A 55164-nucleotide genomic window follows, 5' to 3' on the forward strand; every position below is an offset into this window, starting at 1 on the left:
CCGGCCCGGTTGAGCTCGCCCATCACCCGCATCACCCGGCCATAATCCAGCGCCGTGTCCGCCCGCAGGAAGATTTGCGGCGCGTCGGGCTTGCCGGCATTGGCCGACACGATCTCGGCCAGCCGGTCGGGCAGGTCGGCGTCGCTGACCACATCCTCGTCGACATAGATGGCGCCGTCGCGATCAATCGACACCACCGTCGGCTTGGCATCCTGGTCCAGGCCCTTGGCGCGCGTCTCGGGCAGGTTCACCGGCACGCCGGTCACCAGCAGCGGCGCGGTCACCATGAAGATGATCAGCAGCACCAGCATGACGTCGACCAGCGGCGTCACGTTGATGTCCGCCATCGGCGCGCGATTGCGCCCGCGCCGACCGGACGGAGGACCGGACATCGCCATCAGCGTTGGGCCTCAAGTTCGCGACTCAAGGTCGCATAGAAGCCGTCGGCAAAGCGGTTGAGGCGCGATTCCATCCGGTTGATGCCATGGCTGAACCGGTTGTAGGCGATCACCGCCGGGATGGCGGCGAACAGGCCGATCGCGGTCGCGAACAAGGCCTCGGCAATGCCCGGCGCGACGACGGCGAGCGAGCTGTTCTGCGCCGCGGCGATCGAGGTGAAGGCGCGCATGATGCCCCAGACGGTGCCGAACAGGCCGACGAAGGGGGCAACCGAACCGACCGTCGCCAGGATGTTCAGCCGGTCCGACAGCCGGTCGACCTCGGCCGCGATCGTGCTCGACATGCTGGTCGCCAGCCGGTCGCGCGTGCCGTCGCGGTCGATCACCTTCTGCGCGGTGGAGCGGCGCCATTCGGTGACGCCGGCGGCCATCACCTTGGCGGCCGGGAATTCGGCCTTGCCGCGGGCTTCATAGAAGCGGTCGATATCGTCCGCCTTCCAGAAATCCGCCTCGAACGCGCGGCTCTGCTTGCTCGCCTTGCGCAGGGTGAAGCTGAAGCCGATGATGATCGCCCAGGTCCAGATGCTGGCCAGCAACAGGCCCAGCATCACCCCCTTCACGACGATGTCGGCCTGCAGGAACAGGGCGAGCGGCGAAATGGTGGCGGCGTCGGCAGCGGCGCCAACGGCGGCGCCGACGTCAGGCATGGACAGGTTCATGGGTGGATGTCTTCCCCTCGCATCAAACGGCTGAAAATCTCGATCCAGGGGCGCGGCTGGCGCTGCGGTCGTCCCTGGGGTGTCAGATAGGCGACGGTGATGACGCCGTCGGTCAATATGTCCTCGCCGCGCATGACTCTTTGCTGAATGACGCAGCTGGCGGCCCGCACCTCCATCACCTGGCTGACGACCATCAGGTCATCGTCCAGCCGGGCGGGGCGGCGATAGGCGAGTTTCAGGTCGGTGACGGCATAGACGCCTTCGCCGCCTTCATGATTGGCGCGCTGGTCGATGCCGGCGATCCGCAGCATGTCGGACCGGGCGCGCTCCATATAGCGCAGATAATTGGCGTGATAGACCAGCCCCGACAGGTCCGTATCCTCGAAATAGATGCGCAGCGGGAAATGATGCACGGCGGCGATGAACCGTCCGGATGCGGGCGCTGGCAGGGGATCGGCAAGGGGCATGGGCGGCTATTAAGCATGGCGTGCGGTTCGCGCAAAGGCGGAAAATCGCGCGGGCGAACCATCCATCCGTCGCGATGGCCCGTTCGCCGCCCGCGAAGGGGCTTGGCGCGCGGCCTTACTTGTCGGTAGGGGTGACTGGAACGAACATTTGGTGAGGAGAATGGGACATGACCGACATAAAGACCGTGGGCGTGATCGGCGCCGGCCAGATGGGGGCGGGCATTGCCCAGGTCGCCGCCCAGGCCGGCTATGACGTGATCCTGTCCGACATCGACCTGCCCCGCGCCGAAAAGGGCAAGGCCGGCATCGCCAAGCTGCTGGCCCGCGCGGTCGAAAAGGAAAAGATCGGCCAGGCCGACGCCGATGCCGCGCTCGCCCGCATCACCCCGGTCGGCGAGATCGCGCCGCTCGCCGGCGCCCAGCTGGTGATCGAGGCCGCGACCGAGCGGGAAGAGGTCAAGCGCACCATCTTCACCAATGTCGGCAAGATCCTGGCGCCCGGCGCCATCCTCGCCACCAACACCTCGTCGATCCCGATCACCCGCCTCGCCCAGGCCGCGCCCGATGCCAGCCGCTTCGTTGGCGTCCATTTCTTCAATCCGGTGCCCGTGATGGTGCTGGTCGAGGTCATTCGCGGCCTTGCCACCTCGCCCGAGACGGTCGCCGCGGTCGAGGGTTTCGCCGCGAAGGTCGGCAAGACCACGGTCCATGCCTTCGATGCGCCCGGCTTCGTCGTGAACCGCATCCTGCTGCCGATGCTGAACGAGGCGGTGTTCGTGCTGGGTGAGGGCGTCGGCAGCGTCACCGACATCGATCAGGGTTGCAAGCTGGGTCTCAACCATCCGATGGGGCCGCTGACCCTGCTCGACTTCGTCGGCCTCGACACCGCGCTCGAAATCCTCAACGTCTTCCTCACCACCACCGGCGATCCCAAATATCGTCCGGCGCCGCTGCTGGTCAAATATGTCGAGGCTGGCTGGTATGGCCGCAAGACCGGCAGGGGCTTCTATGATTATTCGGGTCCGGAACCCGTCCCGACCCGCTAAACCTATCAGGTGGGGCGGCGCCGTGCCGCCCTATCCCGCGCTCAGCCCATGTTTCTTCATGCAGTGGCGCAACTGGTCATAGGTCAGGCCCAGCCCCTTGGCGGTCGCGCGCTGATTATAGCGGAACCGTTCCAGCGCCGCCCGCACGATCGCCGCCTCATGCGCGTCGACCGCCGATTTGAGGTCGGTGACATCGCCATGGCCGTTCATCACCGATGCGGTCACCGGTGCCGGTGCCGCATTTTCCGCTGACGGCGCGGCGGCTCCCGGCATCAGCGGGCGCGGTTTCCAGGGCGAGGCGAAGGGGTCGAACACAATGGATGAGATCGGCCGCCCCGGCTCGGGCCAGCGATACACCGCCCGTTCCACCACATTGCGCAGTTCGCGCACATTGCCCGGCCAGCCATGGCCTTCCAGTTCGGCCGCGCAGGCGGCGGAGAAGCCCGGCCATTGCGGCCAGTTGAGTTCCGCTGCCATGCGCCGGCCGAAATGGTCGGCCAATACCGTTATGTCGCCTTCGCGCGCGCGCAGCGGCGGCAGGGTGATGACCTCGAAGCTCAGCCGGTCCAGCAGATCGGGGCGGAAGCGCCCGGCATCGGCGGCGGCGGGCAGATCCTCGTTGGTCGCCGCGACGATGCGGACATCGACCATCACCGGCCGCGACGACCCGATCCGTGTCACTTCGCCATATTCGATCACGCGCAGCAGCCGCTCCTGCGCCGCCATCGACAATGTGCCCAGCTCGTCCAGGAACAGGGTGCCGCCATCGGCCTCCTCGAACCGGCCCGGCCGTGCCTTGGTCGCGCCGGTGAAGGCGCCCTGCTCATGGCCGAACAATTCCGCCTCGATCAGCGTCTCGGGCAGGGCAGCGCAGTTCATCACGATCAGCGGCTCGCCCCAGCGCGGCGACAGATGATGCAGGCGCTCGGCGATCAGCTCCTTGCCGGTGCCGCGTTCGCCGATCACCAGCACCGGGCGATTGAGTTCGGCGGCCCGCCCGGCCAGTTCGACGGCGTCGAGAAAGGCCAGCGACTGGCCGACAAACTGGGTATTTTTCTCCATGCGCCAAAATATGGGGAAATTTCCCAACTATCAGCAAGCGAAATCTTTGCGCAGTCGTGCCAAATCATCAAAAAATGGCTGTTTTCTGCGCTTTTCGAAAATTGGCACGGCCTCTGCAATGTTGGGAACGAAGCCGCTGCACAGACAGGCGGCACCTTTAGAAGGCCAGGTTCAAGGAGTGTTGAAGATGGAAAAGAACAGCAACAGCATTCGCGAAATCGGTCAGCTGATGTCGGTCGCCATTGCCGCCGTCCTGTTCGGATCGACCATGATCCTTTCGGCGGTCGGCCCGGCCCGCGCCAGCGAAGCCCCGGTCCTCGCGACCCAGGATACCCCCGCGACCCTGCGCTATCTGGCGTAAGGCCGCACGACCCAGGCCGGGGCGGAAATGCCCCCTCTCGTCCGCCCCGGCCCCCTTGAAGAGAAGACCAGGAGCACCGTTAAAATGGGTATTTTCTCCCGCACCCGAGACATCATCGCCGCCAATGTCACCGACCTGCTCGACAAGGCCGAAGACCCGGCGAAGATGATCCGCATGATCATCCTCGAAATGGAGGAGACGCTGGTCGAGGTGCGCGCGTCCGCCGCCCGCACGATCGCCGACCAGAAGGAAATGCGTCGCCACATCGGCAAGCTGCAGGCGCTGCAGGATGGCTGGACCGAAAAGGCACAGCTTGCCCTCAGCAAGGACCGCGAGGACCTCGCCAAGGCTGCCCTGGTCGAACGCCAGAAGGCCGCCGACATGGCCGAGCATCTCTCCCACGAGATCGAGGTGCTGGACGAGGCGCTGAAGGCGTCGGAAGAGGATATCGCCAAGCTGCAGGGCAAGCTGCGCGAGGCGCGTGCCCGCCAGAACAGCCTGGTCAGCCGCATGGAAAGCGCGCAGAACCGCCTGCGGGTGCGTGAAGCCTATGCCGGCGAGAAGGTCAACGAAGCCTTTGCCCGCTTCGACATGCTCGAACGCCGCGTCGACATGGCCGAAGGCCGCGCCGATGCCATGGGTCTGGGCGCGCAGCCCAAGACGCTGGAAGAGGAAATCGCGGAACTGAAGTCGGCCGACAAGGTCGATGCCGATCTCGCCGCGCTCAAGGCCAGCATGAACAAGGGAGCCTGATCCCATGGAAGACGTCTTCTTGCCTATCATGGTCTGCGGCATGCTGTTCATCGGCATGCCCTGGCTGATCTTCCACTATGTCACCAAGTGGAAGCAGGCGCCCAAGATCACCGACGAGGATGAGCGGCTGCTGGATGAACTCCACCTGCTCGCCCGCCGTCTCGAAGACAGGCTGCAGACGGTCGAACGGATCGTCGCAGCCGACAATCCCGACTTCCGCCCGCAACGTCCGGCACAGGACGATAATTACGACTTCGACCGGAGGAACTGACATGAGCGCCCGCCGCACCAAATTCTATCTCGACAAGCAGAATGGCAAGTGGATGGGCGTGTGCTCCGGCATCGCCGACTATACTGGGATCGACGTGGTCTGGGTCCGGGTCGGCGCGGTGCTGGTGACCCTCATGGGCGCCTTCCCCTGGACGCTGATCGCCTATTTCGCCGCCGCCTATTTCGCCGATGCCAAGCCCCAGGGCCTTTATTCGGATCGGGACGACGAGAAATTCTGGCAGGGCGTGCGCACCAATCCGGCGCGCTCCACCCGCGACGTCCGCTCCAAGTTCCGCGACATCGACCGCCGCCTCGCCGACATCGAGGTCTATTATACCAGCCGCAACACGCGCCTCGCCGACGAGATCGACAGCCTGCGCTGAAGCATAGCCAGGACCGGGCAGCAATAACGGGGAGTTAAGGCCATGAATTTCGCAGGACCGACCTTCGTTCTGGCCATCATCGCCATGTCGACGCTGGGCTGGATGTTCACCACCTGGGTCCGTGCCCGCCATGGTTATCCGGTTGAAAATGAATGGACGGGCACCGTTCATCGAACAGATCCCGACGCCGGTCGAAAAATCGACCTTCTTTCAAGTGAAAACGAAAAGCTGACTGGCCGCATCAGCCGCCTCGAAGAACGCATCGCAGTCCTCGAACGGATCGCCACCGATCCCGCCGCCCGGACCGCGCGCGATATCGACGCGCTGCGCTGACGCTGACCAGGCAAGGGGAGTATAGGACATGAACAAGACCGACATGGTAGACGCCTTCGTCATGCCCAACCTGCCGTGGATCATCGGCGGTGGGCTTCTGATCGGGGCGATGGCGATCGGCGGGTGGATCTTCACCACCTGGCTCCGCGTCCGCAACGGTTACCCGCTGGAAAATAGCTGGGGCAAGGCGGTCTATCCGCAGAAGAATGAGGAACTGGTCGAGCGCATCAAGCTGATCAGCCAGGAAAATGCCCAGCTGCGCGCCGAAATCGGCTCGATGAAGGATCGCCTCGCGGTGGTCGAGCGGATCGTCACCGATGAAAGCCATCAGCTCAATCGCGAAATCGAGCGGCTGCGCGGCCCGGCGAACTGATCGCCCCGCACGCCCAAGGGAGGACAAACATGAATCCGTTTGAAATGGTCGTCGCCATCGTCGGGATTACCGCCATCGCCAGCGTCGTCCGGGCCAAATATGGCGTCGTGCGCCGCCACAAGGGCGAGGATTTCATCCAGCGCGGTCCCGATCCGGAGGCTGAACGCCTCCGCGCCGAAGTGAAGGCGCTCAAGGACCGGGTCGCCGTGCTGGAACGGCTCGCCACCGACAGTTCGACCGCGCTGGAGCGCGAATTCGAGAAGCTCAAGGACCGCGACTGATCGCGGCAAAGGACACAGGGAGGACATCATGCAGGATCCCCTCTTCTACCTGACCATGGCCACCGCCGGCCTCGCCGGACTCACCATCGTCGCCTTCGCATCGCTGCGCGGCTGGAATGGCTGGCTCGATCTCAAGCGAGCGGAACTCAATCGCCGCAACGAGGAAGCCGCGCCACCCTCGGCCGCCGCCCGGATCGAGGTCGCCGACCTCAAGGAACGCATCCGCAAGCTCGAAGCCATCGCCGCCGGCGTCGATCTGTAACGGCCCTTCTCCGTTCGCCCTGAGCGAAGTCGAAGGGCCAGGCTGAGCCAGAGGCGAAGCCGCGTCCCTCCGCTTGGGGACCGGTTTCGGGCTTTCCCGCACCGCTTTTCCCCCTATATGGGCGGCATGACCGATCAGCCCGCCCCGATGCCCGTTCTGGCCGACCTCCAGGAAGAATATGAATTTCTCGACGCCGATGATCGCTATCGCCTGTTGATCGATCTCGGCCGGGGGCTGGAGGATATGCCCGACGCGCTCAAGACCGATACGACGCTGGTGCGGGGCTGTTCGGCGGCGGTCTGGGTCTATCCCACGGTGCTGGATGACGGCCGGCTCCATTTCCTTGCTGACAGCAATGCCGCCATCACCAAGGGGATCATCGCGCTGGTGCTGCTGACCGTGCAGGACCGCGCCCCGGCAGAGATCGGCGCGACCGATATCGAGGGCGCGCTGGCCCCCTTCGACCTCAAGAACCAGCTGAGCTCCAACCGCACCCAGGGCATTCCCAACATGATCGCCCTGATCCGCGAGACCGCTGCTCGCTACGCCTGACGGAAACTCCCGCGCATCCCCGCGTTCTTGCCTGACAAGGAGAATGCGACAATGCGCCATATCATGCCCCTCGCCATGCTCGGCCTGCTGGCCGCCTGTTCGGGCGGGGACAAGAAGGAACCGACCCAGCGTGACCAGATCGGCCAGGTCTGGAAATATGAAACCGCCGGCGCCAGCCAGAAGGTCGCCTATATCGGCAGCGCCAACAGCGTGCAGACGATGACCGCCGCCGACACCTTCTCGGTGCTGATGGTCCAGCCCATGTCCAATGGCGAAAAGACGGTGACGGTGAAGCTGGTCGGCGCGCCCTTCCAGTGCGACCTGTCCGATTGCGCGGTCAATGCCACCACCGATGACGGCAAGGCCCATCGCTGGAAGGGCCGCATGACCGAAGCGAAGGACGGGATCGAGATCATGCCCTCTCAGAACGCCTATGAGGCGATTGCCAAGGCCAGGAGCCTGAAGGTCGATCTTGCCGTCGGCCCCAAGGATCAGCGCTTCCCGTTCGAATTCAACGTCGCCGGGCTTGACCTCAAGAAGGGCGCCTGATGCGCGACTGGCGAGCGCGACGCTGCGCTCGCCATGATCGCCTGCCTTATTCCTGCAGCGACACGCCGGGGCTGCGCGGGTCGGCGGCGCCGATCCAGTGGCCGTCGGCGGTGCGCTCGGCGGCATTGGCCTTGAGGCCCAGGCGCGAAATGGTGACGCGGTGGCCCAGTTTCTCCAGCGGTCCCTTCATTGCCTCCAGCGACGTGCCCTGCTCCAGCACCAGCCCGTCGCCATTGAAGAATTCCAGCCCCAGCGCGATCGAATCCTGCGCCGACAGGCCCCAGTCGAAATGGGCGATTAGCGCCTTGGCGACCTGCATGATGATGGTCTTGCCGCCGGCCGCGCCAACGGTGAAGATCGGCATGCCCTTGGCGTCATAGACGATCGTCGGCGACATGGACGACAGCGGCCGCTTGCCCGGCTCCACCCGGTTGGCGACCGGCGCGCCATTCTTCTCGGGCGTGAAGCTGAAATCGGTCAGCTCATTGTTCAGCACCACGCCATTGGCAACCAGCTGGCTGCCGAAGAAGCTCTCGATCGTCGATGTCCAGGCGGCGATGTCGCCATTGCGGTCCACCGCGACGAAATGGCTGGTGCCGCTTTCCGGCTGGGGCAGGGCGCTGGTGCGCGGCTGCGCCCCGGCGGGCAGGCCGGGCTTATAGGCAGTGAGCGCCTTGTTCAGCCGGATCTCGCCCGATCGCTGCTTCAAATAAGCGGGATCGATCAGCCCGGCGATCGGCACATGGACGAATTCGGGATCGCCCAGCCAGGTGTCGCGATCGGCATAGGCGAGTTGCATCGCTTCGCCGATGACGTGCCAGGAGCGCGGATCATCCTTGCCCCACTGCGCCAGCGGGAAGCGCTCGACCATGCCCAGCACCTGCAGCACGGTGATGCCGCCGGCCGACGCCGGGCCCATGCCGCACACCGTATAAGCGCGATAATGGCCGCATACCGGCTTGCGGTCCTTGACCTTGTAATTGGCCAGGTCGTCGGTCGTCATCGGCACCGGGTTCCGCGGCGCAGTGGTGACGGCCTTGGCGATCGCCTGCGCATTCTCGCCCAGATAGAAGGCGTCCGGCCCTTCCGCCGCGATCCGCTTGAACAGGGCGGCGAGCGGTGGGTTCTTCAGCGTCGTGCCGACCGCCGGCAACTGCCCGTCGATCCAGTAATAGCTGCGGATTTCGGGGAAATCGGCCCAGATATTCTGCAGCGCCTTCAGCGCCGTGGCGGTGCGCTCGCCCAGCTGGAAGCCGTCGTCGGCCAGCCGGATCGCCGGCTGAAACAGGTCGGCCCAGGGCAGCTTGCCCCATTTCTTGTGGGCTTCCCATGCCATGCGCAGATTGCCCGGCACGCCGACCGAATAGCCGCCCGGCCAGGCCTGGACGAAGGGCAGGGGCTTGCCGTCGGCGCCCATGAAACGGTCGGGCCGGGCAGCGGCCGGCGCGGTCTCGCGCCCGTCGATCGATTCCAGCACGCCGCTCGCGCCGTCATGATGCATCAGGAAGCCGCCGCCGCCGATGCCGCTATTATGCGGCTCGACCACGTTCAGCGCCAGCATCATCGCGATCGCCGCATCGGTGGCGCTGCCCCCCTTGCGCAATATTTCCTGCCCCGCCGCCGCCGCGCGCGGATCGGCGGCGGACACGGTGGCATTCAACGCCACCGGCTCGCGCGCCAGCGCGGTTACGGGCGCCAGGGCAAGGGGGGCAATCAGGGCGAAGGGGGCCAGCAGGCCGGTCAGGCGGGAGGTCATGGCCGGCACCCTAAAGCTCGCATTTCGTTTCGCAACCCTTCTTGTTTCGATCATGTCCGGGAAGGACGGATCAGGCGTCGATCCCCACCACCTCGCCGATATGGCGCACGCCATCGCGCGCCATCAGCGCCTTCAGGCCTTCATTGATCCGCCTGGCGAGATAGGGGCCTTCATAGACCAGCGCGCTATAGACCTGCACCAGCGATGCGCCGGCGCGGATGCGGGCATAGGCCTGCTCCGCATTGGCGATGCCACCCACGCCGATCAGCGGCAGCCGGTCGCCCAGCAGCCGGCGGAAGTCGCGCAGCTTGCCCAGCGACAGGTCGGTCAGCGGCGCGCCCGACAGGCCGCCGGTTTCGCCCGCATGGACCGATTGCAGTGCCGGGCGGGTGATGGTGGTGTTGGACACGATCAGCGCGTCGATCCGGTGGTCGATGCAGGCGGCGGCGATATCCTCGATATCGGCCGGCTCCAGGTCGGGTGCCACCTTCAGGAAGATCGGCGGGCCGCCTTCGGGCCGTGCCGCCATCACCGCGCCCAGCAGGTCGTCCAGCGCCGCCCGGCCCTGCAGCGCCCGCAGCCCCGGCGTATTGGGCGAGGAGATATTGACGGTCAGATAATCGGCCAGCGGCGCCATGCAGGTAACGCCGGTGGCATAGTCGGCATTGGCGCGCCCGGCCGCCGTCGCTTCCTTGTTGGCGCCGATATTGATGCCGATCACCGGTCCTTCGCCCACCGGCCGGCGATAACGGGCGATGCGGTCGGCGGCGGCGCCCTGGCCGCCATTGTTGAAGCCGAAGCGGTTGATCACCGCCTTGTCCTCGACCAGCCGGAACAGGCGCGGCTGGGGATTGCCCGGCTGTGCCAGCGGGGTCAGCGTGCCCAGCTCGGCAAAGCCGAAGCCCAGCCCATGCATCTTGTGCGCGACCCGGCCATCCTTGTCATAGCCTGCCGCCAGACCCACCGGATTGGGAAAGGCGATGCCCGCTACCGTCTGCGCCAGCATTGGGTCGGCCTGCAGCGGGGCTGGGGTCGGCATCATCCGCAGCAGCGCGATCGACAGATTATGGGCGCGCTCGGCATCGAGCGCGAAGAAGAGCGGACGGATCAGGCGATAGGACATGGCCGCGCTATGCCAGCGGTGCCTGCGCAGGTCGAGTCGTGTTGCGTTATTGCAACAACATATTCCCTTGCGTCATTTCATGACAGAAAACGTCATGAATGCGATCCTTTTCGGTCGTCAGATGTCCGATCTGTCCAATAATCTTCCACCGATTCGGGCTTAAAGCCGTCTTGCGACCCGAAGGCTCTAGGCCATTTTGGCTGATGAGACCTTTTCCTGACCCGGCAGTGAAAGCTGCCGGGTCATTTTTTTGTTGCAACGCTGTGGCGAAAAATCGTCATGGTGACGTCATGGCTCTTGCACGGTCGTTGGCCGCGCTCATAATGCCGCCATTGGGGTGAAACTATGGGGCCGCAACATTGGGATTTGCCGCTGAGTGCGGCGCGGGGGGTGGTACCGGATAATCGCGGGCCATTGTCCTATTCGGTGGATGCCGAACAGGGCCCGGTCCGCTTGCGCTATTTTACCCCGCCGGAAAAGGTCCGGCCCTATTTCGGCTCGCTTTACATATTTTCCGTGGCGGCCGACCATTATGCCGACGTCACCCGCGCCGATGTCGCGCAGTTGCGGCTGATGCTGCGGGGCGATGGGCGCTATCATTTCCAGGATGGATCGGTGCAGAGCGGCCCCCCGCGGTCGGCCTGATCGGCCCCACGCAGGGCGCAACCCGCTTCGAACTGGATGCCCCGACCCGGCTGCTGGGCGTGTCGCTGCTGCCGGCTGGCTGGCTGGCGCTGCATGGTGGCGACGCTGACAAGCTGGCTGATGGCCTGTGCGATCTGGCGGCGGAACGGGACGACGGCTTTCTCGACCTGCTCGCCCAGTTGCAGCGCATGGAGGATGGCGACGCCATGGCCGCGCTCACCTGGTCCTTTCTCGCCGAACGGATCAAGCCACTGCCCGAAGCGACCTGGGCGATCCTGCGGGCGATCGACAGCTGGCTGATCGGCGAAGGATCGCCCCGGATCGAGGTGCTGAGCGAAATGACCGAATTGTCGCCGCGCCAGCTCGCCCGCATCACCAACAAGCTCTATGGCGCCCCGCCCAAGCTGCTCGCCCGCAAATATCGTGCCCTGCGCTGCAGCGCGCGGATCGCGCTCGATCATGAAAGCTGGCAGGCGTTGTGCGACGATGGCAGCTTCTACGATCAGTCGCATTTCATCCGCGAGATCAAGCATTTCATCGGCATGACCCCGCACCAGCTGCAGACCGAGCCGACCGCCGTGGTCCAGCTGACCCTGCTCCGCCGCACGCTGGGCGGCGATGTCGCGGTGCTCAACCGCCTCAGCTGATCGCCCCTTCGATCCAATCAAAAATGCCTTGATTCCGGGGGCGAGTGGGACCACATGCCCAATCGGATTGATTCGATCCGATTTGAGAATGGTTCGCAACACGCATGAAATTATCGAGCTTTGCCGATTATGCCGTCGTGCTGATGTCTGCCGCCGCCCGCCACTGCGGTGCGGCCAAGATGAACGCGACCACGCTCAGCGCCGAAACCGGCATCCCGCTGCCCACCGCGCAGAAGCTGGTGAGCCGGCTGTCGGCGGCGGGTCTGCTCGAATCGAGCCGGGGCACCGGTGGCGGCGTGCGCCTGTCGCGCCCGCCCGCGACGATCACCCTGGCGGACGTGGTGGAGGCGGTCGAAGGCCCCATCGCCATGACCGCATGCAGCGAACAGGGGGCGCATGACTGCAATCTGGAACAGGATTGCCGCATCCGTCCGCACATGAATCTGGCGAACAACGCGATCCGCGAAGCGCTCGCGAACGTGACCATCGCCAGCCTGACACGAGAAATGGCATGACTGAAGAAGTGAGCACCGTCCGTAATCAGGAAGCGCTGGAGGCCGCCGAGCGCGCCTCCACCTATGAGCATGGCTGGTCGTCGGCGATCGAGCAGGATTTCGCGCCCAAGGGCCTGAACGAGGATACGGTCCGCTTCATCTCGGCCAAGAAGAACGAGCCGCAATGGTTGCTCGACTGGCGCCTCAAGGCCTTCGCCATGTGGCAGAAGATGGAAGCGCCGGACTGGGCCAAGCTCAATGTCCCGCCGATCGACTATCAGGACGCCTATTATTACGCCGAGCCCAAGAAGAAGGTGGAGCTGGATTCGCTGGATCAGGTCGATCCGGAGATTCTCGCCACCTATCAGAAGCTGGGTATCCCCATCGCCGAGCAGGAAATGCTCGCCGGCGTGAAGGGCAGCCGCAAGATTGCGGTCGACGCCGTGTTCGACTCGGTTTCGGTCGCCACCACCTTCCGCAAGGAGTTGGAAGAGGCTGGCGTCATCTTCCGCTCGATCAGCGAAGCGGTGCGCGAATTTCCGGACCTCGTAAAGAAGTGGCTGGGCAAGGTCGTGCCGATGCACGACAATTATTTCGCCACCTTGAACTGCGCGGTCTTCTCCGACGGCACCTTCGTCTACATTCCCAAGGGTGTTCGCTGCCCGATGGAGCTGAGCACCTATTTCCGCATCAACGCGGAAAATACCGGCCAGTTCGAACGCACTTTGATCGTCGCGGACGATGGCGCCTATGTCTCCTATCTCGAAGGCTGCACCGCGCCGATGCGCGATGAAAATCAGCTCCACGCCGCCGTGGTGGAACTGGTCGCGCTCGACGATGCCGAAATCAAATATTCGACCGTCCAGAACTGGTATCCCGGTGACGAGAATGGCAAGGGCGGCATCTATAATTTCGTGACCAAGCGCGCGCTCTGCCAGGGCCGCAATAGCAAGGTCAGCTGGACCCAGGTTGAAACCGGTTCGGCCATCACCTGGAAATATCCGTCCTGCGTGCTGAATGGCGAGAATAGCGTCGGCGAATTTTACTCGGTCGCGCTCACCAACAATCTGCAACAGGCCGACACCGGCACCAAGATGATCCACAATGGCAAGGGCAGCCGCTCGACCATCGTGTCGAAGGGGATCAGCGCGGGCCGCAGCAACAACACCTATCGCGGCCTCGTCCGCGTCGCGCCGGGCGCCGAAGGCGTGCGCAACTTCACCCAGTGCGACAGCTTGCTGCTGGGCGACCAGTGCGGCGCCCACACCGTGCCCTATATCGAGGTGCGCAATCCCTCGGCTCAGATCGAGCATGAGGCGACCACCAGCAAGATCAGCGACGACCAGCTCTTCTACGCGATGCAGCGCGGCCTGGATCAGGAAAGCGCGGTCAGCCTGATCGTCAACGGCTTCGCCAAGGAAGTGCTGCAGCAACTGCCGATGGAATTCGCGGTGGAAGCGCAGAAGCTGCTGGGCATTTCGCTGGAGGGTTCGGTCGGTTGATCGATCAGACACCTCTGGATCAGGCACGCCGCCTAAACTCCCCTCCCCTTCAGGGGAGGGGCCGGGGGTGGGGGCTCTCGGCTGGTCGTCTCGACCAGTTGAAGGGCTTCGCGCGCGAAATGCGTCATGAGCCGACCGAGCCGGAAAAGCGCCTATGGGCGAGATTGTCCCGCTCCCAGATCGGTGGCCATAAATTCCGCCGCCAATCCGTGATCGGCCCTTTCATCGTCGACTTCCTCTGCCCGCAAAAGGCGCTGATCGTGGAAGTCGATGGAGACACCCATGTTGCGGGTTCCGATGTGGCGCGCGATCAGGCGCTGCAACAACAAGGTTATCAGGTCATTCGCATCGCCAACCAGGACGTGATGCGGAATATCGAAGGGGTTTGTGCCGCGATCCTCGGCGCGCTGGATCAGGCGCCGGATCGTTGGGCTAGCCCCCACCCCAACCCCTCCCCTGAAGGGGAGGGGCTTTTTCAGATCAACGAAAAGACGAGCGATCAATGAGCGACGAAGACGATATCCAGGATGCCCTCGCCGATTTCGCGGAGGATGTCGGCAATGGCCAGGCATGGACCGCCGCGATCCGCATCCTGACCGAGGATTATGAGCTGGAAGAGGGCGAACTTGCCGCCCGCGCCGCCAAGGATTTCGGCGATCTCGACGCCTATCAGGCCGAATGCCGCGATGCGCTGGAAAAGGGCGATGTCGCGATGACCGAGAAGCTGCGCACCGACAAGGCGTTCCACAAGGCGAAGGCGCCCAACCTCGCCCGCATGGGTCCGGTCAGCGAATTCGTCGTCGCGCTGCTGGAAAAGGGCGCGCCGGAACCGGACGCCGACTGGTGGCCCTATATGCCGATCAAGCGCCATATCGACACGCTCTTCCCCGCGCCGGGCGACGTGCGCGACATGGCCTTCTGGACCGCGCGGACGCTCCAGCGCGCGCACAAGGATTAAAGACAGATGCTGACGATCGAGAACCTCACCAACGAAATCGACGGCAAGGCGATCCTCAAGGGCCTGTCGCTCCAGATCAACGCGGGCGAAATCCACGCGATCATGGGGCCGAACGGCGCCGGCAAGTCGACCCTTGCCTACACGCTGGGCGGCCGCCCCAACTATGACGTGACCGGCGGCACCGCGACCTTCGAGGGCGAAGACCTGTTCGCCATGGACCCGCATGAGCGCGCCGCTGCCGGCCTGTTCCTGGGTTTCCAGTATCCGGTCGAGATCCCCGGCGTCTCCAACCTGCAGTTCCTGCGCGAAAGCCTCAATTCGCAGCGCCGCGCGCGCGGCGAGAAGGAACTGAACGGCGGCGAGTTCATCAAGCTGGCCAAGGAAAAGGCCGGCCTGCTCGGCCTCGACATGGAGATGCTCAAGCGTCCGGTGAATGTCGGCTTTTCCGGTGGTGAGAAGAAGCGCGCCGAAATGGTCCAGATGGGCATCCTCGATCCCAAGCTCGCGATCCTCGACGAAACCGACTCGGGCCTCGACATCGACGCGCTCAAGACCGTCGGCGCGGGCATCAACGCGATCATGCGCAAGCCTGACAAGGCGGTGCTGCTGATCACCCATTATCAGCGCCTGCTCGACTATGTGAAGCCGGACTTCGTCCACGTCCTGGCCGCCGGCCGCATCGTCAAGTCGGGCGGCCCGGAACTGGCGCTGCAGCTGGAAAGCGAAGGCTATTCAGAAGTGCTTGGGGCCGAGGTGACCGCGGCGTGACCCTGCTTGCTCTCCCCACGCGCAAGGATGAAGCCTGGCGTTACAGCGATCTTGACGCACTCGCCGCTGCCTGGCCGGTGCCGGCCGCGACCCGGATCACGGTGGCGGAGGGCGAAAGCGCGCATGACCATCTGCTGCAGGACGCGGCCGATGGTGCAACCGCTGTGCATGACTATGTCATTGATATCGCTGATAATGCCCGGTTCGATTTCCATCTGCTCAACATTGGCGGCAAGCTTGGACGTGTCACTTTCGCTGTCACGCTGGGCAAGGGCAGCCATTTCGAGCTGAACGGCGCGATCATCGGCGGTGGCGAGCAGACTCTGGAGATCATCACCAGCGTCACCCATGCCCAGCCCGACGCGACCAGCGGCCAGACCGTCCGCTCGATCCTGGGCAGCCATGCCACCGGCAATTATCTGGGCAGCATCAATGTCGCCCGCGATGCCCAGCGCACCGACGCCATCCAGTCGATCAAGGCGATGCTGCTCGACCGCACCGCCACGGCCAATGCCAAGCCGGAACTGGAAATCTATGCCGACGACGTGAAATGCGCCCATGGCGCCACGGTCGGCGAGCTGGACCGCCAAGCGCTCTTCTACATGGCCTCGCGCGGCATGGACCCGGCCACCGCCAAGACGCTGCTGCTGAAAGCCTTCGTTGCCGGCGTGTTCGACGATGTCGCGCAGGACGATCTGCGCGAACGGTTCGAAGCGGCGGCGCTCGCCAAGCTGGGGACGCTGGTATGACCGATCTCGCCCAAGGCCTGCGCCTGCGGGACGACTTTCCCGGTGTCGGCGACTGGCATTATCTCGACAGCGCCGCCACCGCGCAGAAGCCGACCGCCGTGATCGACGCGATCGCCCGCGCCTATGGCCCGGACTATGCCACCGTGCATCGCGGCGTCTATGAACGCTCGGCAAACATGACGCTCGCCTATGAGGCCGCCCGGCGCAAGGTCGCCGGCTTTATTGGCGCGCAGTCGGACAGCGAGATCGTCTATGTCCGCGGCGCGACCGAGGGCATCAACCTCGTCGCCCAATGCTGGGCCGGCACGCAGTTGAAGGCCGGCGACCGCATCCTGCTGTCGACCCTGGAACATCACAGCAATATCGTCCCCTGGCAGATCGTGGCTGAAAAGGTCGGCGCCCAGATCGACGTGGTGCCGCTGACGCAGGATGGCCGGATCGATCTCGACGCGATGCGCGCGATGATCACGCCGCAGCACCGCATGGTCGCGCTCGCCCATGTGTCGAACGTGCTCGGCAGCGTGCTCGATTGCCGCCGCGCCGCCGATATCGCCCATATGGTGGGCGCCAAGATCCTGATCGACGGTTGCCAGGCGGTCCCCCGCCTCGCCGTCGATGTGCAGGCGCTCGACTGCGACTTCTACGTCTTCTCCGCGCACAAGCTTTACGGCCCGACCGGCATCGGCGTGCTGTGGGGTCGCAAGGAACTGCTCGACGCCATGCCGCCCTATCAGGGCGGCGGGTCGATGATCGACAAGGTGACGTTCGAAAAGACGACCTATGCCCCCGCGCCGACCCGGTTCGAGGCAGGCACGCCGCATATCGTCGGCGTCGTCGGCCTGTCGGCGGCGATCGACTATGTCCAGGGCATCGGCCTCGACACCATCCACGCCCATGAATGCGCCATGGTGGCCAAGGCCCGCACCGCGATCAGCCAGATCAACAGCGTGCGCGTCTTTGGCCCGGAAGATTCCGCCGGTATCCTTTCTTTCGAGGTGGAGGGGGTGCATCCGCACGATGTCGGCACCATATTGGATGAAACGGGTGTCGCGATCCGCGCCGGCCATCATTGCGCCCAGCCGCTGATGCGGCATCTGGGCGTCGAGGCGACCGCACGGGCCAGTTTCGGCATCTATAGCGACGACAGCGACGTGGATGCGCTGGTCAAGGGTATCGAACGGGTAAGGAAGATCTTCGGATGACCGAGGAAAAGAAGTTCATGGTGGAAGAAGTCGACGCGGTGGAAACCCCGCCCAAGGCGCGCGTGGAAGAGGCGGAGGCCGCTCCGCGCCAGCGCGACTATCTCGACGGTTTCCTGGCGCAGAAGCCCAGCGAAGTCGCGGCCGGCGAGCCGGGCGGCGATCTCTATGATGGCATCATCGATGCGCTGAAGGAAATCTTCGACCCCGAAATCCCGGTCAACATCTATGATCTCGGCCTCATCTACGGCGTCGACGTCACCAGCGATGGCCATGCCGTCGTCACCATGACGCTGACCACGCCGCACTGCCCGGTCGCCGAATCCATGCCTGGCGAGGTCGAACTGCGCGTCGGCGCGGTGCCGGGCGTCGGCGATATCGAGGTGAACCTGGTCTGGGATCCGCCATGGGATCCGGGCAAGATGTCGGACGAAGCCAAGCTCGAACTGGGAATGCTCTGATGACCGAGACGACCACCAAGCCCCGTGCCCGTCCCGCCGCCGTCATGCTGACGCCCAGCGCGGAAGGCCGCATCGCCGAACTGATGGCGCAGGCACCCGAAGGCGCGATCGGGGTCAAGCTCTCGACCCCCAAGCGCGGCTGCTCGGGCCTTGCCTATTCGGTCGACTATGTGACCGAAGAGGCCAAGTTCGACGAGAAGATCGAGACCCCCGGCGGTGTCCTTTACATTGACGGTGCCTCGGTCCTCTATCTCATCGGTTCGACCATGAACTGGGTCGAGGATGATTTCACCGCCGGCTTCGTCTTTGCCAATCCCAACGCCAAGGGCAGCTGCGGCTGCGGCGAGAGCTTCACGGTCTGATACCAGTTCAGGGGAGGGCGCCGATGCTGCACATGCTGATCCTCGGCATGGGCTATAGCGCCTCCCGCCTCGCCGCCCGGCTGCGCGCCGAGGGCTGGCAGGTCACCGGCGTCCGCCGCAGCGCCGATGCCCAGGCGATCGCCTTCGATGATGAACCGGCCGTCCGCGCCGCCATCGCCGGCGCCACTCATATCCTCTCCTCCGTCCCGCCCGAGGGCGAGGAGGATCCCGTCCTTACCCGCTATGGCGCCGCGATCGCCGCCGCGCCGGCGCTCTGGGTCGGCTATCTCTCCTCGACTGGCGTCTATGGCGATGCAGCCGGCGCCTGGGTCGATGAGGCGAGCCCTGTGGGGCAGGGGCGCCGCACCGCCCGCGCCCGCGCCGATCTCGCCTGGGGCGCCTTGCGGCCCGATGTCCGTCGCTTCCGCCTGCCCGGCATCTATGGTCCCGGCCGCTCGGCGCTCGATCGCGTCCGGGCCGGCAAGGCGCACCGCATCGCCCTGCCCGGACAGATATTCAGCCGCGTCCATGTCGACGATATCGTCGGCGGCATCATCGCCGCCTTTGACGGCCCGCCCGGCGCCTATAATCTGGCCGACGACCGGCCCTGCGCCCAGAATGATGTGATCGCCACCGCCTGCGAACTGCTGGGCCAGCCGCTACCGCCGTTGCTGTCGCTGGAACAGGCGGACCTCTCGCCCCAGGCGCTGGCCTTCTATGCCGAAAACCGCCGCGTCGCCAATGGCCGGGCGCGTCGGCTGCTCGGCTGGAAACCTCTTTACCCCACCCATGTCGAAGGTCTAAGGGCCTGTCTTGTGGAAGAAAATCAGCCTTGCTGATCGGTTCGTCGCATGGTTTACGCCCCGTTAACCAGCGTGCGCCGAAAGCGGGATGACCGCATCAACAAGGGTGTGTCATGACCAGCATCGACAAGACTGTTTCCACGCTCGGTGACCGCATCAACGCCATGTCCGTGCCCGATCGCGCGGCCCCTGCACCGGAATCGCTCAGCAGCCTGATCGCCCGCCTCAACATGGCCAAGCTGCGCTATCAGCCCGGCGGCGTCAGGCTCTAGTTTTCGCCCGCAGCGCGATCACCATACCGGCGATCGCCAGCAGCGCGCCCGGCACGGCCAGCCCGCTCCAGCGATAGCCCTCCATCATCGTGGAGATCAGCATCGCGATTACCGGGATCAGTACGCTGGTATAGGCGGCCCGACCCGCGCCCATGCGCTGGATCAGCCCGAAATAGAGCGGGAAGGTGACGACCGATCCCGCCAGCGCCAGCCATCCTATGCCCAGCAGATAGCCGATCCGCGGCTCGATCACCGGCGGCCCGGTGGTGATCCAGGCAAAGGCGGCGTCGATTCCCGCGCCGATCAGCATTGCCCAGGCCAGCACTGCGATCATCGGCAGCCGGCGGGCGATGTCCATGCCCTGCATCACGTTGGCGGTCGATGCGCTCATCAGACCGGCACAGGCAAAGGCCGCGCCCAGCACCACCTTGTCCGGGTCGATCCCGGCAAAGCGATATTCATGCACCAGCATCATGGCGATGCCCGCCGTCGCGATCACCGATCCGCCGATGAAGGCGCGGCTGACCGGCTGGCGATGGAAGATCCAGGCCAGGATGCTGTTGGGGATCAGCAGCATCGCATAGACCACCGCCACCACGCCCGACGTCAGATAGACTTCGGCGCGATAGACGAAGTTGAAATTGAGCACGAACTGCGCCGTGCCCAGCAGCGCGGCAAAGACCAGGCCGCTCCGCCCGATATTGAGCGACACGCCGCGCATCCGCGCGAACGCGGCCATTGCAAGCCCCGCCAGCAGGAAGCGATAGCAGACCGACCAGCTTGCGGGCACGCTGCCCAACTGGTCGCGGATCACGATCCAGGTCGAACTCCAGATCAGGGTGACGAGTATGAAGGGTAGGGCGATGCCGCCGCGCTCCATCCCGCCCCGCTCCATCCCGCGCCGTGCCCTGTCGTCAGGCGTCATGATGCCCCAAGGCCCGGATCGCGTGGGCCAGCGGCGCGACGCTCTGCGCATCCTGCGACCAGTTGGTCACCAGCCGCGCCGCGCCCTCGCCCCAGTCATAGAAATCGAAGCCCTGCGCGCGCAGCGTCGCCGCTTCCGCCGGGGTCAGCCAGACGAACAGCTCGTTGGCCTCCACCGGATGCATCAGTCGCCCGGCCGCGGCCTGCGCCAGCACCTGCGCTGCGCCATTGGCGGCGCGGGCATTGTCCAGCCACAGTCCGTCCTCGACCATCGCCAATATCTGCGCGGCGAGGTAGCGCCCCTTGGAAAAGAGATGGCCGGCCCGCTTGCGCCAGCGCGCCGCTTCCGCTGCCCGCGCCTCGCGTTCGGGGCCGAAGAACAGAAGCGCCTCGCCCACCATGCCGCCATTCTTGACGCAGCCGAAGGAGATGATGTCGATCCCCGCGCGCCAGGTGACGTCGGCCGGCGCGCAGCCCAGATGCGCCACCGCATTGGCAAAGCGCGCGCCGTCCATGTGGAAGCCCAGCCCATTCGCTTTCGCGATCTCGCCCAGCGCCGCGACCTCGTCCGGCGTATAGACCATGCCATATTCGGTCGCATTGGTGATGCTGATCGCCCGTGCCGGCACCTGATGCACGTCGGGGCGGATGGCCTTGAGCCTCGCCTCCACGACATCGGGCAACAGCTTGGCGCCGACGCCGGGCAGCGCCATCAGGCTGGCGCCATGGGTGTAGAAGCCCGGCGCGCCGCATTCGTCGACGACGATATGCGCTTCCTCATGGCAGATCACCCCGCCATAGGGCGGGCACAGACAGGCGAGCGCGATGCTGTTCGCCGCCGTGCCGGTGGCGATCCATTGCGCCTTCACCGGCGTCTCGAACAGGTCGGAAAAGGCGCCGTCCAGCCGCGCGCTCCACGCGTCGCCGTCATAGCCATGGTCGGCATGGTCTGCGCCGGCGATGGCGGCCATCACCTGGGGGCAGATCGGGGTGGCATTGTCCGAAAAGAAGTGCATGGCGCATGCGATACAGGGCGCGCGCTGGGACGGGAAGAGGCCAGCGACGGCGCCTTGGCTCTTTATTCCAAAATTGGTCAGTATATATGACCAATTGTTTCGCGGGGCCGGATGTGACATAGGCGCCCCCGTCCAACGCATAAGGAGACTCACCATGGACGTCGAACAGAAGTCGCGCTTTACCGTTACCCCCAGCAGCAAGGCTGTGGCGGCGGACGCGCGCGCGGTACTTCTGGAGGATCCGGGCTTCGGCCGGCTCTTCACCGACCATATGGTCACCATCCGCTATACCGAGGGGCAGGGCTGGCACAGTCACAGCGTCGGCCCGCGCGAGCCGTTCCAGCTCGATCCCGCCTGCGCCGTGCTCCATTATGCCCAGGAAATCTTCGAAGGCATGAAGGCCTATCGCCTGGCCGACGGCAGCGTCGCCATGTTCCGGCCGGAGGAAAATGCCCGCCGCTTCGCCGAGTCCGCCGAACGCATGGCGATGCCGGCGATCCCGGAAGACATGTTCCTCGAAGCGGTCGAGCAGCTGGTGAAGATCGACGCGGACTGGATTCCGTCGGGTGAGGGCAGCCTCTATCTGCGCCCCTTCCTGTTCGCCAGCGAAGCCTTCCTGGGTGTGCGCCCGTCGAACGAATATATTTTCTGCGTCATCGCCTCGCCCGCCGGAGCCTATTTCAAGGGCGGCAAGAAGGCCGTGACCCTGTGGGTGTCGGAACATTATACCCGCGCCGCGCGCGGCGGCACCGGCGCTGCCAAGTGCGGCGGCAACTACGCCGCATCGCTGGTCGCGCAGAAGGAAGCGATCAAGCATGGTTGCGACCAGGTCGTCTTCCTCGACGCCGCCGAGAACAAGTGGGTCGAGGAACTGGGCGGCATGAACGTCTTCTTCGTGATGGATGACGGCTCGATCGTCACCCCGCCGCTGACCGGCACCATCCTGCCCGGCATCACCCGCAACTCGATCATCAGCCTGGCCCGCGCCAAGGGGCATGAGGTGCGCGAGGAGCCCTACAGCTTCGCCCAGTGGCGCGCCGACGCCGCCAGCGGCAAGCTGCGCGAGGCGTTCGCCTGCGGCACCGCCGCCGTCGTCACGGCGATCGGCACGGTCAAGAGCACCGACGGCGATTTCACCGTCGGCAATGGCGATGGCGGCCTGGTCACCGAAAGCCTGCGCGCCGAACTGACCGGCATTCAGCGCGGTAGCGTGGCCGATCCGGCCGGCTGGGTCCGCACGCTTTGATTTAGAGCCGCTCACCTGAGACAAAATGTCGCCCCCGCTTTCACCCCGAAAGCGGGGGCGATGCTTTTCAAAGTGCCTTCAAGCGCCTAGACAGATGCCCATGCAACGCTTCGACGTCGTCATTCTTGGCGGGGGCCTGGTTGGCCTCACCCTGGGCATCGCTCTTTCGCGCCATGGCGTGCAATGCGCCGTGATCGATCCGGCCGACCCCGTGCAGGCCACGGCCGCCGGTTTCGACGGTCGCGTTTCGGCGATCAGCTCGACCAGCTTCGCGATGCTTCAGGCGATCGGCGTTGGCAAGCATCTGGAGGGCAAGGGCTGCCCGATCGACCGTATCTGGGTCAGCGACGGGCTGGAGCCGGGCGCGCTCGACTTCGTGCCGGACGCGGATGATGGCGTGATGGGGACGATGTTCCCCAATCGCGACCTGCGCGTCGCGCTGGCGCAGACCGCCGCCGAGGTCGAAAACCTCACTATCTTCCAGCCCGATCGCGCCGTCCATGTCGATCGCAATGCCGATGGCGTCACCCTGACGCTCCAGAACGGCGCGACGATCCACGGCGCACTGCTGGTCGCGGCGGAAGGGCGCAACAGCCCCACGCGCGAGGCGGCGGGCATCAACACCACCCGTTGGCAGTATAAGCACACCGCCATGGTCACCGCGATCGACCATGAAGTGCCGCACGCCAACACCGCCTATGAAATCTTCTATGTCGGCGGTCCGCTCGCGCTGCTGCCGATGCTGCCGGGCACCCGATCCGCCGTGGTCTGGACCGTGCCCACCGATCAGGCGCCGGCGATGCTCAAGCTGTCGGAACGCGCCTGGCTCGCCGAAATGCAGAAGCGCATCGGCGGCTTCCTGGGCGAGATCAGCCTGGCCGGCCCGCGCTCCCCCTACCCGCTCGGCTTCCACCATGCCGCGCGCATCACCGACACCCGCCTCGCGCTGGTTGGCGACAGCGCCCATGCCATCCACCCGATCGCCGGCCAGGGGCTCAATCTCGGCTTCCGCGATGTGGCGGCCCTGGTCGAGGTATTGGTCGAAGGCATGCGCCTTGGCCTCGATCCGGGCGATGCGCAACTGCTCGCCCGCTATCAGCGCTGGCGCGGGCTCGATACGATGATGACCAGCGTCGCGATGGATGGCCTGGTTCGCCTGTTCGACATTCCCGGCAAGCTGCCCTCGCTGGTCCGCCGCGCCGGCCTTGCCGCCGTGCAGCGCACCAGCCCGCTCAAGAACCGCTTCATGGCCGAAGCCCGCGGCCAGTCCGGCGCCCTCCCGCGCCTGCTCGCCGGCGAGATGGTGTAGGGGGCAGGCGAGCATAGTCGCTTAACCATCATCGTCACCCTGAACTGTTTCAGGGTCCATTTCTCCCAGCAGGCCAACCGCCAGTCGGACCTGATGGATGCTGAAACAAGTTCAGCATGACGTTAGAGGGAGATCACAGCATCCGCCGCAGCACCCCGTCCTTCAGCATGAAATGATGGCGCAGCGCCGCCAATATGTGGACGATGATGAGCGCGCTCCACAGCCAGGGGATCAGCTCATGCGCCTCGTGCGAGATGCCGACGATCGCATCGCCCTTGGCCACGCCGAATTTCGGCACGTCGAACAGGAAGAACCAGTTCAGGGGCCGCTCGCCCGCCGACGACATGATCCAGCCGGACAGCGGCACGATCAGCATGAAGGCGTAGAAGGCGATATGGGTGAGGTTGGCGGCCAGCTTCTCCCAGCCCGGCATCGCGGCCGGCAGCGCCGGCGGCTTGTGCCCCAGCCGCCAGACGATGCGCAGGATCGTCAGCGCCAGCACAGTGAGGCCGATCGACTTGTGGACCGGCATCACCTTCCATTCCCTGGGCAGGCTGTCATGGGCAAAGCCCAGCCACAGATTGACCAGGATCAGGATCGCGATGATCCAGTGCAACAGGCGGGCGACGGACGTGTAACGGGCCATGGGCTGCTCCTTTTACGGAAGTCTCGCCTGGGCCCTGCGCGCGCTACCCCGCCCGCACGGCCCAGCTATGTCGAAAGGATACGCACGGTGGCGATAAGGTCCTTATCCGGCGTGTCTTTTATCCCTGACGATTGGCGACCAGATTATCCACAACCGACGGGTCGGCAAGTGTACTAACGTCCCCCAGCGCCTGCGCGGACACTTCGCCCTCGGCGATCTTGCGCAGGATGCGGCGCATGATCTTGCCCGAACGGGTCTTGGGCAGGCCGGGCGCGAACTGGATCGCGTCGGGCGTGGCGATCGGGCCGATCTCGGTCCGCACCCATTTCACCAGATCCTTGCGCAAATCGTCGCTCGGCTCCTCGTTCGCGTTCAGCGTGACATAGGCATAGATGCCCTGGCCCTTGATGTCGTGCGGGAAGCCGACCACCGCCGCCTCGGCGACGCTTTCATGCAGCACCAGCGCGCTCTCGACCTCGGCCGTGCCCATGCGGTGGCCCGACACGTTGATGACATCGTCGACCCGGCCGGTGATCCAGTAATAGCCGTCGGCGTCACGTCGCGCGCCGTCGCCGGTGGTATATTTGCCGGGAAAGGTGGTGAAATAGGTCTGGAAGAAGCGGTCATGGTCGCCCCACACCGTGCGCATCTGGCCCGGCCAGCTGCCCGCGATCACCAGATTGCCTTCGGTCGCGCCCTCCTGCACCGCGCCGTCGCCATCCAATATCTGGGGAATGACGCCGGGCATTGGCAGGGTGGCGCTGCCGGGCTTCAGGTCGGTGGCGCCGGGCATCGGCGCGATCATCGCGCCGCCGGTCTCGGTCTGCCACCAGGTATCGATGATCGGGCAGCGGCCTTCGCCGATCACGCTATGATACCAGCGCCAGGCTTCCGGATTGATCGGTTCGCCGACCGTGCCCAGCACGCGCAGCGAGGCGCGGCTGGTCGAATGCACATAATCGTCACCCTCCTTCATCAGCGCGCGCAGCGCCGTGGGGGCGGTGAAGATGGTGTGGACCTGATGCTTGTCGACCACTTCCCAGATGCGCGCCGGGGTCGGCCAGTTGGGCACGCCCTCATACATCAGGGTCGTCGCGCCGTTCGCCAGCGGACCGTAGACGATATAGCTGTGGCCCGTGACCCAGCCGATGTCGGCCGCGCACCACCAGACGTCGCCGGGCCGATAGTCGAAGCACAGTTCATGGGTCAGGCTGGCCCACAGCAGATAGCCGCCGCTGGTGTGCAGCACGCCCTTGGGCTTGCCGGTCGAGCCTGAGGTGTAGAGGATGAACAGCGGGTCTTCCGCATTCATCGGTTCGGGCGGGCAGTCGGCCGATACCTGCGCCGCGGCCTCATGCAGCCAGATGTCGCGCCCCTCCCGCATCTGCACCGCGCCACCGGTCGCCTGCACGACGACGACCTTGTTGACGCAGGGTGCCTCGGCCAGCGCGGCGTCGACATTGGCCTTCAGCGGCACGGTCTTGCCCGCGCGTCGGCCTTCGTCGGCGGTGATGACGATGGTCGAATCGCAATCGACCAGGCGTCCGGCCAGCGCCTCGGGCGAAAAGCCGCCGAACACGACACTGTGGATCGCCCCGATCCGCGCGCAGGCGAGCAGGGCAAAGGCTGCCTCGGGGATCATCGGCATATAGACGGTGATGCGGTCGCCCTTCCGCGCGCCTGCGTCCTTCAGCACATTGGCGAGGCGGCAGACTTCCTCATGCACCTGCTTGTAGGTGTAGCGTCGCACGTCGGCGTCCGGACTGTCGGGTTCCCAGATGATCGCGATCTGGTCGCCGCGTTCGGCCAGATGCCGGTCGATGCAGTTGGCGCTGACGTTCAGTTCGCCGTCGGCGAACCATTTGACGCCGAAATCCGCCTCATGGAAGCTGCTTTCATCGGCCTTGGTCGGCGGCGTGATCCAGTCCAGCCGCTGCGCCCGCTCCAGCCAATAGGCGTCGGCGTCCTCGATCGAGCGTGCATAATCGGCCGCGCGGCCTTCCCGGTCCAACAGGGCCTGGGCGGCCCATTGGGAGGGAACCGGGAAGAAATCGTCAGACATCCAGCTATCCTTTCCTGTGCGCTAAATTCCATGCGCTTGCAGCAGGTTGTAGGAGGCGCGCAGCACGACTTAAAGGGGCGATGCGCGTTTCGCCGCGTTTCTGTGTTTTTGCGCCTTTCCCGGCGCGCGGCCCCGGCCTAACAGAAGATCATATGTGGCAACTTTTCCAATTCCCGCTCTGTCCCTTCTCCCGCAAGGTCCGTCTGCTGCTTGGCGAGAAAGGCATCGGCTATGATCTGGTGCGCGAATCTCCCTGGGAAATGCGCGACGAGTTTCTGGATCTCAATCCGGCCGGCACCACCCCGGTGGTCGTCGACCAGGAAAAGGGCGTCACCCTGATCGACAGCCAGGCGATCTGCGAATATTTCGAGGAAACGGTCGAAAAATTTCCGCTGATCTCGGGCACGGCTGCCGGGCGCGCGGAAGTGCGGCGCCTGACCGCCTTCTTCGACCAGAATTTCTACGGCGATGTCGTCGGCCCGCTGCTGCATGAGCGGATGAAGAAGCGGCTGATCGAGCGCGTCTCGCCCGACGCCCGCGTCCTGCGCGAAGCGATGCGCCGGGCCAACGTCCATATGGACTATATGGATTATCTGCTCGACCATCGCAGCTGGATGGCCGGCGGCACGCTCAGCCTTGCCGATATCGCGGCGGCGGCGCATCTGTCGGTGGCGGATTATCTGGGCGGCATCGACTGGGCCGGGCATGAACCGGTCAAGCGCTGGTATGCCGGCTTCAAGTCACGCCCCTCCTTCCGCCCGCTCTTGTCCGAACGGATGGAAGTCATCACCCCGCCGACCCATTATGAAAAGCCGGATTTCTAAAGGGCACGGGCACGACGCGGTTTAGTCTGCCTCGGCCGCCAGATAGACACGGTTGCGGCCATGTTCCTTGGCCAGGTAGAGCGCCCGGTCGGCGGCCTTCAGCGCCGCGCGCGGGTCGTCATAGGCCAGGACATTGGCAACGCCGGCGGAAAAGCTCACCCGCTCCATCCGCTCGCCATTGGTGCGGTTGACCAGGCTGCGATTGGCCAGATCCTCGCGCACTGCGTCGACTGCCTCACAGGTCTCGGCCGCCGTCTTGCCGCGAAACAGCATGACGAACTCCTCGCCGCCATGGCGGGCGACATGGCAGCGGTCATCGGACGCCTTGGCCAGCAGCCCGGCGACGAATTTCAGCACCCGGTCGCCGGTCTCATGGCCATGGGTGTCGTTGACCAGCTTGAAATGGTCGATGTCGCAGAAGGCGACCGACAATTGCTCGTCGCCTTCCTTCGCCAGCTTCAACTCCTCCCGCAGCACGCCCTCGAAGGCGCGGCGATTGGGCAGGCCGGTCAGATGGTCATGCTCGGCGGCGCGACGCGCGGTCTCCAGGCTCGATTTCAGCGCCTGGGTCTGCTTCTGGTTCTCGCGCAGCTGGGTTTCGACCTGGCGGGTCTTTTCCACCATCGACCGGGTCAGGCTGACCAGCCGCGCCAGGATCGGCTCATTGTCCGCGCCGGCGGCCAGGCCCTTGGCCTGTTCCTGCAATGCCGCGCCATAATCCTTGGCCGAATTGCGGGATTCGGTCATCAGCCCGGTGAATTCGTCCAGATTTTCCTCGACCTTGTCGAGCATGGAGGCGAGCGCGTCGGGCGTCACCTCGTCCGCGCGCTGGCTGGCGGCGAGCGATTCCATCCAGGCGTTGCTGATCTTGCCGCGCTCCATCAGCACTGCCTGCACCGCCTTTTCCACGCCGATGCTGGCCCCGGTCAGATAGTCGAGCGCCACGCCGAAATTGAGCGGCGTCAGGTCCAGATCATGGGCGAACAGAAATTCGCCAATCTCCTCATAGAGGCGACGACGGCGATTGATCTCGCGGCTGGCCGCGCTGCCGGCGCGCGCGCGCGGCTCGCTCTCCACCTGCGGTTCGTCCGGCTTGCCGGACAGGCCACGGGCCCAGCGGGAAAGGCGGTCGGTCAGCCCATGGTGCGAGCCGGCGGTGGATGTGGATGCCCCAGTCATGCCGCTTATAACGGAGGCGCCCGATCAAGGTTAAGGGGGCGCTCGGCAAAAGTCGCAGGAACTTCAATCAGTGACAAATTTTCTACGCAAGTTCAGATATTTGCTGCCACCAGCCAGTCGCGGAAGATGCGCACCGACCGGGTCTGCAAAGCGCGCGGGCGACAGACGAAATAATAGCGATAGGGGCTGTCGCAGCGGATGTTGGGGAACAGCCGGATCAGCCGGGGATCACCCGACTGTTCGAAATGGCTGGCATGCATGACCGCCACGCCCAGTCCCTGGGCGGCGGCTTCCAGCATCAGCTGGCCCGAATCATAATTGTCGATCGCCAGCGGCTGCAGGTCGGGAATGCCCGCCACATCCTTCCACGCGTCGAAGGACAGGGCCATGTCGCGATGCAGCAGGATCGTCTGTTGCGCCAGTTCGCTGGGCGACGCCAGCGCATTGGGGCCTTCCACCATTTCGCGGCGGCCGATCAGATAGACCTGTTCATGGTCCAGCTCATAGGCATAGAGCGCCGGGTCGATATCCTTGCTGGCCAGCACGATCGCCGCATCCAGTCCTTCGCCCAGCCGCGCGACCGCATGGGGCGTCGTTTCGATGTCGATATGCAGCTGCGGGTGCTGCTGGCGCAGCCGGCCCAGATGTGGGAACAGGCGCTGCGTCGCGAACAGCGGCATGACCGCCAGCCGCAGGCGCAGCTGATTGCCGCCGCTCTGGATATTCTCCAGTGCCTGGCTGAGCGAATCCAGCGCCGGGGCGATGTCGTCGAGCAGCCGCTGCCCCTCGGAATTGATCTCCAGCGCCTGATGCTTGCGGTCGAACAGCGGGCGTCCGATGAACCGCTCCAGCGCCTGGACGCGGCGGCTCAGCGCCGGCGTCGACAAAGCGAGTTCCTCGGCAGCCGCCTTGACCGAGCCAAGGCGGGCAACCTGAACAAAGGCCTCCAGGGCCGTAAGAGGCGGCAATCTGCGCATAATCGTCAAATTCTATAAGCCGGTCCGCTGCGTCGCATCATCTGTCATTATCGAACGGCGCGCTTCCCCGGTTCAAGCATCCTGACCTGCAATGAGCAGGAAAACGCGGCAAATGGCAAGATGCAAAAATTGCAACCACCCGATTTTTTTCGCACTTGCAAAATTACCTGCTGCAGCGCACATAGGAAAGGCCTTTCAGGCATCCTCTCCTATAAACTTTCCGGGCTGGCGCTTGCGCTGGCCCTTTTTTTGTTCCGTGCATAACGAAGCACGGCCCCTTTCCCTCACCCCCGGCGTTACCTATCTTCGTTTCGCAACCAAAAGGACGGGGATGACCATGGCCGATCAGGACAGCAGCGGACGCAGGATTCAGGTCGCCAATGCGCGGCCGGAGGATGCCGGGCGCGGTTTGGCGCGGCTTCCGCTGACGGTAATGGCCGAATTGCAACTGGCCGAAGGCGATGTTGTCGAGATTGTCGGCAAGCGATCGACTCCGGCACGGGTGGTGCGCCCCTATAAGGAAGACGAAGGTCTGGACGTGCTGCGCCTCGATGGTTTGCAGCGCGCCAATGCCGGCGTCGGCTCGGGCGACTTCGTCCAGTTGCGCAAGATCGATCCGCGTCCGGCCCAGCGCGTCGTGTTCGCGCCTGCACAAAATAATCTCCGGCTCCAGGGCAATCCCGATGCGTTGAAGCGGGTTTTCTTTCAACGCCCCCTTGTCGCGGGCGATGTCGTCGCCACCGCTGGCCAGCAACAGGTGCCGCCCGGCGACATGCCACCCCATCTGCGCCAGATGCTGGCGGCGCCGGCCTATGCGCTGCAGGAAATCCGCCTGATCGTGGTGTCGACCGTGCCCAAGGGCATCGTCCATATCGATGCCGAGACCGAGGTGGAGTTGCGCGCCGAATATGAGGAGCCGCGCGATTCCCGCCGCGCCGATGTCACCTATGATGATGTCGGCGGCATGGCGGAAACGATCGACCAGTTGCGCGAGATGGTCGAGCTGCCGCTGCGCTATCCCGAATTGTTCGAGCGGCTGGGCGTCGATCCGCCCAAGGGGGTGATGCTCCATGGCCCGCCGGGCACCGGCAAGACCCGGCTCGCCCGCGCCGTCGCCAATGAATCGGAAGCCGAATTCTTCCTCATCAACGGACCCGAGATCATGGGCTCGGCCTATGGCGAGTCGGAAAAGAAGCTGCGCGACATTTTCGAGGAAGCGGCCAAGGCGGCACCCTCCATCCTCTTCATCGACGAGATCGACTCGATCGCGCCCAAGCGCGGCCAGGTCACCGGCGAGACGGAAAAGCGCCTGGTTGCCCAGCTTTTGACCTTGATGGACGGGCTGGAGCCGCGCACCAATCTGGTCGTCATCGCCGCCACCAACCGGCCCGAGGCGATCGATGAGGCGCTGCGTCGGCCCGGCCGCTTCGACCGCGAAATCGTCGTCGGAGTCCCCGACGAACGCGGCCGGCGCGAGATATTGGGCATCCATACCCGCGGCATGCCGCTGGGGGATCGGGTCGATCTCGCCGAACTGGCGCGTATGACCTATGGCTTTGTCGGTGCCGATCTCGCTGCGCTGACCCGCGAGGCGGCGATCGAGACGGTGCGCCGGCTGATGCCCCGCCTCAATCTGGAGGAGGGCACGATCCCGCCCGACGTGCTGGAGGATCTGTCGGTCACGCGCGAGGATTTCCTCTCGGCGATCAAGCGGGTCCAGCCCTCGGCCATGCGCGAGGTGATGGTGCAGGCGCCCAATATCGGCTGGGCCGACATTGGCGGCCTCGACGATGCGCAGATGCGCCTCAAGGAAGGGGTCGAACTGCCGCTCAAGGATCCCGACGCCTTCCGGCGCCTGGGCATCCGCCCGGCCAAGGGCTTCCTCCTCTATGGTCCGCCGGGCACCGGCAAGACCTTGCTGGCCAAGGCGGTCGCGCGTGAGGCGCAGGCCAATTTCATCGCCACCAAGTCGAGCGACCTGCTGTCCAAATGGTATGGCGAGAGCGAGCAGCAGATCGCCCGCCTGTTCGCCCGCGCGCGACAGGTGGCGCCGACCGTCATCTTCATCGACGAACTGGACAGCCTGGTCCCCGCCCGTGGCGGTGGCCTGGGCGAGCCGGCGGTGACGGAGCGGGTGGTCAACACCATCCTCGCCGAAATGGACGGGCTGGAGGAATTGCAGTCGGTGGTCGTCATCGGCGCTACCAACCGGCCGACTTTGGTCGATCCGGCGCTGCTGCGCCCTGGCCGCTTCGACGAACTCATCTATGTGCCGGTGCCCGACCAGGCCGGACGCAAGCGCATCCTGGCGATCCATACCAAGAAGATGCCGCTGGCGTCCGACGTCGATCTGGATCAGCTGGCGGCCCGGACGGAGCGGTTCACCGGTGCGGATCTGGAGGATCTGTCCCGCCGGGCGGGCCTCATCGCGCTGCGCCAGTCGCTGCGGGTCGAAGCCGTCACCATGGCCCATTTCGAGGCGGCACTGGAGGAAACCCGCGCCTCGGTCACGCCGGAAATGGAGCGGGAATATGAGCAGATCCAGGCGACCTTGAAGCAGAGCGCGATGCAGGTCGATCCGATCGGCTTCATTGCGCCCGGCATGCTGCGCGCCCGCGAACGCTGATGGACTTGGGATACGCGCGCGGCCAATGGCGGGTGAACCCATCGCCTGGCCGCGCGTTCTATCCCATGGCGCGCAAAGCCGCTTGCCAGCGGACATCAATTTTGCGAGGCCGATTCTGTTAGTCAGTCAGGCGGATTTTGATGGCCTCCCCACCGTTCAAAGACAAGAAGACCAGGATTTCGACGCGCGGTGGCAGCCGCTCCTTCCGCAGCCAGTGGGCCATGTTCTTCCGCCAGTTCATGAAGCATCCCGGCATGATCGGTTCGGTCATCCCCTCCTCGTCGCAACTGGTCGCGCGCTCGCTGGACGGCGTCGACTGGGCACGGACCCGCCTGTTCGTCGAATATGGTCCGGGTGTCGGCACCTTCACCCAGGCCATTCTCGATCGCATGCATCCCGACGCGATCCTGCTGGCGATCGACCTCAATCTCGATTTCGTCGCCTATCTGGAGGATGCGATCGACGATCCGCGCCTGCGCGTCGTGCATGGCTCGGCCGCCGACGTGCGCCGCTTCGTCAAGGAAGCGGGCTATCAGAAGGCCGACTATGTCCTGTCGGGCCTGCCCTTTTCCACCCTGCCGGCGGGCGTGGGCGAAACCATCTGCGAAGAGACGCGCGCCGTGCTGCGGCCGGGCGGCAGCTTCATCATCTACCAATATTCGCGCTATGTCCGCCGTCTGATCGACCCGCTGTTTGGCCAGGTCAGCGACGAACTGGAATGGCGCAACATCCCGCCCTGTCGCCTGTTTCGCGCGGACAAGGACGAGGCGCTGGCCCAGGCGGCCTGATCTTTCCTGATCTGTATCAATATCTGGCAGAAATTACGTAATTCGGCCTGCTGCGCGTTTGACTCCGCGATCGACTTGGGCAACCAATTGCCTGGGGACAAGGGGGTTATATGGCGTCTTATTACGCCGAAGGCAGCGACCCGTGGGCCGACCTCTTTCTGTCGGCTGCGCTGGAGCCGCATCTGTGGGATCAGGCGATCCGTGCGATGGCGCAGGCGACGGGGTCGCGCCATGGTCAGTTGATCGGCTTTGGCCATGGAGCTGCCGGCTTCAACTGGATCAGTGATGTAGAGCCGGATATTGTCGACAAGTCTGCAACCATCGATGGGGCCGCGCCCGATCTCAATTTCCGCGTCGCGGCCGATCAATTGTCCGGGCGCCCCGACATCGTCCACGAAGCCTATTATGACATCGCCCGGCAGAGCCTGCGTTCTGCCGACTATCTCGATCTGTGCAGCGATTATGATATTTTCGATGGCTGCCAGACCCGGCTTTTCGCTGGTCCCGACATGATGATCGGCCTGGCCCTCTTGCGTGGTCGCAAGGATGGCCGGACCGATCAGGACCAGCGCGACCTGTTCGCCCATGTCGCCGGCCATGCCCGCAACGCCGTGCGGTTGCAGCGCGCAATCGAGCATCAGGGGTTCGCGCTGCTGGCCGGCACGTTCGAAACCATGGACCGCGCCTGCTGGCTGCTCGACGCGACGGGGCGGGTAGGGGGCATGACGCCGCGCGCCGAAGCCCTGCTCTCCACCAGCCGGCTGCGGGTCGGTGATGGCTGGTTGCAGAGCGAACGGAGCGATGAGACGCGCGCCATCCTGCGTTCGGTCCGGGCCGTGGTCGACGCGCCCGCGCGGGAGGCCGATCCGGTGGCGCTGGCCGATGCCGATGGGGGCGTGGGCATCATGCTGGAATTTTTCCCGCTGCCGTCCCGGCCCTGGTCGCTGCCCTTCGCGCCGCATGCAATCATCGTCGCCCGCGTGGGCGCGCCGACCGAACGCCATGTCCGCCTGCTGATGCGGACCTTCCGCCTGACACCGGCCGAAGCGGATATCGCCATTCATCTGGCCGCTGGCATGACCCGTGCCGATATTGCCGCGCGGCGCGGCGTTTCGGCCGAGACGCTCAAGGCCCAGTTGCGCTCCATCTACGACAAGACGGGCTGCAATCGGGAATCGCAGCTGGTCCGCATCGTCGGGATGATGAGCAGCTGAGTTACGGATTTTATTGCGAAAATTACGCAATTTACCCCCAATGGGGTATGCGTGCGCCGCGCAAAAAGGCTAGGCGAGTCGATAAGGCAGGACCATCTTGCCGGCCGACGGCCGATCCATATGCGACCCATGGGTCGGCCGCCGGCAACCGCTCCCTGTATCTTCCCGCTTCGTCAGGGTTCCGTCTCGCGACATTTTCGTGCTAAGCCGCTGCCGGATTTGAAGCGAGATTACTGATGAACGACCTGACGCAGACCCCCGAAATGCTGATCGCGCAGATGGGCGCGCGTGCGCGCCGCGCCGCCGCCCTGCTCGCGCCAGCCGGGGACGCGCAGAAGGTCGACGCGCTGCGCCGCGCGGCCCAGGCTCTGCGCGACCAGGCGCCCGCCATCCTCGCCGCCAATGCGCGTGACATGGACAATGGCATCGACAATGGCCTGTCCGCCGCGATGCTCGACCGGCTGCGGCTGGACGAGGACCGGATCGCCGCCATGGCCGCCGGCGTCGATCAGGTCGCGATGCTCGAAAATCCGCTCGGCAGCGTGATCGACAGCAGCGTGCGCCCCAATGGGCTGGAATTGAGCCGCGTCCGCGTACCCTTGGGCGTTATCGGCATCATCTACGAAAGCCGCCCCAACGTCACCGCGGACGCCGCCGCCCTCTGCCTGCGCGCTGGCAATGCCGTGATCCTGCGCGGTGGCAGCGAGGCGAAGGAAAGCAACCGCGCCATCCACGCCGCCATGGCAGAGGGGATCGCCGCCGCCGGCCTGCCCGCCGATGCTGTGCAGCTTATCCCCACCACCGATCGCGCCGTGGTCGGCGCGCTACTGCGCGCATCGGATTTCGTCGATCTCATCGTGCCGCGCGGCGGCAAGAGCCTGGTCGCGCGCGTGCAGGAAGAGGCGCGGGTGCCCGTGCTCGCCCATCTTGACGGCATCAACCACAGCTATGTCGATGGCGCGGCCGATCCCGCCATGGCGGAAAGCCTGGTCCTCAATGCCAAGCTGCGCCGCACCGGTGTCTGCGGTTCGACCGAAACGGTGCTGATCGACCGCGCCTATGCCCATGCCCCCGCGCTGGTGAAGGCGCTGCTCGACGCGAAGTGCGAAGTGCGCGGCGATGATGCGGTGCAGGCAATGGACGATCGCGTCATCGCCGCGTCGGACGAGGATTGGGATACCGAATATCTCGACGCCATTGTCTCGATCCGGCTGGTCGACGGCGTGGAAGAGGCGATCGCCCATATCGCCGCCCATGCCAGTCACCATACCGACGCCATCATCACCGAGGATGTGGCGGTGGCCGAACGCTTCCTCAACGCCGTCGACAGCGCGATCGTGATGTGGAACGCCTCGACCCAGTTCGCGGATGGCGGCGAGTTCGGCCTCGGCGCGGAAATCGGCATTTCGACCGGCCGCCTCCACGCCCGCGGCCCGGTCGCGCTCGAAGGGCTCACCACCTATAAATGGATCGTGCGCGGTCGCGGCCAGGCCCGACCGTAAGGCGTTTTCGGGGTGAAGGGGGAAAACTACCCCTTCACCACCGCATCGATCGCCTTCAACTGCTTCAGCATCGGCCCGACCCAGTCGAGCTTCAGCATTACCGGCCCGTCCGAGGGCGCATTGTCCGGGTCTTCGTGCGCCTCGGCGAAGATCGCCGCCACGCCCGCGGCCACTGCGCTGCGCGCCAGCAGCGGCGCATAGTCGCGCTGCCCGCCTGAGGCTGATCCCAGCCCGCCGGGCTGCTGCACCGAATGGGTGGCGTCGAACACGACCGGATAGCCGGTTTCCGCCATCACCGGCAGCGCGCGCATGTCGCTCACCAGCGTATTATAGCCGAAACTCGCGCCGCGCTCGGTCAGCAAGATGCGCTCATTGCCGGTCGACGCGACCTTCTGCGCCACCGCCGCCATGTCCCAGGGGGCCAGGAACTGCCCCTTCTTGACGTTGATCACCGCGCCGGTCTTTCCCGCCGCGATCAGCAGGTCGGTCTGGCGACAGAGAAAGGCCGGGATCTGCAGGATGTCCACCGCCTGCGCCGCAGCCTCCACCTGTTCGGGGCCATGAATGTCGGTCAGCACCGGGCAACCCAGCACCGCCTTCACCTCGGCCAGGATCGCCAGCCCCGCATCGATGCCGACGCCGCGCTTGCCACTCACCGACGTGCGGTTCGCCTTGTCGAAGCTGCTCTTGAAGATAAAGGGCACGCCCGCATCCGCCGCCGCCTTGGCCAGCGCATCGGCCATGAACAGCGCATGGTCGCGGCTTTCGATCTGGCAGGGGCCGGAAATCAGGACGAAGGGCAGGTCGTTGCCGAAGGTGACCGGGCCGACCTTCACATGCTTGGGATCGCTCATGCCGCTCACTTGGGCGCCTTTGCGAAGCGGCGCAACAATTGTCCGCGCCACAGCCCCTTGCCGGGATGATAATTCCAGCAGAACCAGCCAAAGGTCAGGCAGGCGAGCAGCGAGGGCAGCGCCATCGGATCGCCATTGGCCTTCATATGGCGATAGAATGTCATGTCGGCGCGCCAGCGGTCGCGCTCGCTGCCGCCGCCATTGATGCCATACATATTGTCATGCTTCCTGCAGCCGACATTCCGGTTGTATTTGCGATGGTCTATGAAATAGCAGTAGTCGCGTTCGGGCGTGGTCATGTCCCGATTAGGACCGGGGCAGTGCAGAAATTCAAGCGTAAAGTCTTTTACCTGGGTGGTTTTGATCCGCGCGGCGTCCGTTTCTATCACCAGCTCTATCGCGATCAGGCGGCCCGCTACACCGCGCTGACCGGCGAAGCGGTGGCGGTCAGCGCGCGCCGCGCCGGCCCCGCCAACAGCGCGATCTGGACCGTCACCAACGCCAGCGCCGGGGTCGAGACCGATTATGAATATCTCCGCTGGGAAGATCTGATCGGCAAGGTCTGGATCCGCCATCCCTTCACCCTCGCCTGGCGCGCCGCCCGCGCCTATGCCGGCCATGCCCGGCTGATGCAGTTCGGCCGGATGCGCAAATTGCGCCGTGGTCCGGTCATCACCATCCTCTATCCGCCGATCCTGGCCGTGCTGATCCCGCTGCTGCTGGCGCTGGTGCCCGCGCTCCTGCTGTCGCTGCTGCTGCCCTTCTGGGCCAGTGCGCTTGTCGGCATCGGCATCAGCGCCTTCTTCTCCGGCCGCATCCTCGACAAGCTGGTCGTGTCCTGGCTGCTGCGCTTCATGACCTATCATGGCGCGCTCGCCGCCGACGGGCCGGGCGACGAGCTTAATGCCCGGCTCGACCAGTTCGCCGCCCGCATCGCGGCGGAACTGGACGGCGACTGGGACGAGATCCAGCTCGTCACCCACAGCGCCGGCACCATATTGGGCATGAGCTTGCTGCGCCGCATCCTTGCACTACGCGGTGGCGCGCTGCCCGACCATTTCGTCATGGTCGGCATGGGGCAGGTCGTGCCGGTCATCGGCCTGCGTCGCGATGCCGGCTGGTATCATGCCGACCTCAAGGCGCTCGCCGACCAGCCTTTCCGCTATGTCGACATCAGCTCCCCGCCCGACGGCGCGGCCTATTACAACGTCAATCCGCTGCGCCTTGTCGCCGATCAATTTGCCGCGCGGGTGGACATGCTATCGCCCCGTTTCCATCTCTTCTACTTGGCCGAAAATTATCACGGGGGCTGGTCCAACAAATATGAGGCGCATTTCGATTATCTCAGGGTCGGCGACCGCCTGTCGCCGCTGGATTTCGTGAGCCTGACCGCCGGCCGCCGCACCGTGGACGAGGCCGTCGCCGCCTTCCGGACGATCCCGTGAGCGCGCCCTTCACGCCCCCCTATCCCGAGCCGCCCAAATCGAAGCGCGGCCTTATCAAACGCTTCCTGCGCGGCTGGCACAGCTGGATCCATGTGCTGTTCGACAAGAGCTATACGATGAAGATGGGCGAGATCCGCATGCCGGGTCAGACCATGTATATCGCCAACGAACTGCCCTTGGTCGATCGCATCCTCAAGGGCGGCACCGCCTTCCCCAAGCATAGCGAACTGGTCCGCAATCTCGATCCGCTGATCGGCAATTCGGTCTTCTCCGCCAATGGCGAGGATTGGGAAAGCCAGCGGGCGATGGTCAATCCCGCCTTCGCCCATACCGCGCTCAATCGTTCCATGCCGCTGATGGTCGCCGCCGCCGACGATCTGCTCGCCCGGCTCGATGCCGCTGATCGGTCAAAGCCGGTCGATATCGACCCGATGATGACCCATGTCGCGGCCGACATCATCTTCCGCACCCTCTTCTCGCAGACGCTGGACGAGGAACGCTCCAACATCATCCACACCGCCTTCGGCCGGTTCCAGCGGCTCGCCCATTCGGCCTCGATGCTGCGCCTCTACGGCATCCCCGCCGGCTGGTTCGAGAAGCGCTCGAAAGGGCCGGCCCGCGCCATCCATGACGTGTTCCGTCCGATCGTCGAGGCCCGCTACGAAGGCTATCATGACCGGGGCGAGGCACCCCATCGCGACATTCTCCAGTCGCTGATCGAGGTGCAGGACGCGCAGACCGGCGCCCATTTCACCTGTGAACAGGTGATGGAACAGGTCTCGACCATCTTCCTCGCCGGCCATGAAACCTCGGCCAGCACCATGACCTGGGCGCTCTACATGCTCGCCGAATGCGCCCATATCCAGGATCGGGTCCGCGCCGAAGTGGCCGGCATCGCCGGCGACGCAGTGCTGACCGCGCCGATGCTCAAGGATATGAGCCATGTCCGCAACATCTTCCGCGAAACGCTGCGCCTCTATCCGCCGGTCGCCTTCTTCCCGCGCGAAGTCACCTGCCCGATGGAGATGCGCGACAAGCAGTTGGAGGAAGGTTCGATGCTGGTCGTCGCGCCCTGGCTGACCCAGCGCAACAAGGATAATTGGGCCTGCCCGCACGCCTTCGACCCCGACCGGTTCGATGATCCGGCCAATGCCGACATGGTGAAACAGGCCTGGTTCCCCTTCGGCCGCGGCCCCCGCGTCTGCGTCGGCGCAGGCTTCGCCCAGCAGGAGGTGATGACCGTGATCGCCTCGGTCATCCGCCGCTACAAGCTGACGATGCCCGCCGGCTTCAAACCCGAACCCATCAGCCGCCTCACCATCCGCCCCAGGACCGGCATGAAATTGCTGTTCGAGCGGGTGGGGTAACTCGAAATCGAACTGCTCAACGCGACAGCTTGGCGCAACCTTGCGTGCGGGAAAAAGCGCCGATCACGCCCCCTCCGCGATTGGAACAGTTGATCGCTCCAACTATCTGGTCAATCAATCCAATCGTAAAGATGGTCACAACGACAACTATCGGGATTAAATGCTTGAAGCGTCTCATTTCGTTGAAACTCGCCGATTGAAATATTGACGTCAACGCCTGTTCTACTTCCCTGTCGGCAGTTCCACCTGCACCTGCGTCGGGACCGGCGCGGCCATGATCGCGACGATGCTGGCCGGCATCGCGCAGTTTGAGCACGATATGCTCAGCGGGCGTGTCCGCTCTGGGTTGAGCGCGGGGACGCAAGCTCGGACGACAACTGGGGGAATGCCCCAAATCCGATCGGCTCGGTCCCAAGGTGCTGGCGCTGGTGGCAGAAGGACGTAGTTATCGCTGGATCGCGAGCGATCTTGGCCTGAGCAAGAACACGGTCTCTGCGATCGTGAACCGGGACAGGTTGGCTGCAAAAATGATGTTGAAATAACGGTATGAGCGCTCTCTAAAAGTCATCTGTCCACGTCCCGCTGCGGAAGTCTAAGATAACATGCACGTATTCGATCGACGCCTTCTTTATATATGGTTGTTGATGACGCTGGGAGCTGGTTGCGCGCTTTTTCTGCCAGAAATAGTCGTTCTTCTGATGCTGGCGCTTATCGGCTTTCCTTTGGCATGGTTGATGACCCTCATGCCAGGAGCATGGATTTATTTCACGCCGACACTGGCCATCTATATGATCCTACGCAGAGTGTCGGACGCCCCTCCGCGCTTGATGATGCTGGTTGCTGCCGCCTTACTGCCGGTTGCCGTCGGCTTTGCTATTCCATGGTGCGCTAATGGGATCACTGAACGACGCGTCCAAGCCCTGATCGCACAAGATCATGGCGCGCCTCCAATATTGCCAGTAGGCCTTTCCATCACCCATGCAATCGACAGAGGCTTAGGTTCGTCCGGCAAATGCTGGGACACCTGCCAACGGCTCCTATTTTCGCGCACCGCAAAGAGCATTGCTGAAGTACCACTCGACATGCTGCCGAAGCAAGCCTCGCTCCCGGTTCCTGCACGTCGCTTTTCGCTCGGACCGATTGGACCGGGATGTAACAATACACGGTTACAAACGACGTATGCCACGAGCACAGAAACTGGTCGCGAGGTTCCACCCCCTCCGCCACCACTCTCGGACAAACTGGAGGACTTCGCACAGGAAGGATTGTGTTTGCACGATGATGCAGTGCGAGATGTGCGCTCCGACGTGCTCATTGTGGAACGGCGGAACTATGATCCGGCTTTCCGGGGCTTCCATTTTGAGGGTGAGGGCTGGCGCGCCTCGCTGCATCCCATCGCCCCATTCAAAAGGCGTGAAGTTTTCCGACATGCGCCTTCCGGCTTGGTGCGGCTTATGCGCCGCACTGAGGTCCGATATGCGCTCTTGGCGGAGCCATTATGGCTATCTCCAGGATTCCGTTTCGACACGGCGTCCCCGACGCACTGGGCTTGGCGCGACGAGCGTGTCGTCGGCAGTCCGGTCGACAGCTTTCAGCCGACCCAATGGAACGGGCTAATTGCCAACGATCTGGCGGTGCATGGTCTCCGCTGAAGTATCAGCGGCGGACCGAAAACGCCGCAAATGTGGAGCACCATCGGTTTAGGGTGTCATTTCGCCCTGCGCCGCCGGCAATTCCACCTGTACCTGCGTCGGGATCGGTGCCGCCATGATCGCGATGCCCGAGACGATCCCCAGCACGCCCCAGGCCCAGCGTTTCGCGCGCAGGTCCATGACGCCGCGCGCCAGGCAGTAAAGGCCGGCCAGAACCAGGATGATGGCGGCGATCATGCGACTTCCTCTTTTGCGGTCTCGTCTTCGGGCACGACATCGACGGCGACGCTGATGCTCTGGCCCGATCCGCCGACGAACAGCCCGTCCATCGGCGCGACATCGGCATAGTCGCGGCCCATGGCGATGAACAGATGGTCCTCGCCGGTGATGACGCCATTGGTGGGATCGAAGCCGATCCAGCCGCGCGTCGGCCCGCACCACAGCATCACCCAGGCATGCATGGCGTCGGCGCCGACCAGCCGGGGCATGCCCGGCGGCGGATAGGTGCGGAGGTATCCGCTGACATAGGCGGCGGGCAGGCCGACGAGGCGCAGCGCCACCACCATCACATGGGCGAAATCCTGGCACACGCCATGGCGCGCGGCAAAGGCGTCGGCTACCGGCGTCCCGGCATCGGTGGCGCTGGGATCATAGGCGAAGTCCGCCTTGATCCGCTGCGCCAGTTCCCATGCCGCCGCGACGATCGGCCGGTCGGGCGCCAGCATGTCGCCCGCCCAGCTGCCGATCGCGTCCAGCATCGGCGCGCGGGGGGAGGCATAGAGGAATTGCGCGGGGGCAGAGGCGCTGATGTCGCGATCGGCCAGCGCCGCGCGCGCCACCATGGCGATGCTGGGATCGTCCGCCTGCGGCAGGATTGGCGCGCCGCCTGCCACCCCGGCGCGGAACCGGCTCTCGATCGTCAATTGCCGCAATGGCTGGTCTATAACCAGCCGCTCGACATGCACCGGCCAGGCGCCCGGCCGCGCCTCGATCGACAGCGGCGCGGGATCGACGCTCAAGGCATAGTCGGCGGTCCATTGCCCGGCCCAGGCCATCGGCCGCAACCGCACATTGAAGCGGGCGACCCGCACCGGCGCGCCATAGCGCAATATGCTTCTGTGCCGGACATGGTAGATCATGACAGCAGCTCTGCGCCCTCGACCTTTTCCGTCTTGCGGACCTGCAGGAAATAGCGCTGGCCGATCGCGTCGGACAAGGCGAGCAGCCGGCTTTCGATATCGGTCAGCGCCGCCATGGTCAGCATGTCGCCGGTCAGCGGCGCCAGCGTCGCCGCCAGCGCGCCGGCCAGCCGCTGCGGTTCCTCCGGCATCCCATCGCCGCGCAGCGTCGGCAGGGCAGCGACATGCTCGGCAATGCACAGTGCCTGATAGGCGATCGAGCGCGGATTTTGCGGCTCCAGCGCCACCAGATCGCGCACCGGCGGCAACGACGGGCCGGTCAGGTAGCGGTTGCGATAGCTGATCTGGCTGTCATGCAGGTCGAGCAGCACGGTCAGGTCGTCGGCCGTCGCCCAATCGCTGCCCAGCAGCAAGGTCAGCCGGCATCCGGTGATCGCCCGCTCGATCCGCCGCCCCATATCGTGGAAGCGCCATCCTTCGGTGCGCGCCATATTCTCCGCCGCCAGCCCCGACAGCGCCGAAATCCGCTCGATCATCCGCGACGCCGCATCCAGCAGCGTCTCGGTCACCGCCCCGTCGAACGGGGGCAGCGGCAGGCGCACCAGCCGCCAGAAATCGGTCGCCAGCCGATCGCGCAGCCCCTCGCCGATATTGGCGACCACGCCCATCAGCGCGCGCACGCTGCCGGACTGGCGCGCATCGCCCAGCGCCTGCGCGCACAGCGCGCCGACCGGCTGCGCCGCGTTGCCGGTGGCGCCCCACAGCGCCAGCTGCCCCGCCAGCCGTGCCATGGTCGGCGAATCCGACGATGGCCCCATATCGACCTCGATCGATTCGCCGATCACCGCGCGGATCACCCGCAGCGTCATTTCGGTCCGCTCGATATAGCGGCCCAGCCAATAGAGATTGTCCGCCGCCTTGGTCGGCAACAGCCCGCCGATCCGCCGGATCGCCGGCGCGCCGCCATCGCCCAGCCCAAAACCCAACAGCGTATCGGGCGGCACCGGCTGACTATCGATCACGCACATGTCGGCCGACATGTCGCCTTCGCCCATCAAGGCGGCGCGGATGTCGCCATGGGCGGCCAGCCGCGCAAAGGCGCCGGGCATGATCCGCCATTGCCCCAGTCCATCGCGCGCCACGAACACGCGCAGGGTGAAGGGCAGGGGGGTGAGGCGCCCGCCGACGATCGCCGGTGTGGTGGATAATTTCACCACTTCCTGCCCGACATAATCCATCGGCCGCCGCGCCATCGCCTCCAGCAGGGTGGCGCGCTGGTCCGCGTCCAGCGCCGATCCCTGCACCGATCGCGCCGGGCCAAGCCCCGCCGCATCCCGGTCGAACGCCGATGCCACCAGCAATGCGTCCAGATGGCCGGTCACATGGCCGCGCTCGCGCTCCTGCCCGCACCACCAGGTGGCGATATTGGGCAGCAGCAGGTCGGTGCCCAGCAGCGCCTTGGCCAGTTGCGGCAGGAAGGCGGCAAAGGCGCGCGCCTCGATCACGCCCGCACCCGGCCAGTTGCTGACCATCAGCCCGCCGCGCGCGCAGGCATCATAAAGGTCAGGCACACCGATCCGCGATTCCCCGTCGAACGCCAGCGGGTCGAGGAAGCGGCTGTCCATCCAGCGCCACAGCCCGTCGATCCGCTTCAGCCCCTCGATCGTGCGCACGAACAGGCGCCCGTCGCTGACGATCAGGTCATCGCCCTCGACCAGCATCAGGCCCAGATAACGGGCCAGATGTGCCTGCTCGGCATAGCTCTGGTTGAACCGGCCCGGCGTCAGCAGGCCGATGCGCGGATCGGCGCGCTGGCAATCGACCGCCAGGCCCCGACGCAGGTCGGCGAAGAAGGGCGCCAGCCGCCGCGTGTTCATCGCACCCAGCAGATCGCCGGTCGCGCGCGACAGCGCCAGCCTGTTCTCCAGCGCATAGCCGACGCCCACGGGCGTACGCACCCGGTCGGCCAGCACGCGCCATTCGCCATCCGGCCCGCGGCCGACGTCCGCGGCGTAGAAATGGAGATAATGGCCGCGCGGTGGCGCCGCCCCAGTCATCACCCGCCAATAATGCGGGCTGCCGGTCACCACCGCGGCGGGCAGCTTGCCCTCGCGCACCAGGCTCTGGGTGCTGTAAATGTCGCTGATCACCCGCTCCAGCAGCTCGGCCCGCTGCATCAGCCCCTGCTCGATCCGGGTCCATTCGCCCGCGCCGATCAGCATCGGGATCGGGCTCAGCGGCCAGGGCCGCTCCTGCTCGTCACCGGTCAGGCGGAACGCCAGGCCCAGATCCTGCGCCTGCCGCTCGACATTGCCGGCCAGCGTCGCGGGATCACCCTGTCCCTGTTCCGACAATCGATCCAGCATCGCCCGCCAGCGTGGCGCCATTTCCGCCGGCGCCCCGGCGAACAGGTCGCCACCCGACGCGCGCGCCAGATAGTCGCCGGCCCAGCCGGACGCTTCGAGACCCGGCAGGACAGGCGAGTCGGTCATCGTCTAATATTCGGGATGCCTGAACCGAAGGTCCAGCGTCATCGGAAATTCGCTCGGGGGTTCGGCTGGCGGCATGTCGACCGGGCCGGGCGTATGGCCATGATCCTGGAATCGCGCCTTGCGCCGCGCCTCCGCCTCATAGCTGTTGATCGGCACATCGTCATAATTGCGCCCGCCCGGATGGGCGACATGATAGACGCAGCCGCCCAGCGACCGCCCGCTCCAGCTGTCGAAGATATCGAAGGTCAGCGGCGCATTGGCGGGCAGATTGGGGTGCAGGCAATTGGCCGGCGCCCATGCCTTGTAACGTACGCCGCCCACCGCCTCGCCCGGCACGCCGGTCGGCGTCATCGGCACTCGCCGGCCGTTGCAGCTGACGATATGGCGCCCGGCGACCAGGCCGGACACGCGCACCTGCAACCGTTCGGTCGAACTGTCGACATAGCGCACCGTGCCGCCGATCGCGCCGGTCTCGCCCAGCACGTTCCACGGCTCCAGCGCATGGCTGATCTCCAGCCCGACGCCGCCGGCCTCCACGCTGCCATGCACCGGGAAGCGGAACTGGCGCTGCGCCTCGAACCAGTTGGGATCGAAGTCGTATCCCGCCTGGCGCAGGTCGTTCAGCACCTCCAGGAAATCGGCCCAGACGAAATGGCCCAGGAAGAAACGGTCGTGCAGCGCCGTGCCCCAGCGCACCAGATTGCCCTGCTGCGGCTCGCGCCAGAACCAGGCGGTCAGCGCGCGCAGCAGCAATTGCTGGGCCAGGCTCATCTGCGGGTCTGGCGGCATCTCGAACCCGCGAAACTCGACGAGGCCCAGGCGCCCGGTCGGCCCATCGGGCGAGAACAGCTTGTCGATGCAGATTTCGGTGCGGTGGGTGTTGCCGGTCACATCGACCAGCAGGTTGCGGAAGAGGCGATCCACCAGCCAGGGCGGCGGCAGCTTGTCCTCGCCGTCGCGCACCGGATTGGGCACCTGCGCCAGCGCGATCTCCAGCTCATAGAGGCTGTCGTGCCGCGCCTCGTCGATGCGCGGCGCCTGGCTGGTCGGGCCGATGAACAGGCCGGAGAAGAGATAGGAGAGGGACGGGTGCCGCTGCCAGTAGAGGACGAAGCTCTTGAGCAAGTCCGGCCGGCGGATGAACGGGCTGTCGTTCACGCTCGCTCCGCCCAGCACCAGATGATTGCCGCCGCCGGTGCCGACCGACCGGCCATCGACCATGAACTTGTCGGCGGTCATCTTCACTTCGCGGGCATCCTCATAGACGCCCTGGGTAATCGCCACCGTCTCCGCCCAGCTTGTCGCCGGCTGGATATTCACCTCGACCACGCCGGGGTCGGGCGTCACCTTGAGCACATTGACGCGCGGGTCGGACGGCGGGGCATAGCCCTCGATCCGCACCGGGATGCGGGTCGCCTCGGCCACCTTTTCGACCTGCGCAATCAACTCCAGATAATCGTCCAGCGTCTTCACCGGCGGGATGAAGACCGACAGGAAATTGCCGCGCGGCTCGACCGTGACGGCGGTGCGCACCGCCCCTTCGATGAACACCTGTTCCTGCCGGTCCTGATGCTCGGCCTGCGCCACCTCGGACCGCTCGAACCGCTCGGCCGGCGCGCTGCTTTCCACGCCCGCTTCAGCACGATAATCTGCCAGCGGTTCGCGCGGTTCGCTCGTGTCCTGCGGGTGGATATAGGGGAAATCGGACGGCGGCACATAGGGCAGGGTGCCCAGCGGCAGGCGGTATCCCAGTGCCGAATCCCCCGGCACCGCGAACAGCGCCTTGCGCCGCACCTTCCACACCTCGCTCTGCCAGCGCGGCGCACTCGCCTGCGTCTGCCAGCGCTGGATCGGCAGCACATAGCCGACCGTCTTGCTAAGGCCGCCCTCGAATGCGCGCACCATCCGGCTGCGCTCCTCGGGATTGTCGAACTTGGGGTCGCCCGGCTCGGTATTGGCGGGCAGTTCCGCCTCCTTCACCGACCAGGCCAGCGCATCCTCGAACACCGGCTGGACGAAATCCGTCTCGACCCCCAGCCCGTCCGCCATGGCGGTCAGGAAGCGGCCGGCATCCTCGGCGGTAATGGTCGTATCGCCCGCCTCTGGCTCGCCCGCAATCAGCCCGGCGTCACGCCAGATCGGCACGCCGTCCGCCCGCCAGTAGATCGAATAGCCCCAGCGCGGCAGGCTTTCGCCCGGATACCATTTGCCCTGGCCATGATGCAGCAGCGCGCCCGGCGCGAACCGATCGCGCAGCCGCCGGATCAGCCGGTCGGCATAGCCCGCCTTGGTCGGCCCGACCGCATCGCCATTCCATTCGCCCGCCTGTGGATCGTCGACCGCGACGAAGGTCGGCTCGCCGCCGGTGGTCAGCCGCACGTCCTGTGCGATCAGGTCGGCGTCCACCTGCTCGCCCAGCGCCATCAGCGACGCCCAGCGTCCCTCGGTAAAGGGCTTGGTGATCCGCACCGCCTCGGCAATGCGGCTGACATTCATGGCGAAATTGAAATCGACTTCGGCCGGTTCGGCCATGCCGCTGATCGGGGCTGCGGACCGATAATGGGGCGTGGCGCAGAGCGGGATATGCCCTTCGCCCGCAAACATGCCGCTGGTCGCATCAAGCGCGATCCAGCCGGCACCGGGCACATAGGCCTCGGCCCAGGCATGCAGGTCGACCACATCCTGGGTGACGCCCTTCGGCCCCTCGATCGGCTCGACGTCTGCGACAAGTTGAATTGAATAGCCCGACACGAAACGCGCGGCAAAGCCCAGCCGGCGCAGCAGTTGCACCAGCAGCCAGGCGGAATCGCGGCACGACCCGGTGCCGATGTCCAGCGTCTCCTCGGGCGTCTGGACCCCGGTTTCCATGCGGATGACATAGCCGATGCGCTGCTGCAGCTTGCTGTTCACATCGACCAGGAAGTCGATCGTCCGCCCCTCGAACGATGCATGCTGCGCGACCAGCGCCTCGAACAACGGCCCCTGCGCCTCGACGTCATAATAGGCCGCCAGATCGGTCTCCAGCTGCTCGTCATAGGTGAAGGGGTAATTTTCGGCATAGGGTTCGACGAAGAAGTCGAACGGGTTGATGATATCCAGATCGGCCAGCAGGTCGACCTCGATACTGAAATGATCGACCGGATCGGGAAAGACGATCCGCGCCAGCCAATTGCCGTGCGGATCCTGCTGCCAGTTGAGGAAATGGTTCGCCGGCTCGATCTTCAGCGCATAATTGGGGATCTTGGTGCGACTGTGCGGCGCGGGCCGCAATCTTATCACTTGCGGACCCAGACGGATCGGGCGGCTATAGCGATAGGCGGTCAGGTGGTGCAGCGCGGCCTTGAGCATGATGCGATCAGAAACCACGCTTTGCTGCAATGCAATGCGAAACTGTCGCCTCGCCAAAGATTCTCTTCCTCCCCGGTACGGGGAGGGGGACCATTTGCGAAGCAAATGGTGGAGGGGGTGTTCCTCGCGGCGCTGCGCCGCTAGGCGTCCCCCCCTCCGTCGCGCTTCGCGCGCCACCTCCCCGGCACGGGGAGGAATGGCCCCTATTTCCCCTCCAGCCTTTGGCTGAAATAGACCATCTGCATCGCCTGCAACCGCGCGCCCTGTTCGATATCGGCGTCGCCCGAATGACCGCCGGCGGTGTCCTCGTAGAAGAGATAGGGCAGGCCATAGTCCTTCAGCCGCGCGGCGAACTTGCGCGCATGCTGCGGTCCGACCCGGTCGTCCTTGGTCGTGGTCCAGATATAGGGCGTGGGATAGGCCACATCCTTGCGGATATTGGCATAGGGCGAGATTTTCTCGAGGAACGCCTTTTCCTCCGGCACCGACACGCTGCCATATTCATCGACCCAGGACGCGCCGGCCGCGATCTGTTCATAGCGGATCATGTCGAGCAGCGGCACCTGGATCACCACCCCGTTCCAGAGGTCAGGATGCTGGTTGAATTCCACCCCCATCAGCAGCCCGCCATTGGACCCGCCATAGATGCCGAACTTCTGCGGGCTGGACAGTTTGCGCGCGAAGATATCCTGCGCCACCGCTGCGAAATCATCATAGATGATCTGGCGCCTGGTCTTGAGGCCCGCCTCATGCCAGGCCGGGCCGAACTCGCCGCCGCCGCGGATATTGGCCAGCACGAAACTATTGCCCCGCTCCAGCCACAGCTTGCCGGTGATCGCGGCATAGCTGGGCGTCATCGGCACCTCGAAGCCGCCATAGGCGGTCATGATCGTCGGCGTGCTGCCGTCGGGCGTCATCCCCTTTTTGTGGACGATAAAATAGGGAATCTTGGTCCCGTCGGTGGACGTCGCCTCAAATTGTTCGACGACAAGACCCGCCGCATCGAAGCGCGCCGGCATCGCCTTCACCTGCACCGGTTTCGGGTCGGCCGCGTCCATCGCCCACAGCGTCGTCGGCGCCAGGAAGCCCGCGACGCTGAGATAAATATTGTCGCTCTTGTCGGACGCGGCGACCGTGCTGATCGTCGCATTGTCGGGCAGGTCGACCGGCTGCGCGCTCCAGCCCTTTGCCCCGCGCGCATAGACCCGCACCCGCCCGCGCACATTGTCGTTGAGGCTCAGCACGACCCGATTCTGCGTCGCCACCACCCCGTCGATCGACTGGCGCGGCGTCGGCGCGAACAATATCTCGGGCGTCAGCACGCCGCCATCCTGCAACGCTTTCAGCGCCACGCTCGCCAGCGCCCCTGCCGGCACGGTGACGCCGCCGCTGGTCCATTCCTCGCTGGTCTGGATCAGCACCTGCCCGTCGACCATGCCCTGCAACTGGCTCTTGGCCGGCAGCGCCAGCCGTTTCGTCCCCCGCGCCGTCAGCAGCCAGGTCTCGTTGCTAAAGAAGGTGACGCCGCGAAACAGGAAGGCCGCCCTATTGCCCTGTCCATCGCTCAGCAGGATCGGCATCGACATCAGCTGGTCGCTCGCCGCGCCGCGAAACACTTCCTGCGCGTCGTCCAGTGTCTGCCCGCGCTTCAGTGTCTTGATGACAAAGGGATAGCCCGACTTGGTCAGGCTATCCGCCCCCCAGTCGCGCGACAGCAGCAGGCTGTCCTTGTCCAGCCACACTGCATTCTGCTTGGCATTGGGAATGTCGAACCCGCCCGGCACGAATGTGCCGTCGACCAGGTCGAACTCGCGCAGCCGCACCGCATCCTCGCCACCATCCGACAACGCCAGCAGCGCGATCCGTTCCTCGGGGTCGAGGATGGTCGCGCCCTTCCAAACCCATTTCCTGCCTTCCGCTTTGGACAAGGCATCGAGGTCCAGCACGGTCGTCCAGCTCGGCGACGCCGCCGCATAATCGGCCTCGGACGTATAACGCCACACGCCCTGCGGATGGTCGGCATCGCGCCAGAAATTATAGATGCGGCCATGGATCAGCATCGGCATCGCGACCCGGTCCTTGGCCGATGCGATCGCCAGCGCATCCTTAAAATAGCCGGCATAGCGCGGATCGCCCTGCAGCGTGGCGACGGTCGCCTTGTTCTCCGCTTCCACCCACTGCATCGCGCGCGGCCCGGTCCAGTCTTCCAGCCACACGAACGGATCGTCGGCAGGCGCGTCGGGGGCGGGCGCAGCGGCGCCGGTCAGCAGGGCAGCAGAAACCATCGTCAAAAACCTCTTCATTGCGCCCCCCTTTGTTGTCCTCAATCCCGCGCGAGCTGTCCCCGCAGGTAACGCCGCCGCAGCACCGCGCCCGCCACCAGCAAGGGCAGCGACGCGGCGCAGGCGACCAGCCCCAGCAGCATCGGCGACCAGCCCATCAGGCTGTGAACGCCAAAGGCCGACGGCAGGATCAGCAACAGCGCGCCCAGCGTCAGCAGCCACAGCCCCCAGCGCCGCGGCCGCACCGCCACCATCCGCATCTCATGCCGCAACGCCTTGCGCCGGGCCTTCTCGGAATCGGGATGGGGTGGCTGGCTGTTCCGCACGATCGGCCTCTTGCTGGATATCCTTCCAGTTATGGTCTCCATCGCCCCGGCGCAAGGCGATCGGCTCGCGAAGGGCTTCCCCTGCCGCCGCGCTTGCGCTATCCATTGCCCATATCCCCGGGGGAACGTCCGCAGACGGTTGAGAGGCGGCTTTGTGGCCGCGACCCGCTGAACCTGATCCAGTTGACACTGGCGTAGGGAGGGAAGCGCGTCGTGCCACTCGTCCCGTGACACCGCCCGCACTCTCTTTCCGCCTGAAGGAGAGAGACAATATGGCAGACGTCCCCGCCCGCACCGAAATGCGCGTAACGACAGGGCCCATTCGCGGCTCGAAGAAGATTCACGTCGGCCCGCGCCGGGTCGCCATGCGCGAGATCCATCTGGAACCGGGCAGCGGCGAGCCGCCGGTCCGCGTCTATGATACCTCCGGCCCCTATACCGATCCGGACGCGCATATCGATATCATGGCCGGGCTCCAGCAACTGCGCCGTGACTGGATCCGCGAGCGCGGCGATGTCGAGGAATATGATGCGCGCGAGATCAAGCCGGAGGATAATGGCCTCAAAGGCCCCGATCGTTCGGGCGGCGTCCAGCCCTTCCCCAATGTCGTGAAGCGCCCGTTGCGCGCCAAGCTCGGCGCCAACGTCTCCCAGATGCACTATGCCCGCCGCGGCATCATCACCCCGGAAATGGAATATGTCGCGGAGCGCGAAAATCTGGGCCGTGCCCGCCTCGCCGAATATGTCCGCGACGGCGAAAGCTGGGGGGCGTCGATCCCCGACTATGTGACGCCGGAATTCGTGCGCGATGAAGTCGCCCGCGGCCGCGCGATCATCCCGTCGAACATCAACCACCCGGAATCCGAGCCGATGGCGATCGGCCGCAATTTCCTGGTGAAGATCAACGCCAATATCGGCAACTCGGCGGTCGCCTCCGACGTCGCGTCCGAAGTCGACAAGCTGGTCTGGTCGATCCGCTGGGGTGCCGACACGGTGATGGACCTCTCCACCGGCCGCAACATCCACGACACCCGCGAATGGATCATCCGCAACTCGCCCGTGCCGATCGGCACCGTCCCCATCTATCAGGCACTCGAGAAGGTCGGCGGCATCGCCGAAGACCTGACCTGGGATATCTTCCGCGATACCCTGATCGAACAGGCCGAACAGGGCGTCGACTATTTCACTATCCATGCCGGCGTCCGCCTCGCCTATATCCCGATGGCGGCCAAGCGCGTCACCGGCATCGTCTCGCGCGGCGGCTCGATCATGGCGAAATGGTGCCTGGCGCACCACAAGGAGAGCTTCCTCTACGATCATTTCGACGAGATCACGGAGATCATGAAGGCCTATGACATCGCCTATTCGCTCGGTGACGGCCTGCGCCCCGGCTCGATCGCCGACGCCAATGACGAAGCGCAATTCTCCGAACTCTATACGCTTGGCGAACTGACCCACCGCGCCTGGAAACAGGATGTGCAGGTGATGATCGAAGGGCCGGGCCATGTGCCCATGCACAAGATCAAGGAGAATATGGAAAAGCAGCTCCAGGTCTGCGGCGAAGCGCCCTTCTATACGCTCGGGCCGCTCACCACCGACATCGCGCCGGGCTATGATCATATCACCTCAGGCATCGGTGCGGCGCAGATCGGCTGGTATGGCACGGCGATGCTCTGCTACGTCACGCCCAAGGAGCATCTGGGCCTGCCCGACCGTGATGACGTGAAGGTCGGCGTCGTCACCTACAAGCTCGCCGCCCACGCCGCCGACCTTGCCAAGGGGCATCCGGCGGCCAAGGTCCGCGACGACGCGCTCAGCCGCGCCCGCTTCGAATTCCGCTGGCGCGACCAGTTCAACCTGTCCCTGGATCCCGACACGGCCGAACAATATCACGACCAGACGCTCCCGGCCGAAGGCGCCAAGTCGGCGCATTTCTGCTCCATGTGCGGCCCCAAATTCTGCTCGATGAAGATCACGCAGGAAGTGAGGGATTTCGCGGCAAAGAAGAACCAGCCCGCCGACGGCTTCCTGGCGGCTGGCCTGACCGGCGCGGAAGTGGCGCAGGCGAGTAAGGCTGCCGCCTTGAAAGGCATGGAAGAGATGAGCAAACTCTTCAAGGAAACCGGCAGCGAACTCTATATGGGCGCTGGCGGCAGGGAGCATGATTGAGGCTTTGGCACCCGGTAACTTTCTCGATTTTACCGGGTGATCCGCTCACCGCTTCATTATAGATGGTTCGGCATCCTATGGGGAACCGTGACCGATGCCGACCATCTTGCGCCTCGATGGCTATCGCTTCTATTTCTACAGCCACGAACCCAATGAACCGCCCCATGTCCATGTCGACAAGGGCGGTGCTTCGATCAAGGTCTGGCTAGACCCTATATCCCTCGCAAGGAACACCGGCTTTCGTCGCCAGGAGATAAATGGCATAATGACGATGGTGGAGGCCCATCGGGCGCGCCTGCTGGAGGCTTGGCATGAATATTTCGGCTAGGATCACCGACGAACGTGTTGCCGATGTTCGCTGCGATGCGGATAGCCTGATCGTCGACCTGATGGACGGTCGGACCATCTCTGTCCCCCTTGCCTGGTATCCACGCCTTGCCAGCGCGACACCCGATCAGCGTGCCGTTTGGGAAGTCGCCGGTGGTGGCTATGGCATTCATTGGCCGGATATTGACGAGGATCTCAGCACGGAAGGATTGCTCCGGGGAGCGCCTGCGCCGGTACACCATGCTCGGTAAGCCTTCAGACTATGCCGAGTTTGCGGCAGCAATGCTGCTGGCCGAGCGGATCATGTGTGAAGATCGCGTCATATTATGCGTGTTGGCGAACTAGCGCTTCGGTTCCGCCAATATCCCCTGTCCTACACGGCGATCCTCTGATCTACCCTGGGGAATGACACAGAACCTCCCCGCTCGCCCGCCCGCGCAGCCCGCGCCGGCCATCTTCACCCCCGCCCGCTGGACCCCGGCCCGGCAGCGGACCTTCCTGACCGCCCTCTACCAGAGCGGCAGCGTGGCCCAGGCCGCGCGCATGGTCGGCATGTCGCCCTCCAGCGCGCATCGCCTGCGCCGTCGCCTCGCCGGCACCGCCTTCGACCGGGACTGGAGCAACGCGCTGGCGCTGCATGCCCAGGCGATGGCCGACCCGATCGCCACCCAGCTTCGCCCGCAGGCCGCGACGCGGTGCTGAGGCATATCGGTGCAAAACAGGTGCAAAGCTGTCGCGTCACCGGGGCATCATGGGCGCAAAATGCGTCGCCCCGGTGGCGCGTTCTGATGCAGAACAGGCGCGTGGGTGACGCGCGGCCGGTGCAAAACGGGCGCAAATCGCCCGAAAAGGTCGATAACGCTGTGAACTTCGGGCGTGACCCAGCGCCCATCGCCAGTGTCGCCTTGCGGGATCGCGGAAAATATGAGAACAAATAACGAACATGATTCGTCCTCAGGGGAGGAAGTCCATGGTTCATCGTCTCGCTTCGTTATTGCCGCTTCTGCTCGCCGCGATCATCGTCGGTGCGCCCGATCCGGCAGCGGCCAAGCCCGATTTTTCTCATGTCACCTCGCGCGAACAGGCGGAGGCGCTGGTGGCGACTGGCACGCTGGTGCGCATCTATCTCTTCCCGCTCCGTCTGGGCGGGCCGAGGCGCAAGGCCAATATCAGCTATGTCCCGCCGGAGGCTGGCGCGGCGCTCGACCAGATTACCGGGACATTGCAGCGCTTCACCCGCGAAGGGCTAGTCGATCAGTTGAGGATCATACCCGAATATCGCGGCACCAGTTTCGTGCCGACGCGCATCAATATGCATGCCACCCATAGCGGGCAGGAGGGCGGCTTCCACCCGAGCATCGAGATATGGTGACGGTCGGCGCGCAGCAGGCGCCGCCAGTTCAGGCCTCCAGCATGCGCAGGGTGCGGCGCTTCTTCCAGTCGAGTACCACCTGGATGCGCATGCTCCAGCTGCCGTCCCAGTCGACCGCCAGGTCATGGGCGTCGAGCTGGGCGGCGATCCGCCGGCCGATGTCGAGCGCCGCCGCCTCGCCCGCTGCGCAGGCACCGTAATTGAGGTAGAGCGCCTCGCCCTCCACCGCCGCCTCGGTGTCCTGCATGTGGAAAAAGGCATAGCCCTCGGCCGGACGCCCTTCGCCGATCGCTTCCTCGATCTCGTCCCAGATCTCGATCGCGCCGCAACTGCCGCAGCAGGTGAAATTCTGCCGCGCGATCACGCCTTCGGCCTCCAGCGCGGCAAAGGCGGCGTCCAGCCGGTCGCAATCGGTCATGTCGGGCCAGGCCTTTTCGGCGGCATTATGCTCGGCCAGCGCCTGACGCAGCGCGGCCGATGCCTCGCGGCGCAGGGTCGGGCCGGGCAGTTCCTCGACGAACGTGTCGTGGG

General features: G+C 65.1%; 59 protein-coding genes, 1 pseudogene and 1 riboswitch (2 of these 61 only partly in view). Of the genes and pseudogenes, 38 read left to right on the plus strand and 22 right to left on the minus strand.

Annotation, left to right across the window (positions count from 1 at the left end; all coding sequences use genetic code 11):
* The 3 genes in view from tolR to U0025_RS20400 are tightly spaced (each overlapping or abutting the next) and all read right to left on the minus strand, a layout consistent with a single transcriptional unit that may run on beyond the window.
* Positions 1-398, minus strand: the 5' portion of a protein-coding gene (gene tolR / locus U0025_RS20390; protein WP_004209369.1) for a protein TolR. Its footprint begins 73 nt before the window's first position; only the first 398 of its 471 coding nucleotides appear in the window; it begins with the start codon at positions 396-398; its stop codon lies off the left edge, out of view.
* Positions 398-1117: a protein TolQ gene (gene tolQ, locus U0025_RS20395; RefSeq protein ID WP_004209370.1), complete on the minus strand. Its 720-nt coding sequence runs from the start codon at positions 1115-1117 to the stop codon at positions 398-400. The genes tolR and tolQ overlap by 1 nt, the downstream gene beginning before the upstream one ends.
* On the minus strand, positions 1114-1584 hold the full coding sequence (locus U0025_RS20400; RefSeq protein ID WP_004209371.1) for a YbgC/FadM family acyl-CoA thioesterase: 471 nt from the start codon (positions 1582-1584) through the stop codon (positions 1114-1116). The genes tolQ and U0025_RS20400 overlap by 4 nt, the downstream gene beginning before the upstream one ends.
* Positions 1585-1751: 167 nt before the next feature.
* Here U0025_RS20400 and U0025_RS20405 point away from each other — a divergent pair, with 167 nt between their 5' ends.
* Positions 1752-2630, plus strand: coding sequence for a 3-hydroxyacyl-CoA dehydrogenase NAD-binding domain-containing protein (locus U0025_RS20405; RefSeq protein ID WP_004209372.1), 879 nt, complete (start codon positions 1752-1754; stop codon positions 2628-2630).
* Positions 2631-2660: 30 nt separating this feature from the next.
* On the opposite strand, the gene pspF is transcribed toward U0025_RS20405, so the two are convergent.
* On the minus strand, positions 2661-3692 hold the full coding sequence (pspF, locus tag U0025_RS20410) for a phage shock protein operon transcriptional activator (RefSeq protein ID WP_004209373.1): 1032 nt from the start codon (positions 3690-3692) through the stop codon (positions 2661-2663).
* 187 nt (positions 3693-3879) lie between these two features.
* Here pspF and U0025_RS20415 point away from each other — a divergent pair, with 187 nt between their 5' ends.
* The 10 genes from U0025_RS20415 (at position 3880) to U0025_RS20460 (ending at position 7809) form a co-directional block, all read left to right on the plus strand.
* Entirely contained in the window at positions 3880-4053 is a 174-nt protein-coding gene (locus U0025_RS20415; protein ID WP_004209374.1) for a hypothetical protein, read from the plus strand.
* Between the two features lie 84 nt (positions 4054-4137).
* Complete coding sequence (gene pspA, locus U0025_RS20420) at positions 4138-4806, plus strand: phage shock protein PspA (RefSeq protein WP_004209375.1); 669 nt, start codon at positions 4138-4140, stop codon at positions 4804-4806.
* 4 nt (positions 4807-4810) lie between these two features.
* Positions 4811-5077 carry an envelope stress response membrane protein PspB gene (gene pspB, locus U0025_RS20425; protein ID WP_004209376.1) on the plus strand — a complete coding sequence of 89 codons (267 nt, stop codon included), beginning with the start codon at positions 4811-4813 and terminating at the stop codon, positions 5075-5077.
* A gap of 1 nt (position 5078) precedes the next feature.
* Positions 5079-5459: an envelope stress response membrane protein PspC gene (pspC, locus tag U0025_RS20430; RefSeq protein ID WP_004209378.1), complete on the plus strand. Its 381-nt coding sequence runs from the start codon at positions 5079-5081 to the stop codon at positions 5457-5459.
* A 42-nt stretch (positions 5460-5501) separates the two neighbouring features.
* Complete coding sequence (locus tag U0025_RS20435; RefSeq protein ID WP_004209379.1) at positions 5502-5792, plus strand: hypothetical protein; 291 nt, start codon at positions 5502-5504, stop codon at positions 5790-5792.
* A gap of 28 nt (positions 5793-5820) precedes the next feature.
* Positions 5821-6165 (plus strand): hypothetical protein, encoded by a 345-nt coding sequence (locus tag U0025_RS20440; RefSeq protein WP_004209381.1) that lies wholly within the window; start codon positions 5821-5823, stop codon positions 6163-6165.
* A gap of 29 nt (positions 6166-6194) precedes the next feature.
* Positions 6195-6446 carry a hypothetical protein gene (locus tag U0025_RS20445; protein ID WP_004209382.1) on the plus strand — a complete coding sequence of 84 codons (252 nt, stop codon included), beginning with the start codon at positions 6195-6197 and terminating at the stop codon, positions 6444-6446.
* A gap of 28 nt (positions 6447-6474) precedes the next feature.
* Positions 6475-6708 (plus strand): hypothetical protein, encoded by a 234-nt coding sequence (locus U0025_RS20450; protein WP_004209383.1) that lies wholly within the window; start codon positions 6475-6477, stop codon positions 6706-6708.
* Between the two features lie 117 nt (positions 6709-6825).
* A complete protein-coding gene (locus tag U0025_RS20455) occupies positions 6826-7260 on the plus strand; it encodes a SufE family protein (RefSeq protein ID WP_004209384.1) in 435 nt (144 codons plus the stop codon).
* Positions 7261-7311: 51 nt separating this feature from the next.
* The gene (locus U0025_RS20460; protein WP_004209385.1) at positions 7312-7809 is read left to right on the plus strand and encodes a hypothetical protein; all 498 of its coding nucleotides are present in this window, start codon (positions 7312-7314) and stop codon (positions 7807-7809) included.
* Between the two features lie 46 nt (positions 7810-7855).
* On the opposite strand, the gene ggt is transcribed toward U0025_RS20460, so the two are convergent.
* Together ggt and U0025_RS20470 are read right to left on the minus strand one after the other, a co-directional pair.
* Positions 7856-9565 (minus strand): gamma-glutamyltransferase, encoded by a 1710-nt coding sequence (gene ggt / locus U0025_RS20465; protein ID WP_004209386.1) that lies wholly within the window; start codon positions 9563-9565, stop codon positions 7856-7858.
* 70 nt (positions 9566-9635) lie between these two features.
* The gene (locus U0025_RS20470) at positions 9636-10688 is read right to left on the minus strand and encodes a quinone-dependent dihydroorotate dehydrogenase (protein WP_004209387.1); all 1053 of its coding nucleotides are present in this window, start codon (positions 10686-10688) and stop codon (positions 9636-9638) included.
* Positions 10689-11033: 345 nt separating this feature from the next.
* On the opposite strand from U0025_RS20470, the pseudogene U0025_RS20475 reads away from it, so the two are divergent.
* The 12 genes and pseudogenes from U0025_RS20475 (at position 11034) to U0025_RS20530 (ending at position 19548) form a co-directional block, all read left to right on the plus strand.
* A pseudogene (locus U0025_RS20475) lies at positions 11034-11980 on the plus strand (helix-turn-helix domain-containing protein).
* A gap of 104 nt (positions 11981-12084) precedes the next feature.
* Positions 12085-12495, plus strand: a complete 411-nt coding sequence (locus U0025_RS20480) for an RrF2 family transcriptional regulator (RefSeq protein WP_004209390.1) — start codon at positions 12085-12087, stop codon at positions 12493-12495.
* The gene (gene sufB, locus U0025_RS20485) at positions 12492-13976 is read left to right on the plus strand and encodes a Fe-S cluster assembly protein SufB (RefSeq protein ID WP_004209391.1); all 1485 of its coding nucleotides are present in this window, start codon (positions 12492-12494) and stop codon (positions 13974-13976) included. The genes U0025_RS20480 and sufB overlap by 4 nt, the downstream gene beginning before the upstream one ends.
* Entirely contained in the window at positions 13973-14482 is a 510-nt protein-coding gene (locus U0025_RS20490) for an endonuclease domain-containing protein (protein WP_004209392.1), read from the plus strand. The genes sufB and U0025_RS20490 overlap by 4 nt, the downstream gene beginning before the upstream one ends.
* Positions 14479-14934, plus strand: coding sequence for a hypothetical protein (locus tag U0025_RS20495; RefSeq protein ID WP_004209393.1), 456 nt, complete (start codon positions 14479-14481; stop codon positions 14932-14934). Before U0025_RS20490 ends, U0025_RS20495 begins: the two co-directional genes overlap by 4 nt.
* Positions 14935-14940: 6 nt before the next feature.
* The gene (gene sufC, locus U0025_RS20500; protein WP_004209394.1) at positions 14941-15702 is read left to right on the plus strand and encodes a Fe-S cluster assembly ATPase SufC; all 762 of its coding nucleotides are present in this window, start codon (positions 14941-14943) and stop codon (positions 15700-15702) included.
* Positions 15699-16451, plus strand: coding sequence for a SufD family Fe-S cluster assembly protein (locus U0025_RS20505; RefSeq protein ID WP_004209396.1), 753 nt, complete (start codon positions 15699-15701; stop codon positions 16449-16451). Before sufC ends, U0025_RS20505 begins: the two co-directional genes overlap by 4 nt.
* Positions 16448-17653, plus strand: a complete 1206-nt coding sequence (locus tag U0025_RS20510; protein WP_004209397.1) for an aminotransferase class V-fold PLP-dependent enzyme — start codon at positions 16448-16450, stop codon at positions 17651-17653. Before U0025_RS20505 ends, U0025_RS20510 begins: the two co-directional genes overlap by 4 nt.
* The gene (locus U0025_RS20515; protein WP_004209399.1) at positions 17650-18111 is read left to right on the plus strand and encodes an SUF system Fe-S cluster assembly protein; all 462 of its coding nucleotides are present in this window, start codon (positions 17650-17652) and stop codon (positions 18109-18111) included. Before U0025_RS20510 ends, U0025_RS20515 begins: the two co-directional genes overlap by 4 nt.
* Positions 18111-18473, plus strand: a complete 363-nt coding sequence (locus U0025_RS20520; protein WP_004209400.1) for a HesB/IscA family protein — start codon at positions 18111-18113, stop codon at positions 18471-18473. The genes U0025_RS20515 and U0025_RS20520 overlap by 1 nt, the downstream gene beginning before the upstream one ends.
* Before the next feature lie 23 nt (positions 18474-18496).
* Positions 18497-19312, plus strand: coding sequence for a Rossmann-fold NAD(P)-binding domain-containing protein (locus U0025_RS20525; protein ID WP_004209401.1), 816 nt, complete (start codon positions 18497-18499; stop codon positions 19310-19312).
* A 77-nt stretch (positions 19313-19389) separates the two neighbouring features.
* Positions 19390-19548, plus strand: a complete 159-nt coding sequence (locus U0025_RS20530; protein ID WP_004209402.1) for a hypothetical protein — start codon at positions 19390-19392, stop codon at positions 19546-19548.
* On the opposite strand, the gene U0025_RS20535 is transcribed toward U0025_RS20530, so the two are convergent.
* Both U0025_RS20535 and U0025_RS20540 read right to left on the minus strand, forming a co-directional pair.
* Positions 19538-20473 (minus strand): DMT family transporter, encoded by a 936-nt coding sequence (locus tag U0025_RS20535; protein ID WP_174320751.1) that lies wholly within the window; start codon positions 20471-20473, stop codon positions 19538-19540. The genes U0025_RS20530 and U0025_RS20535 overlap by 11 nt on opposite strands.
* Positions 20463-21488, minus strand: coding sequence for a threonine aldolase family protein (locus U0025_RS20540; RefSeq protein WP_004209405.1), 1026 nt, complete (start codon positions 21486-21488; stop codon positions 20463-20465). Before U0025_RS20540 ends, U0025_RS20535 begins: the two co-directional genes overlap by 11 nt.
* Before the next feature lie 154 nt (positions 21489-21642).
* Between U0025_RS20540 and U0025_RS20545 the strand changes: the two genes are divergently transcribed.
* Entirely contained in the window at positions 21643-22734 is a 1092-nt protein-coding gene (locus U0025_RS20545) for a branched-chain amino acid aminotransferase (RefSeq protein WP_004209406.1), read from the plus strand.
* A 100-nt stretch (positions 22735-22834) separates the two neighbouring features.
* Positions 22835-24043 carry a UbiH/UbiF/VisC/COQ6 family ubiquinone biosynthesis hydroxylase gene (locus tag U0025_RS20550; RefSeq protein WP_004209407.1) on the plus strand — a complete coding sequence of 403 codons (1209 nt, stop codon included), beginning with the start codon at positions 22835-22837 and terminating at the stop codon, positions 24041-24043.
* Between the two features lie 133 nt (positions 24044-24176).
* On the opposite strand, the gene U0025_RS20555 is transcribed toward U0025_RS20550, so the two are convergent.
* Positions 24177-24689, minus strand: a complete 513-nt coding sequence (locus tag U0025_RS20555) for a cytochrome b (protein ID WP_004209408.1) — start codon at positions 24687-24689, stop codon at positions 24177-24179.
* Between the two features lie 118 nt (positions 24690-24807).
* Complete coding sequence (acs, locus tag U0025_RS20560) at positions 24808-26751, minus strand: acetate--CoA ligase (protein WP_004209409.1); 1944 nt, start codon at positions 26749-26751, stop codon at positions 24808-24810.
* Between the two features lie 152 nt (positions 26752-26903).
* On the opposite strand from acs, the gene U0025_RS20565 reads away from it, so the two are divergent.
* Complete coding sequence (locus tag U0025_RS20565) at positions 26904-27575, plus strand: glutathione S-transferase family protein (protein WP_004209410.1); 672 nt, start codon at positions 26904-26906, stop codon at positions 27573-27575.
* A 21-nt stretch (positions 27576-27596) separates the two neighbouring features.
* Here the strand turns inward: U0025_RS20565 and U0025_RS20570 are convergent, their stop codons facing one another.
* Both U0025_RS20570 and U0025_RS20575 read right to left on the minus strand, forming a co-directional pair.
* On the minus strand, positions 27597-28754 hold the full coding sequence (locus U0025_RS20570; RefSeq protein ID WP_004209411.1) for a GGDEF domain-containing protein: 1158 nt from the start codon (positions 28752-28754) through the stop codon (positions 27597-27599).
* Between the two features lie 92 nt (positions 28755-28846).
* Positions 28847-29731 carry a LysR substrate-binding domain-containing protein gene (locus tag U0025_RS20575; protein ID WP_004209412.1) on the minus strand — a complete coding sequence of 295 codons (885 nt, stop codon included), beginning with the start codon at positions 29729-29731 and terminating at the stop codon, positions 28847-28849.
* Between the two features lie 337 nt (positions 29732-30068).
* On the opposite strand from U0025_RS20575, the gene U0025_RS20580 reads away from it, so the two are divergent.
* From U0025_RS20580 to U0025_RS20595, 4 genes are all read left to right on the plus strand, one after another.
* Positions 30069-32357, plus strand: a complete 2289-nt coding sequence (locus tag U0025_RS20580; protein WP_174320771.1) for a CDC48 family AAA ATPase — start codon at positions 30069-30071, stop codon at positions 32355-32357.
* 140 nt (positions 32358-32497) lie between these two features.
* A complete protein-coding gene (locus U0025_RS20585) occupies positions 32498-33145 on the plus strand; it encodes a class I SAM-dependent methyltransferase (protein ID WP_004209415.1) in 648 nt (215 codons plus the stop codon).
* A 110-nt stretch (positions 33146-33255) separates the two neighbouring features.
* A complete protein-coding gene (locus U0025_RS20590; RefSeq protein WP_004209416.1) occupies positions 33256-34359 on the plus strand; it encodes a helix-turn-helix transcriptional regulator in 1104 nt (367 codons plus the stop codon).
* 236 nt (positions 34360-34595) lie between these two features.
* Positions 34596-35861 (plus strand): glutamate-5-semialdehyde dehydrogenase, encoded by a 1266-nt coding sequence (locus tag U0025_RS20595; protein WP_004209417.1) that lies wholly within the window; start codon positions 34596-34598, stop codon positions 35859-35861.
* A 26-nt stretch (positions 35862-35887) separates the two neighbouring features.
* Here the strand turns inward: U0025_RS20595 and kdsA are convergent, their stop codons facing one another.
* Positions 35888-36715: a 3-deoxy-8-phosphooctulonate synthase gene (kdsA, locus tag U0025_RS20600; RefSeq protein WP_004209419.1), complete on the minus strand. Its 828-nt coding sequence runs from the start codon at positions 36713-36715 to the stop codon at positions 35888-35890.
* A gap of 5 nt (positions 36716-36720) precedes the next feature.
* Entirely contained in the window at positions 36721-37014 is a 294-nt protein-coding gene (locus tag U0025_RS20605) for a hypothetical protein (protein ID WP_004209421.1), read from the minus strand.
* Between the two features lie 21 nt (positions 37015-37035).
* Here U0025_RS20605 and U0025_RS20610 point away from each other — a divergent pair, with 21 nt between their 5' ends.
* Entirely contained in the window at positions 37036-38160 is a 1125-nt protein-coding gene (locus U0025_RS20610; RefSeq protein WP_004209422.1) for a hypothetical protein, read from the plus strand.
* A complete protein-coding gene (locus U0025_RS20615; protein WP_004209423.1) occupies positions 38157-39527 on the plus strand; it encodes a cytochrome P450 in 1371 nt (456 codons plus the stop codon). Before U0025_RS20610 ends, U0025_RS20615 begins: the two co-directional genes overlap by 4 nt.
* A gap of 16 nt (positions 39528-39543) precedes the next feature.
* Here the strand turns inward: U0025_RS20615 and U0025_RS20620 are convergent, their stop codons facing one another.
* Positions 39544-39843, minus strand: a complete 300-nt coding sequence (locus U0025_RS20620) for a hypothetical protein (RefSeq protein WP_169331133.1) — start codon at positions 39841-39843, stop codon at positions 39544-39546.
* A gap of 286 nt (positions 39844-40129) precedes the next feature.
* Here U0025_RS20620 and U0025_RS20630 point away from each other — a divergent pair, with 286 nt between their 5' ends.
* Positions 40130-41179: a hypothetical protein gene (locus U0025_RS20630; protein WP_004209425.1), complete on the plus strand. Its 1050-nt coding sequence runs from the start codon at positions 40130-40132 to the stop codon at positions 41177-41179.
* Positions 41180-41227: 48 nt separating this feature from the next.
* Here the strand turns inward: U0025_RS20630 and U0025_RS20635 are convergent, their stop codons facing one another.
* The 6 genes from U0025_RS20635 to U0025_RS20660 form a co-directional block, all read right to left on the minus strand.
* Positions 41228-41416 carry a hypothetical protein gene (locus tag U0025_RS20635; RefSeq protein WP_004209426.1) on the minus strand — a complete coding sequence of 63 codons (189 nt, stop codon included), beginning with the start codon at positions 41414-41416 and terminating at the stop codon, positions 41228-41230.
* On the minus strand, positions 41413-42318 hold the full coding sequence (locus U0025_RS20640) for a transglutaminase family protein (RefSeq protein WP_004209427.1): 906 nt from the start codon (positions 42316-42318) through the stop codon (positions 41413-41415). Before U0025_RS20640 ends, U0025_RS20635 begins: the two co-directional genes overlap by 4 nt.
* Positions 42315-44810 (minus strand): circularly permuted type 2 ATP-grasp protein, encoded by a 2496-nt coding sequence (locus tag U0025_RS20645; protein WP_004209428.1) that lies wholly within the window; start codon positions 44808-44810, stop codon positions 42315-42317. The genes U0025_RS20640 and U0025_RS20645 overlap by 4 nt, the downstream gene beginning before the upstream one ends.
* 3 nt (positions 44811-44813) lie before the next feature.
* Complete coding sequence (locus tag U0025_RS20650; protein WP_004209429.1) at positions 44814-48158, minus strand: transglutaminase family protein; 3345 nt, start codon at positions 48156-48158, stop codon at positions 44814-44816.
* A 203-nt stretch (positions 48159-48361) separates the two neighbouring features.
* A complete protein-coding gene (locus U0025_RS20655) occupies positions 48362-50461 on the minus strand; it encodes a prolyl oligopeptidase family serine peptidase (RefSeq protein WP_037490725.1) in 2100 nt (699 codons plus the stop codon).
* A gap of 20 nt (positions 50462-50481) precedes the next feature.
* The gene (locus U0025_RS20660; RefSeq protein WP_004209431.1) at positions 50482-50766 is read right to left on the minus strand and encodes a hypothetical protein; all 285 of its coding nucleotides are present in this window, start codon (positions 50764-50766) and stop codon (positions 50482-50484) included.
* Positions 50767-50875: 109 nt separating this feature from the next.
* Positions 50876-50984: riboswitch (TPP riboswitch) on the plus strand.
* Between the two features lie 54 nt (positions 50985-51038).
* On the opposite strand from U0025_RS20660, the gene thiC reads away from it, so the two are divergent.
* The 5 genes from thiC to U0025_RS20685 all read left to right on the plus strand — a co-directional run bounded on the left by thiC (position 51039) and on the right by U0025_RS20685 (position 54633).
* A complete protein-coding gene (thiC, locus tag U0025_RS20665) occupies positions 51039-52934 on the plus strand; it encodes a phosphomethylpyrimidine synthase ThiC (RefSeq protein ID WP_004209432.1) in 1896 nt (631 codons plus the stop codon).
* 94 nt (positions 52935-53028) lie between these two features.
* Positions 53029-53262 (plus strand): DUF4160 domain-containing protein, encoded by a 234-nt coding sequence (locus U0025_RS20670; protein WP_004209433.1) that lies wholly within the window; start codon positions 53029-53031, stop codon positions 53260-53262.
* Entirely contained in the window at positions 53246-53512 is a 267-nt protein-coding gene (locus tag U0025_RS20675) for a DUF2442 domain-containing protein (protein WP_004209434.1), read from the plus strand. The genes U0025_RS20670 and U0025_RS20675 overlap by 17 nt, the downstream gene beginning before the upstream one ends.
* Before the next feature lie 154 nt (positions 53513-53666).
* Complete coding sequence (locus U0025_RS20680) at positions 53667-53963, plus strand: hypothetical protein (RefSeq protein WP_004209435.1); 297 nt, start codon at positions 53667-53669, stop codon at positions 53961-53963.
* A 268-nt stretch (positions 53964-54231) separates the two neighbouring features.
* On the plus strand, positions 54232-54633 hold the full coding sequence (locus U0025_RS20685) for a hypothetical protein (RefSeq protein WP_004209436.1): 402 nt from the start codon (positions 54232-54234) through the stop codon (positions 54631-54633).
* A 28-nt stretch (positions 54634-54661) separates the two neighbouring features.
* Here U0025_RS20685 and U0025_RS20690 read toward each other — a convergent pair whose 3' ends face one another.
* A protein-coding gene (locus U0025_RS20690) for a DUF6891 domain-containing protein (RefSeq protein ID WP_004209437.1) crosses the window boundary here: on the minus strand, positions 54662-55164 show its 3' portion. Its footprint extends 157 nt past the window's final position; the window shows 503 of its 660 coding nt (coding positions 158-660); its start codon lies beyond the right edge, outside the window — the gene reads right to left on this strand; its stop codon occupies positions 54662-54664.

The organism is Sphingobium yanoikuyae (assembly GCF_034424525.1).
GTDB classification, from domain to species: domain Bacteria; phylum Pseudomonadota; class Alphaproteobacteria; order Sphingomonadales; family Sphingomonadaceae; genus Sphingobium; species Sphingobium yanoikuyae.

Coding starts and splice junctions, on each gene's coding strand:
- tolQ (WP_004209370.1), bottom strand. CDS start 1,117: ATGAACCTGTCCATGCCTGACGTCGGCGCCGCCGTTGGCGCCGCTGCC.
- U0025_RS20400 (WP_004209371.1), bottom strand. CDS start 1,584: ATGCCCCTTGCCGATCCCCTGCCAGCGCCCGCATCCGGACGGTTCATC.
- U0025_RS20405 (WP_004209372.1), top strand. CDS start 1,752: ATGACCGACATAAAGACCGTGGGCGTGATCGGCGCCGGCCAGATGGGG.
- pspF (WP_004209373.1), bottom strand. CDS start 3,692: ATGGAGAAAAATACCCAGTTTGTCGGCCAGTCGCTGGCCTTTCTCGAC.
- U0025_RS20415 (WP_004209374.1), top strand. CDS start 3,880: ATGGAAAAGAACAGCAACAGCATTCGCGAAATCGGTCAGCTGATGTCG.
- pspA (WP_004209375.1), top strand. CDS start 4,138: ATGGGTATTTTCTCCCGCACCCGAGACATCATCGCCGCCAATGTCACC.
- pspB (WP_004209376.1), top strand. CDS start 4,811: ATGGAAGACGTCTTCTTGCCTATCATGGTCTGCGGCATGCTGTTCATC.
- pspC (WP_004209378.1), top strand. CDS start 5,079: ATGAGCGCCCGCCGCACCAAATTCTATCTCGACAAGCAGAATGGCAAG.
- U0025_RS20435 (WP_004209379.1), top strand. CDS start 5,502: ATGAATTTCGCAGGACCGACCTTCGTTCTGGCCATCATCGCCATGTCG.
- U0025_RS20440 (WP_004209381.1), top strand. CDS start 5,821: ATGAACAAGACCGACATGGTAGACGCCTTCGTCATGCCCAACCTGCCG.
- U0025_RS20445 (WP_004209382.1), top strand. CDS start 6,195: ATGAATCCGTTTGAAATGGTCGTCGCCATCGTCGGGATTACCGCCATC.
- U0025_RS20450 (WP_004209383.1), top strand. CDS start 6,475: ATGCAGGATCCCCTCTTCTACCTGACCATGGCCACCGCCGGCCTCGCC.
- U0025_RS20455 (WP_004209384.1), top strand. CDS start 6,826: ATGGGCGGCATGACCGATCAGCCCGCCCCGATGCCCGTTCTGGCCGAC.
- U0025_RS20460 (WP_004209385.1), top strand. CDS start 7,312: ATGCGCCATATCATGCCCCTCGCCATGCTCGGCCTGCTGGCCGCCTGT.
- ggt (WP_004209386.1), bottom strand. CDS start 9,565: ATGACCTCCCGCCTGACCGGCCTGCTGGCCCCCTTCGCCCTGATTGCC.
- U0025_RS20470 (WP_004209387.1), bottom strand. CDS start 10,688: ATGTCCTATCGCCTGATCCGTCCGCTCTTCTTCGCGCTCGATGCCGAG.
- U0025_RS20480 (WP_004209390.1), top strand. CDS start 12,085: ATGAAATTATCGAGCTTTGCCGATTATGCCGTCGTGCTGATGTCTGCC.
- sufB (WP_004209391.1), top strand. CDS start 12,492: ATGACTGAAGAAGTGAGCACCGTCCGTAATCAGGAAGCGCTGGAGGCC.
- U0025_RS20495 (WP_004209393.1), top strand. CDS start 14,479: ATGAGCGACGAAGACGATATCCAGGATGCCCTCGCCGATTTCGCGGAG.
- sufC (WP_004209394.1), top strand. CDS start 14,941: ATGCTGACGATCGAGAACCTCACCAACGAAATCGACGGCAAGGCGATC.
- U0025_RS20510 (WP_004209397.1), top strand. CDS start 16,448: ATGACCGATCTCGCCCAAGGCCTGCGCCTGCGGGACGACTTTCCCGGT.
- U0025_RS20515 (WP_004209399.1), top strand. CDS start 17,650: ATGACCGAGGAAAAGAAGTTCATGGTGGAAGAAGTCGACGCGGTGGAA.
- U0025_RS20520 (WP_004209400.1), top strand. CDS start 18,111: ATGACCGAGACGACCACCAAGCCCCGTGCCCGTCCCGCCGCCGTCATG.
- U0025_RS20525 (WP_004209401.1), top strand. CDS start 18,497: ATGCTGCACATGCTGATCCTCGGCATGGGCTATAGCGCCTCCCGCCTC.
- U0025_RS20530 (WP_004209402.1), top strand. CDS start 19,390: ATGACCAGCATCGACAAGACTGTTTCCACGCTCGGTGACCGCATCAAC.
- U0025_RS20535 (WP_174320751.1), bottom strand. CDS start 20,473: ATGACGCCTGACGACAGGGCACGGCGCGGGATGGAGCGGGGCGGGATG.
- U0025_RS20540 (WP_004209405.1), bottom strand. CDS start 21,488: ATGCACTTCTTTTCGGACAATGCCACCCCGATCTGCCCCCAGGTGATG.
- U0025_RS20545 (WP_004209406.1), top strand. CDS start 21,643: ATGGACGTCGAACAGAAGTCGCGCTTTACCGTTACCCCCAGCAGCAAG.
- U0025_RS20550 (WP_004209407.1), top strand. CDS start 22,835: ATGCAACGCTTCGACGTCGTCATTCTTGGCGGGGGCCTGGTTGGCCTC.
- U0025_RS20555 (WP_004209408.1), bottom strand. CDS start 24,689: ATGGCCCGTTACACGTCCGTCGCCCGCCTGTTGCACTGGATCATCGCG.
- acs (WP_004209409.1), bottom strand. CDS start 26,751: ATGTCTGACGATTTCTTCCCGGTTCCCTCCCAATGGGCCGCCCAGGCC.
- U0025_RS20565 (WP_004209410.1), top strand. CDS start 26,904: ATGTGGCAACTTTTCCAATTCCCGCTCTGTCCCTTCTCCCGCAAGGTC.
- U0025_RS20570 (WP_004209411.1), bottom strand. CDS start 28,754: ATGACTGGGGCATCCACATCCACCGCCGGCTCGCACCATGGGCTGACC.
- U0025_RS20575 (WP_004209412.1), bottom strand. CDS start 29,731: ATGCGCAGATTGCCGCCTCTTACGGCCCTGGAGGCCTTTGTTCAGGTT.
- U0025_RS20580 (WP_174320771.1), top strand. CDS start 30,069: ATGGCCGATCAGGACAGCAGCGGACGCAGGATTCAGGTCGCCAATGCG.
- U0025_RS20585 (WP_004209415.1), top strand. CDS start 32,498: ATGGCCTCCCCACCGTTCAAAGACAAGAAGACCAGGATTTCGACGCGC.
- U0025_RS20590 (WP_004209416.1), top strand. CDS start 33,256: ATGGCGTCTTATTACGCCGAAGGCAGCGACCCGTGGGCCGACCTCTTT.
- U0025_RS20595 (WP_004209417.1), top strand. CDS start 34,596: ATGAACGACCTGACGCAGACCCCCGAAATGCTGATCGCGCAGATGGGC.
- kdsA (WP_004209419.1), bottom strand. CDS start 36,715: ATGAGCGATCCCAAGCATGTGAAGGTCGGCCCGGTCACCTTCGGCAAC.
- U0025_RS20605 (WP_004209421.1), bottom strand. CDS start 37,014: ATGACCACGCCCGAACGCGACTACTGCTATTTCATAGACCATCGCAAA.
- U0025_RS20630 (WP_004209425.1), top strand. CDS start 40,130: ATGCACGTATTCGATCGACGCCTTCTTTATATATGGTTGTTGATGACG.
- U0025_RS20635 (WP_004209426.1), bottom strand. CDS start 41,416: ATGATCGCCGCCATCATCCTGGTTCTGGCCGGCCTTTACTGCCTGGCG.
- U0025_RS20640 (WP_004209427.1), bottom strand. CDS start 42,318: ATGATCTACCATGTCCGGCACAGAAGCATATTGCGCTATGGCGCGCCG.
- U0025_RS20645 (WP_004209428.1), bottom strand. CDS start 44,810: ATGACCGACTCGCCTGTCCTGCCGGGTCTCGAAGCGTCCGGCTGGGCC.
- U0025_RS20650 (WP_004209429.1), bottom strand. CDS start 48,158: ATGCTCAAGGCCGCGCTGCACCACCTGACCGCCTATCGCTATAGCCGC.
- U0025_RS20655 (WP_037490725.1), bottom strand. CDS start 50,461: ATGAAGAGGTTTTTGACGATGGTTTCTGCTGCCCTGCTGACCGGCGCC.
- thiC (WP_004209432.1), top strand. CDS start 51,039: ATGGCAGACGTCCCCGCCCGCACCGAAATGCGCGTAACGACAGGGCCC.
- U0025_RS20670 (WP_004209433.1), top strand. CDS start 53,029: ATGCCGACCATCTTGCGCCTCGATGGCTATCGCTTCTATTTCTACAGC.
- U0025_RS20675 (WP_004209434.1), top strand. CDS start 53,246: ATGAATATTTCGGCTAGGATCACCGACGAACGTGTTGCCGATGTTCGC.
- U0025_RS20680 (WP_004209435.1), top strand. CDS start 53,667: ATGACACAGAACCTCCCCGCTCGCCCGCCCGCGCAGCCCGCGCCGGCC.
- U0025_RS20685 (WP_004209436.1), top strand. CDS start 54,232: ATGGTTCATCGTCTCGCTTCGTTATTGCCGCTTCTGCTCGCCGCGATC.